A 56,170-nucleotide genomic window follows, 5' to 3' on the forward strand; every position below is an offset into this window, starting at 1 on the left:
GCTGCAGGCGTGGCGCCCGGGCATCGTCCACCAGACGACCTGCCTTGCGCAGCGCCAGGGTCAGGGGGCGCTCGAATTTCTTGCAGAAGGTGGAGAGCGCCTTGCCATCGTTGGTGTCGGGCATTTCCAGCGCCAGGCTGCCGCAGACGGGATAGCCCGCCAGCAGCTCCAGCAGCGGACCGATGCGGTCCTGCTCGGGCAGGCTGAGAAAGGCGCCACGGGACCACTGACGAGGGAAGATCAGCTCGCCGAAGGTGATGTTCTGCATCAACCGGGCGGCACCCTCGGCGTCGCCACAGACGAATTCCGCATAGGCCGCACCCGGCTTGCCCTTGGCGTAGCCGCCCACGCCGAGCAGCGCCGCCCGCTCGCCGAGCTCGGCGCAGACCTCGCCTTCGAATCCGGTACGGCACAGCAGCAACAGGGTATTCACGACAGGGCTTCCTCAAGGGGTCACGCAGGGCGCGCACTATACCCCAGCGCGCCCGCTGGGGAACGCCAGCGGCGCCTATCGGTCCAGTACTACACCTAGAAAAATCAGTCCGCGCAGCGCTGGAACGGGTCTTGTCTGCCTTTCGAGGCCCGAACGGCCAGCGGGCAACCGTCGATAAGGAGACCCTGATGCCAGCCCTGGACAGCCTCAAAAGCCTCAAGACCCTGCAGGTAGGCGAGCGCACCTACCACTATTACAGCCTGCCCGACGCGGCCAAGACCTTGGGCAACCTCGACCAGCTGCCCAAGTCCCTCAAGGTGCTGCTGGAGAACCTGCTGCGCTGGGAAGACAACCAGACCGTTACCGGCGAGGACCTCCAGGCCCTGGCCGACTGGACCAAGACCCGCTCCGCCAATCGCGAGATCCAGTACCGGCCGGCGCGGGTGCTGATGCAGGACTTCACCGGCGTACCGGCAGTGGTCGACCTGGCCGCCATGCGCGAAGCCGTGGCCAAGGCCGGTGGCGATCCGCAGCGGATCAATCCGCTTTCTCCCGTCGACCTGGTGATCGACCACTCGGTGATGGTGGATCGCTACGCCAGCGAAAACGCCTACCACGAGAACGTCGAGATCGAGATGGAGCGTAATGGCGAGCGCTATGCTTTCCTGCGCTGGGGCCAGAACGCCTTCGACAACTTCCGCGTGGTCCCGCCGGGCACCGGTATCTGTCACCAGGTCAACCTGGAGTACCTGGGCCGCACCGTCTGGACCAAGGACGAGGACGGCCGCACCTATGCCTTCCCCGACACCCTGGTCGGCACCGACTCCCACACCACCATGATCAATGGCCTGGGCGTGCTGGGCTGGGGCGTGGGCGGCATCGAGGCCGAGGCGGCCATGCTCGGCCAGCCGGTGTCCATGCTGATCCCCGAGGTGGTGGGCTTCAAGCTCACCGGCAAGCTGCGCGAGGGCATCACCGCCACCGACCTGGTGCTGACCGTGACCCAGATGCTGCGCAAGAAGGGCGTGGTGGGCAAGTTCGTCGAATTCTTCGGCGATGGCCTGGCCACCCTGCCCCTGGCCGACCGCGCCACCATCGGCAACATGGCGCCGGAGTACGGCGCCACCTGCGGTTTCTTCCCCGTGGACCAGATCACCCTGGACTACCTGCGCCTGTCCGGCCGCCCCGAGGAAACCGTGCAACTGGTGGAGGCCTACACCCAGGCCCAGGGCCTGTGGCGCAATCCCGGCGACGAGCCGGTATTCACCGACGTGCTGGAGCTGGACATGGGCGAAGTCCAATCCAGCCTGGCCGGCCCCAAGCGGCCCCAGGATCGTGTGCTGCTTGGCGAAGTCGCCAAGACCTTTGGCGATTTCACGGCCCTGGCGCCGAAGAAAGCCGAAGCCCCCAAGGCGGGCAGTGGTGTGGAGGTTCAGCTCGACGGCCAGACCTTCCAGCTGGAGGACGGTGCCGTGGTGATCGCCGCCATCACCTCCTGTACCAATACCTCCAACCCCAGCGTGATGATGGCCGCCGGTCTGCTGGCGAAGAAGGCCGCCGAAAAGGGCCTGATGCGCAAGCCCTGGGTGAAATCGTCCCTCGCCCCCGGCTCCAAGGTGGTGACCGACTACTACAACGCCGCAGGACTTACCCCCTATCTCAACGACCTCGGTTTCGATCTGGTCGGCTATGGCTGCACCACCTGCATCGGCAACTCCGGCCCGCTGCTCGATCCCATCGAAAAGGCGATCCAGGACGCCGACCTCACTGTGGCTTCGGTACTTTCCGGCAACCGCAACTTCGAAGGCCGGGTGCATCCGCTGGTCAAGACCAACTGGCTGGCCTCGCCGCCGCTGGTGGTGGCCTATGCCCTGGCCGGCAGCGTCAAGGTCGATCTGACCCAGGAGCCACTGGGCACGGGCAACGATGGTCAGCCGGTCTATCTGAAAGACGTCTGGCCCAGCCAGCAGGAAGTGGCCGACGCCGTGCAGAAGCTCGACACCGCCATGTTCCACAAACAATATGGCGCCGTCTTCGACGGTGACGAGAAGTGGCAGGCGATCCAGGTGCCGGACGCCGAGACCTATGTCTGGGATGCCGACTCCACCTACATCCAGAATCCGCCCTTCTTCGAGACGATTGCCGGCGATCCGCCGCGTATCGCCGACATCCACGATGCTCGCATCCTGGCGTTGCTGGGCGATTCGGTCACCACCGACCACATCTCCCCTGCCGGCAACATCAAGAAAGACAGCCCCGCCGGTCGCTACCTCGCCGAGCACGGCGTGGACTATGCCGACTTCAACTCCTACGGCTCCCGTCGTGGCAACCACGAAGTCATGATGCGTGGCACCTTCGCCAACATCCGCATCAAGAACGAGATGTTGGGCGGCGAGGAAGGCGGCAACACCTTCCACGTCCCCACTGGCGAAAAGCTATCGATCTACGACGCGGCCATGAAGTACGAGCTGGAGAACACCCCGCTGGTGATCATCGCCGGCAAGGAATACGGCACTGGTTCCTCCCGTGACTGGGCGGCCAAGGGCACCAACCTGCTGGGCGTGAAGGCCGTGGTCGCCGAGAGCTTCGAGCGCATCCACAGGTCCAACCTGGTGGGTATGGGCGTGCTGCCGCTGCAGTTCAAGGACGGTGTCGATCGCAAGTCCCTGGGGCTGACCGGCAAGGAAAAGATCGCCGTGCTGGGCATCGACGGTGTCGAGTTGCGCCCGCGCATGCCGCTGACCCTGGAAGTCACCCGTGAGGATGGCAGCCTGGAAAGCGTCGAGGTGCTCTGCCGCATCGACACGCTCAATGAAGTGAGCTACTTCAAGGCCGGCGGCATCCTGCACTACGTGCTGCGGGAGTTCTTAGCGAAACCTGCGGCCTAAGCAGGCGTTAGCGGACGCCCGGCAGCCTGGCTGCCGGGCGTTCTGCTGTCAGGAGGCTGCCAACAGCTGACTCGCCGCCCGCCCGAAGCCCTCGACCACCTCCTGCAGCGGCCCGAGAAAGCGTGGGTGGACCAGCCACAGCTGGATCTCCGGCTTGAAGTCCTTCAAGGGAATCACCGCCAGCCGTTCGCGATGGGCGCTCAAGGCCAGCAGCGGTGCCGGGACCAGGCCGAGGCCCTGGCCATCCGCCACCAGACCGAGCTGGAGTTCGGTGCCATAGGTTTCCAGGTTGATGCGCAGCGCCTGGCCCTGCTCGGCCAGGGTGCGCTGCAGACTGGCGCGAAAGCCGCAGCCATCGGGATTGAGCACCCAGCCCTGCGTTTGGAGGTCGGCCAGGCGCTTGGGTTTGGCCGGCGCCTGCGCGCGGGCGCAGACCACCTGCAAGGGCATGGCGCCCAGGGCCTGGGCCTCGATACCGTCGGGAAAGACCTTGTTGGCCGGAAACAGCACCAGGGCGCCGTCCAGTTCGCCGTGCTCGATCCGGCTCACCAGTACGCTGCCCCAGCCGGTCGCCACCTGGGTGCGCAGCTCCGGGTAGCGGGTGCGGATGTCTTTCACGGCCTCCAGCAACAGCGCATCGCCCAGGGTCTGGGGTACGCCCAGGCGCAGCAGTCCAGACGGCGGGGTATCACCCGCCACCCGCTCGCGCAGGGCATCCATCTCGCGCAGAATGGCACGGCAATGACCGTAGACCTCCTGACCCAGGCGCGTTGGCTTGAGCGGCTTGGTGTGGCGGTCGAGCAACTCGACCCCGAGATCCTGCTCCAGGCTCTGCAGGCGCCGGGTGATGGCCGGCTGGGTGAGGCCCAGCGTGTGCGCGGCGGCGTTGAGGGAGCCGCTGCGGAGCACCGCGACGAAGGCTTCGATATCGTCCGTCTTCATGAGGAGGCGTCTGACTTCCTGCTGGTGGATATGCGCCTCAAGCATAACGCAACACCTCCTCCGCTGCCCGGTGCTCAGCGTTGCGCCGTCTGCGCGAGCGGGGCCAGGCTCGTGCCGAAGCCATCGTAGAACAGACGGCTGGCGTCATAGCCCTTGACCAGCCCTTCGCCCGCGAAGAAGTCGACGGTGCGCTGCGCCTGGGCAATGGCTGCAGGAGTGACTGGCCCGATGCTGGTGCGGGCACGGGCGAACCAGGCCTGGGCGATGGCCGCATCAGCGCGGGTGCGCTCGGCCCAGGCGCGGGCATAACGCGCCGTATGCGCCGGATCGGCATTGGCCCAGGTCCGTGCCTGTTGCAGCCGCTGCAGGAAGTCGCCGATGGCACGGTGCTTGGCGGCATCCTCCAGGGCGCGCTGGCTGGCCACCACGAAACTCTGTGCCGGTATCAGATCTTCGGCGGTGGTGAGCACCCGGGCGCCATGGCGCTGGGCCTGGGTGACATAGGGCTCCCAGGTGGCGATGGCGTCCACCGAGCCGCCCTCCAGCGCATGGGAGGCATCCAGGGCGTTGAGGTAGCGGAAGCTCACCCGATCGCGTGGTACGCCCGCGCGATCCAGGGCGGACAAGGCCAATTGCTGGCTCCAGGAGCCCTTCCAGATGGCCACCGTCTTGCCCTGCAGATCCGCCAGGCTACGGATGCTGGAATCGCCGCGCACCAGCACTGCCACCCCGTCAAGGCTCTGACGACTGATGCCGACCACCTTGATCGGCGCGCCGAGGGCGCCAAGGAACAGCGGCGGCGCATCGCCCAGCAGGCCCAGGTCGAGGCTGCCGACGTTGAGCGCCTCGGCCACCGGCGAACCGGCGGTGAATTGCTTCCAGTCCAGCTGGTACGGCAGGTCGTCGAGGACACCGGCGGCTTCCATCACGGTACGGGTGTTATAGCTCTGATCGCCCACCACCAGCGTGGTAGCCAACGTCTGGGTAGCGGCGAGCAGGCCGAGGGTGAGGCCAACAAGGGTCTTGCGTAGCATGGGAAGCCTCTCGTCAGGTATAGGCACGGATATCGGGGTACTGGCCATTGACCGCATAACGGCCGACCTCCAGCACCTTGTAGGCCAGGGGGTCGTGCAGGCTGTGGGTGCGCACGTCGCGCCAGAAGCGATCCAGACCGAGGCGGTTGTGGGTGGCGCGGGCACCCAGGGCGTCGAACACCCGGGTGGTGACGTCCAGGGCGGTACGGGCAGCCAGCACCTTGGCGCTGGCCACGGCGATGGCCGTCTCGCCGCGCAGGTCGGCGGTAAAGGTGGCATCGGCCTCGAGCAGGTCATCCACCCGCCGTGCTGCCACGTCGGCGAGGGCCACGGCGCCCTGCAGGGCGATCCAGAGTTCGCCCATCTGGCTCAACACCAGTTGATCCTCGCTGGCGCTGGCGGCCAGGGAATGCACCCAAGGCCGCGCCTCTGCATGCAGATAGCGCCGCGCCTCGCGCAGCGCGCCCTGGGCGGCACCCAGGTAGTACTGGGTGAAGGCCGACTGGTTGACCGGGGTGCGGATCACCGCGGCAAAGTCACCGGCATCTTCCAGGTCGCAGACTTGGGCCTCCTCGGCACTGGCCCAGACGTCGGTCAGGGTAAAGCTGCCACTGTCGCTGCGCGCCACGCCGAAGTGGTCCCAGTCCTCGGCATAGGCCAGCCCCGCGCGATCCCCTGGCAGGGTGACCATCAACCGCGCCCCGCTCTGCCGGTCGCGGGCACTGATGGTGAGGCGATCGGCGAAGACGGCGCCGCTGCAGAAGCCCTTGCGCCCGGTCAGGCGATAGCCACCGCCGGCAACGGGCGTGGCGAGGATGTCGTCATCCCGTGGATTGACCACTCCGGCCAGCCACAGCCGGCCCTCGGCGATTTCCGCCAGCAGGCGGTCGCGCCGTGGCTGGGGCTCGCGGCGCAGGTTCACCGTATTGAGCAGGTGATAGCCAAAGAGCAGGCCGACCGAGCCGTCGCCGGCAGCAATCTCGCGCAGTACGCGCATGGCCAGTGACCAGGGCTGGCCGGCGCCACCAAGATGCACGGGTATGACCAGGTTGGTCAGGCCGCTGTCCTTGAGTCTTTGCAGCTGGGCATCGGGACGAATGCGGTCGCGTTCGTCAGCCACCACCCGGGCAGCGAATTCCGCGCCGATCTCGCGGGCCAGCGTCAGCCAAGCCTCAGTATCCTTAATGGTGCTCATCTAGTCCTCCAGGGGGCCGAGGCCCAGGTGGTCTCTCAGGGTCGTGCCCTGGTACTGGCGTCGGAACAGGCCGCGGCGCTGCAGGTGCGGCACCACGCTTTCGCTGAACTCGACGAAGGACCCCGGCAGGTAGCCGGGGGAAATCACGAAGCCGTCGCAGCCGCCGGCTTCGAACAGCTCGGCCAGCTGTTCGGCGATCTGGGCGCCGGTGCCCACCAGTTGCGGCACCCGCACGCTGGCGGCATAGCTGCGACCCAATTCGGCCAGGGTGGTCCGCGACCCCAGCGCCAGGAGTTTTTCGGCAGCGGCCGGTGGCAGGCCGCCGACCTCGGCCACCTCACCCAGGGCGGTATCAAGGGTAAAGCGGGACAGGTCGATATTGAGCTGGGAGCAGAGGGTGATCAGCCCCACCTCGGGTTGCGCCAGGGCGTTGTGCCTTTCCTGCTTGGCCCGTGCTTCGGCTTCGCTGCCGCCGATGAAGGGCATGACCGAGGTGAGGATCTTGCAGCCGTCGGGGGAGCGCCCCTGCTCCAGCACCTGGCGGCGGACGTCGTCGCGAAAGGCGCGCATGGCGGCGAGGTTGGGCTGGATGGTGAAGATGGCCTCGGCCCAACGTGCGCCGAAGCGCCGGCCACGACCACTGGAGCCGGCCTGGATCAGTACCGGCCGCCCTTGCGGACTGCGCGGGATGTTGAGCGGGCCCTCCACCCGGAACCAGTCGCCCTGGTGATCGAGGGCACGCACCTGCGCGGGATCGGCCAGCACGCCGGCGTCTCGATCCAGGCGCAGCGCGCCAGGTCCCCAACTACGCCAGAGCTTGACGGCCACCTCGACGAATTCGTCGGCACGGTCGTAGCGCAGGTCGTGCTCCAGGTGGCGCTCCCTGCCGAACAGCCGGCCCTCGCTGTCGTTCATGGAGGTGACGATGTTCCAGGCGGCGCGCCCGCGGGACAGGTGATCGAGGGTGGCGAAGGCCCGGGCGACGTGGGCCGGTTCGTAGTAGGTGGTGGAGCGGGTGCAACCCAGCCCAAGGTGGCGGGTGTGAGCCACCAGATAGGACAACAGCGGCAGCGGATCGAGTCGGGTGGCGTCCTGGGCCCCTAGGCGCAGGGCGGTCTCCCGTGAGCCGCCGAGCTGGTCGCCCACGGCCAGGCGGTCGGCGAAGAACAGGAAGTCGAACAGCCCCTCCTCCAGCGCCTTGGCCGCGCGGACGTAATAGTCCGGGTCGAGGAAGTCGCCCTGGGTTTCAGGGTGGCGCCAGACGGCGTGGCTATGGACGACGGGACCGGCCAGCAGGAAGCCGGCGAGGTGCAATTGGCGACTCATCGGCTGGCCTCCCGGAGCGCTTGCAGGTAGCGGTTGAAGCTCTGGTCATAGAGCGGCTTGACGTCGTACGGCTGTTGCAGCACCCCGGCCTTGACCAGGAAATCGGCGGTCTTCTGGCCGTCGCTCAAGGTCTGGGCGCTGATCGGTTCGACCCAGGTGGCGTCGCGCCGGAACCAGCGTTCGGCGATGGCCGGATCGGAGTTGTTGCGCCTGGCCCAGGCCTGGGCATAGACGTCGACGTGGTCGCGCGCCCAGCTGCGAGCACGTTGCAAGCGGGCGATGAAATCGCCGATGGCGGCGCGGTTCTCGTCCAGGCGCTGGGTGTTGGCCACCACATAGACCGGCGCCGGCATCAGGTCCTTGGCGGTGATCAGCACCCGTCCGCCCTGGCGCTCCACCATGCTCACGTAGGGCTCCCAGGTGGCGGTGGCATCGAGGGTGCCCTGGCTCAAGGCGGCGACCGCCTCGGTGGGCATCAGGTAGCTGTAGCGCGGGGCATCGCTGGGCAGCCCGGCCTGTTCCAGCGCCGAGTAGACCAGTTGCTGGCTCCAGGAGCCCTTCCAGATGGCAACCCGCTTGCCGGCCAAGTCCGCCACCGTCTTGATGGGTGAATCCTTGCCGACCACGATGGCAGTGCCGTCCGGTCTATTGCGGGTCACTGCCACCACCTTGATCGGCCCACCCCGGGCGGCCAGGGCGATCACCGGGGTGTCGCCGACGATGCCCAGGTCGATGGAGCCGACATTGAGCGCCTCCACCACCGGGCCACCGGCGTTGAATCTCTTCCACTGGATCTCGTACGGCAGGTCCTTGAGTTCACCTGCCTGCTCCAGCAGGGTGCTGCTGTAGTAGAACTGGTCACCGATGGTGAGGGTGATCGCCTGGGCCAGGTTGGCGGAGGTGCCAGCCAGCAGGCCGGCGGCGAATAGCAATCCCTTGATCACGAAGGCGTCTCCTCGAAGGTATCGGGAGCGCTCCGTGGGTACGGTCGCGCAGGTGTCAGATGTCGGGGTTCAGCCGGTGCGGCGAGCACCGGCCAGGCGCGCGGCGACCTTCTGCCGGGTCAGGGGAATCAGTTCGCGGCCGTACTCGACGGCGTCGCTGAGCGGATCGAAGCCGCGGATCAGGAAGCTGTCGACGCCCAGGTCGTAGTAGTCCAGCAGGGCATCGGCCACCTGCTCGGCGGTGCCCACCAGGGCGGTGGAGTTGTGCCCGCCGCCGACCAGGGCGGCGATGCCGGTCCAGAGCCGGCGATCCACACGGTCGCCCAGGGCCACGGTATCGCGCAGACGTTGTGCCCCGACCGCTTCGGGTTTGGCGGGATGCACGGCGCCGTCGGCGGCGAGGCGCGCCTTGGCCTGCTGGCGAATGGCCTCGGCCTTGGCCCAGGCATCATCCTCGGTGTCGCCAAGGATCACCCGGAAGGACACGTTGAATTTTGGGGTACGGCCATGGCGCGCCGCCTCGGCGCGGACCGCAGCGATGGTCTCGCGGGTCTGGGCCAGGGATTCGCCCCACAGCGCGAAGACATCGGCGTGCTTGCCGGCCACCCACAATGCGGCTGGCGAGGAACCGCCGAAATAGACCGGCAGGCTCGGCTGCTGCAGCGGCTTGATGGCGGAGAAGCCCTTCGCCACCCGGTAGTGCTCACCCTCGTGATCGAAGGGCTGGGTGCTGGTCCACTCCTGGCGGACCACGTCGAGGAATTCCTCGGTGCGGGCGTAGCGCTGGTCGTGGTCGAGCCAGTCGCCGTCCTTGCGCTGCTCCCCATCGCTGCCACCACTGATGATGTGCACCGCCAGGCGACCGTCGAGCAGATGATCGAGGGTCGCCAGCTTGCGCGCCGCCAGGGTCGGGGCGACGAAACCGGGACGGTGGGCCAGCAGGAACTTGAGCGTCCGGGTGGCCTGCCCCGCCAGGGCAGTGACCAGGAAGCCGTCGGGCTGATCGGACCAGTAGCCGACCAGGATGCGATCGAAGCCGGCCTGCTCATGGGCCTGGGCGAAGCGGGTGATATAGCCCTTGTCGAAGATGGGACCGGAGGGGGCGATGATCTCCGAGGTGAGGCGGTGGCCGATCATGCCGAGGAATTGGACGCTCATGGTGGTGAATCCCGTGCCGAGGTAAGGGGACGCCTTCAGGAAGGCGTTGGCTGGGTTCCACCTTAGGCAACCAGAGCATAAGAAGGAAATTCCTTATGCGCATATCCTAATTATTGTTTTATTTGAAACATGCATTTAAAGATGGTGGCTTGCCTCATGAGGCGACGCTCTTCAAGGGTAGAAATAGCAGTACTTCCTCGTTTTGTAGGAGCGGTCCATGGCCGCGATCGCCCAAACGATCCCAGGGCGCCTCGGCGTGGAAAAAGGCGTTAGCCTTTTCCACCGGGGCCTTCGGTGCGAGGGGCGCCCTCACCCCAGCCCTCTCCCCAAGGGAGAGGGGGTTATCCGAGGGAGGGTTGAAAGTCGTTGTTCCTGGACCAAATCCGTGGCCTGTTGGGCTTCGACGATAAAGCCGTCTCAACCCAACCTACGGGGCTATGTCGTAGGTTGGGTTGAGCGCAGCGAAGCCCAACGACCAAGCGCCGTAGCGTGGAAACGGCGTAGCTTTTTTCCACCAGGTAGTTCAGCCACAAGGGCGCCCTCGCCTCCACATTCTCCTGAAGGGTTAAATCGAGCGAATACCGGTCTCAGTCGATCCGAGAAGACCTCGTCGACCGCAGCCACCTACCCGTAGGAGCGGCCCATGGCCGCGATTGGCCAATCACTCATACTACGCTGACGGTCTTCAAAGCCAGGCCGTAGCCGCCAACCCCAGGGCGCCGAGGATGAAACCTACCAGAGCGCCCCGACCCGGTAACTCCTGGAATAGCAGCCAGATCAGCAACGGCTCGCAGACCAATAACACCAGTACGGAAACGACCGCGACCACCCAGATATCACCGGTAGCCCGATAGCCCAGGCCGTAGGCCAGCAACAGGCAGAGACCGGAAAAGCAAGCGAGCCCTGCCAATAGCAGCGCATCATGCCAATCGAAACCGACCGCAGCCGCCAACCGCGCCGCTGCCAATTCGGCGTAGATGATGCAGCCTTCGCCGATGATCATCAGGGCGATGGCGAAGATTCCAAGCACTTCTTTGGACATGAAAGACCTTCCTTTTGGACCGAGCGGACTGACGCTGTGTCGTGATGCACACCGCGCTCAGATGGGGTACTGAGGTCGATGCAGTCAGTGGCGTCAGGGGCTCGATACGGAAGGCATACATGAGCGAAACCTCTGTGAGGGAGTGCTTCTATTAAGGCTAGATCAGGGTACAGCGGTAGAACAGCGGCGGGTTATCGGTGTTAGAGGATGTTGGTCTTTGAACAGAAATTCTTCATAGGAGCGATAGCCCTGCGGACCGCCAAGACTGCAAGCCGCCATGTACTACTGGCGAACAGCAACCCGCGATCTGTTGGACTTCGACGATAAAGCCGTCTCAACCCAACCTACGGGGCTATGCCGCAGGTTGGGTTGAGCGCAGCGAAGCCCAACAAGAAGATACCCAGCCCTACCGCTGCATCCCCCACTTCTTCACCGTCAGCCGCTCCAAGGTAGCGAACACCAGGCCTTCCACCAGCAGGCCGATAATGATCACCGCAGCCAAGCCGGCGAAAACGCGGTCGGTGTAGAGCTCGTTGCGATTCTGGAAGATGTACCAGCCCAGGCCGCCCTTGCCGCTGGAGGCGCCGAACACCAGCTCGGCGGCGATCAGGGTGCGCCAGGCGAAGGCCCAGCCGATCTTGAGGCCCGAGACGATGGCCGGCAGCGCCGCCGGGATGAGGATCAGCCCGACGTACCTCAGCCCCTTGAGGCCATAGTTGCGCCCGGCCATGCGCAGGGTGTCGGACACGCCGAGAAAGCCCGAGTAGGTGTTCAGCGCCATGGGCCAGAGCACCGAATGCACCAGCACGAACACCAGGCTGTTCTCGCCCAGGCCGAACCAGAGCAGCGCCAGCGGCAACAAGGCGATGGCCGGCAGCGGATTGAACATCGAGGTCAGGGTGCCGAGCAGGTCGCGACCGAACTGGGTGGAGACGGCCAGGGCGCTCAGCGCCAGGGCCAGCACCACGCCCAGCAGATAGCCCTTGAGCAAGGTGCCGAGGGAAATGGCGACCTTGGCCGGCAATTCACCGGTGACCAGCCCATCCCAGAAGGCCGCGGCGGTCTGCAGGAAGCTGGGCAGCAGCAGGTCGTTGCCCTGCCAGCGGGCGGCCACTTCCCAGGCCAGCATGAGGATCGCCAGGATCACCAGCTTGCGCAGCCAGGCTTGGCTCCACAGGCGCGTGGCCAGAGGGAGCTCCACCGCCAGCGGCAAGTCGTTGAGGGGCGCGAGGTCCCGTTGGTATTCGGCCCGCACCGGGGGCTGTCGAGTCATGGGTCCACCTCGAAACTAGTAGGAAATGCGGCCCTGGACGATGGCCTGCTGCAGGCGCAGGCGCTCGTCGGCGACCTCCGGCGGCAGGGTCTGAACGTCGTCGGGGAACAGCAGGTTGTGGATGCGCAGCGCGGTACTCTGGAATTCGGCGCCGCCGAAGTCCTCGAGGCCGAACTGGTGGCAGTTGAGTTCCGCGCGGACCCGGCCCGGATGGGGCGACAGCAGCAGGATGCGATTGCCCACCACCAGCGCCTCCTCGATGGAGTGGGTGACGAACAGCAGGGTGAAGCGCACCTCGTCCCAGAGCGCCAGGAGCTCTTCCTGCATCTTGCGGCGAGTCAGGGCGTCCAGGGCGGCGAAGGGTTCGTCCATCAGCAGGATCTTGGGCTGCATGGCCAGGGCGCGAGCGATGGCCACCCGCTGCTTCATGCCGCCGGAAAGATGATGCGGATAGGCGTCGACGAAGCGCGCCAGACCGACCTTGTCCAGGTAGTGCAGCGCCCGCTCGCGCGCCTCGCCACGACTGGCCTGGCGACTGGCGAGCAGCGGGAACATGGTGTTCTCCAGCACCGTCTTCCACGGCGGCAGCTGGTCGAATTCCTGGAACACCACGATGCGATCCGGCCCCGGTCCCTTGACCGGCTGGCCGTCCAGACGGATCTCACCGTGCAGCGGCGGCAGAAAGCCCGCCACCGACTTGAGCAGACTGGACTTGCCGCAGCCGGACGGCCCGAGCAGCACGAAACGGTCGGCGCCATGCACCTCGAAAGATACCTGGTGGGTAGCCCGCACCCGGCGTTCGCGGGTGCGGTATTCGAGGTCGAGATCCTGCACCTGCAGCAGCGGCTGGGTCTGCGCCAGGGTCAGGTGCGGACGGGAAGCTAGAGGGGCATTCATGGTCGTCTCCTACCTTAAAACGGCGCATCGCCCTGGATAGTGGTGCGATACAGCTTGCGCCGCAGATGATTGGGGCAGCCGGCCGCCAGGTGCAGCAGCGAGCGGTTGTCCCAGAACACCAGGTCGTGGGGCTGCCACTGGTGGCGATAGAGGTGCTCGGGCTTGACGCTGTGGGCATAGAGCTCGGCCAGCAGCTCGCGACTCTCGTCTTCCGGCAGGCCGACGATGTGGGTGGTGAACCCCTCGCTGACGAACAGCGCCTTGCGGCCATTTTCCGGATGAGTACGTACCACCGGATGCACCACCGCCTTGACCTCGGCCAGCTGCGCGGCGGTCAGGGTCGGCCGCCAGTTGCCCTCGAACTTGGGCTTGGCGTAGGTGGCGGTATAGGAATGCTCGGCCTGGAGACCCTCTACCTGGCGCTTGAGCGCCGCTGGCAGGGTGTCGTAGGCCAGGTGCATGTTGGCGAAGAGGGTATCGCCGCCCTCCTCCGGCAATTCCTGGGCATGCAGCATGGAACCCAGGCTCGGCAGCTCCTTGTAGGAGAGATCCGAGTGCCAGAACTTGCCGGCATCGCCCAGGCCGATCGGCCGACCGCCTTCGACGATGTTGGAGACGATGAGGATCTCCGGGTGGCCGGCCAGGTGGAATTGCTTGAGCACATGGATCTGCAACTCGCCGAAGCGGCGACTGAAGGCGATCTGCTCTTCGGGGGTGATGCGCTGGTCGCGGAACACCACCACATGGTGGTCCAGGTGGGCGCGATGAACGCGGGCGAAGTCTTCGGCATTGAGCGGCTGGGCCAGATCGATGCCGAGGATCTCGGCGCCCAGGTTGCCGAAGGGCCGGATCTCGAAAGTCTGGCCGGCGGCCGGACGGGGGGAAGCGAGAGTCATTGGAGTGTTCTCCTTGGTGGTCCAGCTCAGCTGCCGGGACGCTCGTGGGCTTCGGGGAAGAAGTAGTCCTGCCAGGAGGCAGCCTGGTGTTTCAGCACGCCCAGCTCATGCAGCTTCTGGGCATAGACGAAGGTCCGCTGGGGCTCGACGGTGAACTCGATCTCCGGGTCCTCGACGATGCGCTGCACCAGGGCCAGCGGCAGCTTGGAATGCTCGACGCGGATATAGGCCTCGGCGGCCGCGGCCTTGTTGGCGCGGATGAAGGCGGCGGCTTCCACCAGGGCGTCATAGAAGGCGCGGTAGGTCTTGGGATTCTCGTCGTGGAATTTCTCGGTGGTGTAAAGCACGTTGAAGGTGCCTGGTCCGCCGAGGACGTTGTAGCTGCTGAGGATGCGATGGACCCGGGGATTCTCCAGCGCCTGGTACTGGAACGGTGGGCTGGAGAAATGGGTAGTGATCTCGGAGCCGCCCGCCATCAGGGCAGCGCTGGCATCCGGGTGCGGCAGACTCACGCTGATGGCATCGAATTTCTTGAACTGGGCGTCGCCGAAGACCTTGGCAGTCTCGATCTGCAGGGTGCGCGACTGGAAGCCCACGCCCGCCGCCGGCACGGCGATGCGATCCTGGTCGGTCAAATCCTTTATCGACCTGACCTCGGCGCGATTGCTCAGCAGGTAGTTGGGCATGGCGCCCAGGGCGGCGATGGCCTTGACGTTCTGTCGTCCGCGGGTGCGATCCCAGACCGTCAGCATCGGCGGTACCCCGGCGGAGACCACGTCGAGCGAGCCGGCCAGCAGCGCCTCGTTCATGGCAGTGGCGCCGGAGATGCTGTTCCAGTCCACCTGGATATCCAGGCCGGCGGCCTTGCCGTGCTTCTCGATCAACTGCTGATCGCGCACCACGTCGAGGATCAGATAGCCGATGCCGAATTGCTGGGCGATGCTGATCCTGCCCTCGGCGGCGGCACTGCCCGCGAAGCCCAGGGCACCTACCACGGCGGCGATCACCGCCAAGCCCTTCCCTACCCTGCTCATCCTTACGCTCCGTGCCGACTGGCCATCCGAAAGCGTTATAGGCTAATGAGCTGTTATAACTTTTGGTAAAGACAGAATTTATATAACCATATGCACGCAGATGCGGAACTGGGTGAGTGTTCGACCATTAGACCGGTCCTACCCTTCGAGCAGCTGCCGCAGCCGCCGCACGGCGCTGGTCGGCGTGGTAAGCACCGAGCCGCCCCAGGCGGCTTCGCTGGCCGATTGCGCGGCGGTCATGGAAAACTGCGCGAAGCAGAGCACGTCGTAGTCGCCGCGTAGCCGCTCTGCAGCCGCGGCGATAAGGGCGTCGTGGCGGGCCTGGTCACCCGCATGCAGGACTTCCAGCGCGCCTTCGCAGAGGATCGGTGTGATGTCCGCTGTCTGGCCACGGCGGCTTGCCTCGAGCTCGAAGTCGTTGACGATGGCCGCGCCCGCCGGACCGAAGGTGGTCAGGGCAGCGATGCGCCCGCCTTTGGCCAGGGCCTCCTGCACCATGGCCTCGTTGGGCTTGAGGACCGGCTTTTGATAACGGCGCTGGCAGGCTTCGATGGCATTGGAAAAGGCCGAGCAGGTAAAGAGCACGGCATCGGCCTGGGCGCGAAAGGCATGCTCGGCCAGGTCCTGGATGCGCTGGTCCAGCGCTGTCGTACTGCCGCCAGCGGTGCTGGCGTCTTTCGACAGCGAGTCGTCCCAGAGATCGAAGCGCAGCGCCTCGGGCCACCCCTGGGCGAAGGCTGCGTTGATGGGCTCGATGGCGATGCGGGTGGCGTGAATCAGAAAGATCCGTTTGGCGGCAGTCATGGCGAAAGCACTCGTGTAGGGCCGCCTGAACGGCGGCCGATAGGCGCACCTAGCGGGCGTCGAGAATGATCACGCCGTCGGCATCGGCATAGAGTTGATCACCACTGCGGATCGTCTGCCCAGCGAAGGTCACCGCCTCGCCGATCTGGCCTTCGTTGCGCTTGACCGATTTGCGCGGCGAGACGCCCAGGGCCTTGACCGCCAGCGGCAGCCCCGCCAGCACCGCCTTGTCGCGGACCTGGCCATAGATGAGCGCACCGGCCCAGCCGTTCTTCACCAGGTCCTCGGCGATGATGTCGCCGAGCAGCGCGCAACGGTCGCTGCCACCACCATCAACCACCAGCACGCGTCCCTCGCCCGGCTGCTGGCTCAATTCCTTGATCCGCGAGTTGTCCTCGAAGCACCTGACCGTCAGCGCCGGTCCGGCGAAATCGGTGCGACCGCCCAGGTCCTGGAAGATCGGCTGCAGGACTCGCGCCTGATCGCCATGCTCGTCGCACAGGTCAGTGGTCTTGAAGGTCATGGTGTTGCTCCTTGGTGGTCGAAAGACCGGTCAGGCCGTAACCGTTCGCCGTGCCAGTAGCTGGCCAGTCACGAGCACGATGAGGACGCCGGCGACGCCGGCCGCATAGGGAACCCAGTGCAGGTCTCCGGTACCGAGCCAAGCCTGCAGGAGTTCGTCGCTGGCGATCAGCTTGCCAGCGATCCAGCCGAGCAGGGCCGCCCCGGCCATGACCAGCCAGCGGAAGCGTTCCATCAGGCGCAGGATGAGCTGGCTGCCGAAGATGATGATGGGGATGCTGATGAGCACTCCGGTGACGGCCAGGCCCAAATGGCCCTGGGCTGCGCCGGCCACGGCGATGACGTTGTCCAGACTCATCACCACATCGGCCACCATAATGATCCAGATGGCCTGGCCCAGGGTGGTACCGGCCTTGACGTCGGCCTCGTCGTTCTCGGGCACCAGCAACTTGATGCCGATCCACAGCAGCAGCACGCCGCCCACCACCTTGAGCAGTGGCCAGCCCAGCACGTAGCTGGCGACGAACAGCAGCAGGATGCGCAGGATCACGGCACCCGCCACCCCGCCCAGGATGGCCTTGCGGCGTTGCGCTTCCGGCAGACGCCGACAGGCCAGGGCGATCACCACGGCGTTGTCGCCGCCGAGCAGGATATCGATGATGACGATCTGGAGCAGACTGGTCAGGAAGACCGGATCGGACAGGGCGGTAAGCAAGGTGGACCTCGTCTATTTAGGAGCTGACGTCCCTTGGGCAGCAACAGCCCGTAATGATTTCAGGTCACTATTATTGTCTTTTATATCAATACAGAACAATATTGGCCATGCCTGAATTCCAGCGTTCGCCGACCGAGAACGCTGCGTTAGCCAGATACCAATTTCGAGTGACTGCCAGCTTTCCTAGCATGGCGCTCACACCGCCCACGATCACGACAACCAGACCGGACAGCCCATGAAGTTTGCCCTGGATTCCACCTACACCGGCCAGCTCACCCTCGGCGACCGGCAATACGCCTATGTCGACCTCAAGCGTCTGTTCGACGCCGACACCCTGGCGCGCCTGCCCTACTCCCTGCGTCTGCTGGTGGAAAACGTCGCCCGCTGCTTTCCCGAGGCGCTACCGCCGGTGCTGGCCCGTGCCCGTGGCGAAGGCCCGCCATGCGAGGCGCCCTTCCTGCCCAACCGCCTGATGTTCCACGACACCACCTGCCTGCCCGCCCTGGCCGACTTCGCCGGCATGCGCGACATGGTGGCCGAACTGGGCGGCGATCCGAGCCGGATGAATCCACGCATCCCGGCGGTGCTGACCATCGACCACTCGGTGATCGTCGAACGCTTCGCCGAGCCGGACGCGGTGGAAGCCAATCTGGACATCGACTACCGCCGCAACACCGAGCGCTACCAGTTCATCAAGTGGGCGCAGAAGAGCCTGGACAACTTCAAGGTGGTCCCACCGGGCACCGGCATCATCCACCAGGTCAACATGGAGTCCCTGGGCACCGTGGTCTGGGAAAGCGAGACCAGCGACGGCCAACCGCTGCTGCACCCGGACGACATGGTCGCCACCGACAGCCATACGCCGATGATCAACGCCATCGGCATCCTCGGTTGGGGCGTGGGCGGTCTGGAAGGCCAGGCGGCCATGCTGGGCGAGCCGGTACCGATCAGTTTTCCCGAGGTCATCGGTATCCGTGTGACCAATGCGCTACGTCCGGGAGTGACCGCCACTGACCTTTCCTTGAAAGTCACCCAGTTGCTGCGCCAACGCGGCGTGGTGGGCAAGTTCGTCGAGTTCTGCGGACCGGGCCTGTCGGGCCTGAGCTGGGCCGCCCGCGGCACCCTTTCCAACATGGCACCGGAATACGGCGCGACCGTGGTGTTCTTCCCCTTCGATACGGTGACCATGGAGTACCTCGAGCTCACTGGCCGCACCCCGGAGCTGCGCGAGCGGGTCGCGGCTTACCTGGAAGCCCAGACCCTGTGGCGCCACGACAGCGATTCCGAGCCGGTCTTCACCGAGGTCATCCCGCTGGACCTCGCCAGCATCGAGCCCAGCGTGGCCGGTCCGCACCAGCCGCACCAATGGCAACCGTTGGCCAAAGCCCGCGACTCCTTTCGAGCCGAGGTGCCGACCAACCCGGACGCCGGTCTGATCGCGCGTTCCACCGAGGCTACGGCGGACTACTTCGAGCCGAGCTTCGGCCAGCCGCTGACCCATGGCGCCATCTCCATCGCCGCCATCACCAGCTGCACCAACACTGCCAACCCGAGCCAGATGATCCAGGCCGGTCTCCTGGCGCGAAGGGCGCGCGAACGTGGCCTCACCCGCAAGCCCTGGGTAAAGACCTCGCTCTCCCCTGGCTCTCGCGTGGTGGCGGACTACCTGCGCGAGGCCGATCTGCTGAGCGACTTCGCCGCCCTCGGTTTCGACCTGGCCGGCTTCGGCTGCATGACCTGCATCGGCAACTCGGGCAGCTTCGAAGCCCACATGGAGGCCTTCGCCGACCAGGGCCTGAAGACAGTGGTGGTGCTCTCGGGTAATCGCAATTTCGAAGGCCGGGTCAATCCCAAGGCGCAGTTCGGTTACCTCGCCTCGCCGGCCCTGGTGGTCGCCTATGCCCTGGCGGGCAGCATCGACGTCGATCTCGAACAGGCCGTGCTAGGGCTGGATCAAGCCGGTCAGCCCGTCTACCTATGCGATCTGCTGCCGGGCGATGACGAGGTCCAGGCGCTGGTCCGCGAGACAGTGCGCCCGGAGTTGTTCCGCCAGCGCAACGCCACTCTCTGGGATGGGACCCACCACTGGCAGGCGTTGTCCGCCGAGGGCAGCGTGCGCTTTCCCTGGTCGCCCAGCTCGACCTATCTGCGCCGGCCGATCTATCTGCAGGGGATCACCCCAGAGCCGCCCACGTCGTTGGCCGTGCGCGACGCCCGCACGCTGATGGTGCTGGGCGACAACATCACTACCGACCACATCTCGCCCGCCAGTGCCATCCCCCTGGACAGCCCGGCGGGCCGTTGGTTGGTTGCCCATGGCGAGGCGCCGGAGGACCTCAATCAGTATTCGACCCGGCGCAGCAATCATGAGGTGATGATGCGCGGTGCCTTCGTCAACCGCGCGGTGAAGAATCGCCTGCTGCCGGCGCATCCGGGCCAGGGCGGCTGGGCGCGGGCAGCGGACGGCGAGGTATTGCCGGTGTACGACGCCGCCCTCAGCTGGGTCCGCCAGGGCAGGCCGCTGGTGGTGTTCGCCGGCCTCAACTACGGCGCCGGCTCCAGTCGCGACTGGGCGGCCAAGGCGCAGGCTACCCTGGGCGTCAGGCTGGTGGTGGCGCAGAGCTTCGAGCGCATCCACCGCAGCAACCTGATCGGCATGGGCATCTTCCCGGTGCGCTTCCCCGCCGGGCAAGGCGCCGAAAGCCTGCGCCTGAGCGGTGACGAGCGTTTGGACTTCGCCGGGCTGGATGAACTGCGGGTAGGCATCAACCTCATCAGGCTGCAGATCACCCGCCCGGATGGCCAGAGTGACAGCGTCACCCTGGAACTGCCGCTGGATTCCAACCAGGAGATCCTCTACCTGCGCCAGGGCGGCATCCTGCCCTACGTGATCCGCAAGACCCTGAGCGAAGGACGGATGTGAATCCAGGGCCTCGCTAGCTCGAGGCCGAAACGCCTAAACCCACTGGAAGCTACCGCCCATCCTGATAATTGTATCTTGTGTATTTACAAGACAATTCGATTCATCTTACCGTGCCTTACACCGGCTCACGCCCGACAAGAACGACAACAGGAGAGCTACACATGAGCAAGCGCATCGCCTTCGTCACCGCCGGTATGGGCGGATTGGGAACCGCCGTCTGCCAACGCCTGGCTCGGGACGGCTTCACCGTCATCGCCGGCTGCGGTCCGGACTCACCGCTCAAGGCCGACTGGCTGGAACAGCAACGCAAGCTGGGCTTCGACTTCATCGCGGCCGAAGGGAACGTCGCTGACTGGGAATCCACTCGTGCTGCCTTTGCCAAGATTCGCGACGAGGTAGGCCCCGTCGATGTCCTGGTCAACAACGCCGGTACCGCCTGCAACGTGGTGTTCCGCGACATGCAACCGGGTGACTGGCAGACGGTGATCGATACCAACCTTAACTCCCTGTTCAACGTCACCCGCCAGGTGATCGATGGCATGACCTCCCGCGGCTGGGGACGGATCATCAACATCTCATCGGTCAACGCCCAGCTCGGTCAGGTCGGCCAGGTCAACTATTCCACCGCCAAGTCGGCGATCCGCGGCTTCACCCGCGCCCTGGCCCGTGAGCTGGCGGCCCGCGGGGTCACGGTCAACACCGTCTCGCCCGGCTACATCGCCACGCCACGGCTCAAGGCCCTGACCCGCACCGAACTCATGGATCGCATCGTCCACGAGATCCCCATGCGTCGCCTGGGCACGCCGGAAGAGATCGCCTCCATGTGCTCCTGGCTGGCGTCGGACGAATCGGCCTTCGCCACCGGCGCGGACTTCTCCCTCAATGGCGGTCTCCACATGAGCTGATCGCCACTCCGCCACCGAACACAACGACAACCACAACAAAAGTTGTATTTTGGAACCAGGAGATACAGATGCTTTCTCTGCTCGGCTATGGAATGATCGTGACCTTCATGGTGCTGATCATGACCAAGCGGCTGCCGCCCTTGGTGGCCTTGACCATCATCCCCATCATCTTCGCCATCATCGGCGGCTTTGCACCGGAGATGGGGCCGATGATGATCGATGGCCTGCGCAAGGTCGCACCCACCGCCATCATGGTGATGTTCGCCATCCTCTATTTCGGTCTGATGTTCGATACCGGGCTGTTCGATCCCATCATCCGCACCTTCATCAAGCTGATCAAAGGCGATCCCGCGAAGGCGGTGCTCTTCGCTACCCTGCTGGCCGGCATGGTGTCCCTGGACGGCGACGGTTCCACCACCTACATGATCACCCTGACCGCCATGCTGCCGCTGTTCCGCCGCCTGCGGCTGAATCCACTGATCCTGCCTTGCGTGGTCATCCTCGCTGCGAGCGTCACCAACCTGCTGCCCTGGAGCGGACCCATGGCCCGGGTCGCCGCGGCACTGCAGGTGGAAACCAGCCAACTGTTCATCCCGCTGATCCCGCCGATGATCGTCAGCTTCATCGGGGTCCTGGCGCTGGCCTTCTGGTTGGGGTTGCAGGAGCGGCGCCGTCTGGGCCTGCTGGTGGCACCGGGTGGCAATCCGCTGCGCGCGACGGGCATGGACGAAGACATGGGCGATCTGCTCACGCTGAGCGACGAGAACGCCGAACTGCGCCGGCCCAAGCTGTTCTGGTTCAATGCCCTGCTCACCTTGGCGCTGATGACCTGCCTGGTGATCGAACTGCTGCCACTGCCGATCCTATTCATGGTCGCCTTCTGCATTGCCCTGACCATCAACTACCGGCAGATGGACGACCAGCGTCGGCGCATCTCGGCCCATGCCCCCGCGGCCCTGACGCAGATCTCGATCTTCATCGCCGCTGGCATCTTCGCCGGCATCCTCTCCGGGACCGGCATGGTCAAGGCCATGTCCGGCTCGCTGCTCTGGGCCCTGCCGGAGAGCTGGGGCAACTACCTGGCGCCCATCACCGCGCTGCTGAGCATTCCCGGCACCTTCTTCATGTCCAACGACGCCTTCTACTATGGCGTATTGCCGGTGCTGGCCCATGCGGCCGAAGCCTATGGCATAGGCGCAGCGGAGATCGGCCGGGCTTCGCTGATCGGGCAGCCGGTGCACCTGCTCAGTCCGCTGGTGGCGTCCACCTATCTGCTGGTGGGCCTGGCCGGGGTCGAGTTCAGCGATCACCAGAGATACACCATGAAATGGGCGTTCGCCCTGAGCTTTCTGCTCATGGCGGTCTCCATGGCGCTGGGGCTGTTCCCGCTCTACTCGGCCCGCTGACGGTCTCGGCGACGGTGCGTCCGGCGCCGTCGCCCGCTCCGGATGGCCGTGGTTATGGTAACGTCAGGGCGCTCCGCCAGACCCGGCTGGCCAACCTCTTCCGTACCTGCGCTCCGGTACCCGTCGCCCAGAAGATTCCCGATGAAAAAAGACCTCGCCGAACAACTCGCCCCGCGCATCATCGACCTTGCCCGTGCCCGCTCGATGAAAGCCGGTGATCCGTTGCGCGAGGAGGCCTTCGCCAAGGAACTGGGCGTTTCCCGCTCGCCGGTACGACGGGGCTTCGCCTTGCTGGAACAATTGGGCCTGGCGCGCAAGGAGCCCAATCGCGGCTTCTTCCTCACCCGCAACGCCACCACCATCGAGCAGGCCGCCCTGCCCAGCGAGGACGATCCCTATGAGGAGCTCTACCTGCGGGTGGTGGACGACATGCTGCGCGGCGACATCCGCAGCAGCTTCTTCGAGGCCGAGTTGCTGCGGCGCTACCAGATCCCTCGCGGCCAGTTGCTCAAGGTGCTCAACCGCCTGGCCAGCGAGGCCATGATCGAACGCCGCCCTGGCCAGGGGTGGGAGATCAATACTTTCCTGCATGACAGCGAAGCCCATATCCAGAGCTATCGCTTCCGCATGGCCATCGAGCCCTTCGCCCTGCGCGAGCCGGGCTATCGCATCGACAAGCGCGCCTTCGCCCAGGCCCGCCAGCGGCAGCAACGATTGCTGGACGGGGAGCTGTTCACTCTGTCCCGCGCCCAGCTGTTCGAGATCGGCTCCAGCTTCCACGAACTGCTGGTGCGCTGCTCAGGCAATGTCTTTCTACTCGAAGCCATCCGCCGGCAGAATCAGCTGCGTCGCTTCATGGCCTACCGCTCCAACGTCGAACGCTCGCGGCAGATCGGCCAGAGTCAGGAACACCTGCATATCCTCGACCTGCTCGAAGGCGGCAGTCGCGAAGAAGCGGCGCTCTTCCTGCACCAGCATCTCGACGTGGTCAGCCGGCTCAAGGCCGCCCAAGACCGCCAGCTGGAAGCCGCCGAAGAAGACGCGGCAAAGCAGCCAGCCTGATTCGCCCGCGCGCCTGACCCTCAATGCCCCTGCACGCCCGTCACCCATACGGGCGCTGAGCCCACACGTTCGCCAGGCACGAATCGATGTCGCTTTTTTTGTCCTGCACCGTTGCGCGAATTGTTTTTAGATGACATAAAGTACAAATCGTCCTGCCCAAGTTGTGACCTCCTCAGGCTCAGCCATCAGGCCGACGTCCCCACAGAATCTACAAGGAGAAAACAATGCGTATTCTGGTCCTGCCCTGCGACGGTATCGGTCCCGAAATCATCCAGGCATCCATGTCCGTGCTGGATGTCGCCAACGAAAAGTTCGGCCTGGGATTGACCTTCGATTACGACGACGTCGGCTTCACCAGCCTGGAGAAGCACGGCATTACCCTGCGTGACGAGACCCTGGAAAAGGCCAAGACCTACGATGGCGTGATCCTTGGCACCCAATCCCACGCCGACTACCCGGCGCCCGAAAAAGGCGGTCGCAATGTCTCTGCCGGCTTTCGCATCGGCCTCGATCTCTATGCCAACGTGCGCCCGGCGCGCACCCGGCCGTTCCTCGCCTCCAACATGAGGGAAGGCAAGAGCATGGACCTGGTGATCATGCGCGAGGCCACCGAAGGCTTCTATCCGGATCGCAACATGAGCCGCGGCTGGGGCGAGGTGATGCCCTCCCCGGACATGGCGCTGTCCACCCGCAAGATCACCCGTCACTGCAGCGAGCGTATCGCGCGCCAGGCCTTCGAGCTGGCGATGAAGCGCCGGCGCAAGGTCACCGCCATTCACAAGGCCAACAGCTTCCACATGACCGACGGCCTGTTCCTGGAATGCGTGCGCAACGTGGCCAAGGAATTCCCCGAGGTGCAGCTCGACGATCTGCTGGTGGACGCCTCCACCGCGCACCTGGTGCGCAACCCCGAGCGCTTCGACGTGCTGGTGGCCACCAACTTCTATGGCGACATCATCAGCGACCTGGCCAGCGAACTCTCCGGCAGCCTGGGCCTCGCCGGCTCCATCATGGCCAGCAACATCCACTGCTGCGCCCAGGCCCAGCATGGCTCGGCGCCGGATATCGCCGGTCAGGACAAGGCCAACCCGGTGTCGATGATCCTGTCCATCGGCATGATGCTGCACTGGATGGGCGAGCACCGTGGCAATGCCAAGCTGCAGGAAGCGGCCGCGGCGATCGACCAGGCGGTGGACAAGGTGCTGGAGGATCCGGCCAAGCGCACCGCCGACCTGGGTGGCAGCCTGGGCTGCGCCGCCTTCGGCCAGGCAGTGGCCCAGGTCCTGCGCGGCTGAGGTCATACCCGCCTCTCCGGGGCGTGCGCGCCCCGGAGACCCCTGACAAGAACAAGGAGAATCTCCATGGCCACGCCGCTCCTGGGCTGCATTGCCGACGACTTCACCGGCGGTACCGATCTTGCCAGCACCCTGGTGGCCCAGGGCATGCGCACCGTTCAGGTACTGGATGTGCCGGACCGTCCGCTCCCCAGCGACGCCGATGCCGTGGTGATAGCCCTCAAGACCCGCACCCTGCCCGCCGCCGAAGCGATTGCCCAATCCCTGGCAGCCCTGGCCTATCTGCGCGCGCTGGGATGTCGGCAATTCTTCTTCAAGTACTGCTCCACCTTCGACTCCACCGCGGCCGGCAACATCGGACCGGTGGCAGACGCCCTGGCCGATGCCCTGGGCGCCAAATTGAGCATCGCCTGCCCCGCCTTCCCCGAGAACGACCGCACCCTCTATCTCGGCCAGCTGTTCGTCGGCGACCAGCCCCTGGCCGAGTCGGGCATGCGCCACCACCCGCTGACCCCCATGACCGACAGCAACCTGGTGCGGGTACTACAGGCACAAACACCCCATCCCGTCGGCCTGGTACGCCGGCCCCAGGTGCGTCAAGGCAGCGCAGCCCTGGCCACGGCCCTGGCCGACCTCCAGGCGCAGGGCGTTCGCCATGCCATCGTCGACGCCATCGACAACGCCGACCTGCACGCCATAGGTGCAGCCGTGGCGGATCATCCACTGGTCACCGGGGGTTCCGGCGTGGCCCTGGGGCTGCCGGCCAACTTCCGCCGCCGCGGCCTGCTGGCCGCCCATGCCGAAGCATCAGCCCTGCCCGCTGCACCCGGTCTGGCCGCCGTGCTGTCGGGCAGCTGTTCCACCGCGACCCGCGGCCAGGTGGCCGTCTGGCTAGAGCACCGGCCTGGCTTCCGCCTCGATCCGCTGGCCCTGGCCACGGGCGACGATCAGGTCGGTGCCGCGCTCGCCTGGGCCGAAGCGCGCCTGGCTACCGGGCCGGTGCTCATCTATGGCAGTGCCGATCCCGAAGAGGTGCGCAAGGCCCAGGCACAGCTGGGCGTGGAGCGCGCCGGCCAGTTGGTGGAAGACGCCCTGGCCCGCATCGCCCAGGGCCTGCACACGCGTGGCGTGACGCGGCTGGTGGTGGCCGGCGGCGAAACCTCGGGGGCGGTGGTCAAGGCCCTGGCGATCGCCAGCCTGCGCATCGGTGCGCCCATCGCCCCGGGCGTACCCTGGACCCTGGGCAGCGGCGCCCGGGGGGACATCGCCCTGGCGCTCAAATCCGGCAACTTCGGCACGCCGGACTTCTTCGAACGGGCCTTGGCCGTCGCCCCCTGACCCCTTGCGAGGATCGCCCATGAGCGGCTCTGCGCCACGCTACGATCTGGTCAGCCTGAACGTCTTCCGGGTGGTGGCCCAGGAGCGCAACGTCACCCGCGCCGCGCGGCTCTGCCATCTGGCCGTCTCCGCCGTGAGCAAGAGAATCAGCGAACTGGAAGACCAGGTCGGGGTGCCACTGTTCATCCGCCACGCCCGTGGCATGGGACTCACCCCGGCCGGCGAGACCATGCTGCACTATGTGGAGCGGGTGCATGGCGATCTGCGCCTCATGCAATTGGAACTCAACGAGCACGGCAGCGGCGCCACCGGCCATATCCGCCTGCAAGCCATCACCTCGGCGCTGACCAATCACCTGACCCCCGATCTCGCCAGCTTCATGAGCCTCTATCCGCGGGTGGATTTCGACATCGAGGAGCGCGTGGGCAGCAGCATCGTCCAGGCGGTGGCCGAAGGCAGGGCGGATGTGGGCATCGTCGCGGCCGATACCGCCGCCCTGGACCTGGAGACCTTCGCCTATCGCCGCGAGCGCCTGGTGGTGATCGCCGCCGCGGATCACCCCCTGGCCGGGTGTGACCGGGTAAGCTTCGCCGATACCCTGGATCACGAATTCATCGGCCCCCATGTGGAGAGCTCGATGAACGCCCTGCTCTCGCGCCAGGCGGCGCTGCTCCAGCGCAGCATCCGTCAGCGGGTGCGCATCAGCAGCTTCGAAGCCATGTGCCGGCTGGCGGCGATTCGCCTGGGCCTGTGCGTGCTGCCCGAGTCCATCGTGCGGCCTTATCTCAAGCCGATGAAACTGGTAGCCCTGGAGCTGGACGAAGCCTGGGCCAGCCGCGCCATCGTGGTGGTGGTGCGACGCTATAGTGCGCTGTCACCGGTGGCCAAGGCCTTCGTCGGTCATCTGCGTCCCTGAACCCTGCAACCGGATCCTGTACCACGCCATGTCGACTTCCCGCTTCGCCCCTCGCCCCTGGTGGCCCACCCCCTTCGTCGGCCTGCTCGGCGGCTGGCTCGCCAGCCTGGTGCACTGGCCGTTGCCCTGGATCACCGGCGCCCTGATCGCCGTGACTCTCTGTCGCTGCCTCGGCTGGCGCATCACCGCCATTCCCCACGGTCGCCCCGCCGGGCAATGGCTGATCGCCACGGCCATCGGCCTGCACTTCACCCCGGCGGTACTGACCGAAGTCGTCAGGCACCTGCCGCTGATGGCCTTGGCGGCCATCGCCACCCTGGTACTCGCACTTGTCGGCATCACCGTCGTGCAACGCCTGGGCACGGAACCCAAGACCGCCTTCTTCGCCTTCATGCCAGCCAACTTCGCCGAGATGATCAATCTGGCCGAACGCCATGGCGCCGATGCACCCAAGGTCGCCGCCGCCCATACCCTGCGGCTGGTGATCATCGTGCTGGTGGTGCCGCCGGCCATGCTCTGGGGCGTGCCGGGTATCGCCCAGGCCGCCCATGTCCCACCACCGCCGGACTGGCGCTGGCTGGCCCCGCTGCTGGCGGCCGGCCTGGTGGCGGCCCTGGCCTGGAAGCGTCGCGGCTGGCCCAACCCCTGGATGTTCGGCCCCCTGGCGCTGTGCTGCCTGGTCACCGCCTCCAGCGGCCTGGTCACCAGCCTGCCGCCGACGCTGAGCCACCTGGCCCAGGTGCTTATCGGCGTCACCCTGGGGTGTCACTTCGACCGCGCCTTCTTTCGCCGCTCGCCGCGCTTTCTGCTGCTGGCAACCCTCTACACCCTGCTCTGTCTGGTCGCCACCTTCCTGATCGCCTGGTTGCTGGCCCAGGTGTTCGCCCTGCCCTTCACCACCCTGGGCCTGGGCATGACGCCGGGCAGCACCACCGAGATGTACCTGACGGCCGAGGCCCTGGGGCTGGGCGTAGGCACCGTCACCGCCATGCAGATCCTGCGGCTGGTGGTGGTGATGGCGGTGGCCGAACCGCTCTATCGGCGCTGGTGCGCACGCTCGGTCGAGCCGGTGACCAGGGAATCGCCCTAGCGCCGGCTGAGACGGTGCGGCGACCGCTGGACCTGGCTACGGGTACGTGCCCGCAGCCAGGTCCAGCCGATGTCAGGCGTTCAATGCGGGCCCGACGCGTGCCTCGGACTGACCGCTGGCGGCCAGTTCGCGGGCGACGAAGCCATTGCGGATCTGCTCGTCGAGAAAATCCCGGACGAAGGCCGCGCCGGCGCTGCGCCCCTTGGGCACGGCCATGGCCTGACGGATTTCGGTAAAGCTGTCGGCCAGCACCCGGTAGCCGGCGTGAGCCCGGGCATAGGCCTCAAGCGGTTGGCGCACGCCGGCGGCGGCGTCCAGGCCCTGATCGACGAACCAGTCCACCGCCGCCGCCGAGGTCGGCGCCCGCACCAGTTCGGCCTGGGTCAGGGTGCGGCTCAGATAGAGGTCGTAGGCGGCGCCCTGCCCCACGGCGATGCGGCGGTCGGCCCGATCCAGCTCGGCCACGCCCTGGGCGGGATCGGCGTCCTGCAGCAGATAGGTGCCCTCGATGATGACGTAGGGATGGCTGAAGTCGATCTGCGCCGCCCGCACCGGTTCGATGGCCAAGAAGGCCAGGTCCCAGGCCTCGTCTTCGAGGGCGGCGAAGACCTTGCCGGCGGCGTCGTAGGTGCTGAACTGCACGGGCACGCCCAGGCACTCGGCCAGGGCGTGGGCCAGGGCCGCGGAGACCCCGGCCGGCTGGCCATCGGCGCCGCGCTGCGCCAGCACCGGATTGCCGTAGTTGATCGCCGTCCGCAATGCGCCCTGGGGGGCGAGGTCCGCGAGTACCGCTGAGCTGGGGGTCATGGGAGAACTCCTTGGAGGTCAGGTGGTGACCGCGGCGGCGCGGGTATCGTCGTCGCCACGGTCGAGACGGATCAGCAGGGTCATGATGAAGGCGATCGCCAGCAGCGCACTGAGAAACAGCAGGCCCGCCGAGGCGCTCTGGGTATTGCCCTTCACCATGCCGATCATGAAGGGTCCGACAAAGCCGCCCAGGTTGCCAATGGAATTGATCACGGCGATGGATACCGCGGCCGTGGAACGACTGAGAAACAGTGTCGGCAGCGCCCAGAACGGCGACTTGAAGCTGTACAGGCCGGCCAGCGCCAGGCTGATCAAGCCGATCGCCAGGTAAGGATCGTGCACCAGGCCGGCACCCACCAGCGCCACCGCCGCGACCGCCAGCGGAATGGCCGAATGCAGACGCCGTTCGCCGTGGCGATCCGAACGCCGCGACCAGGCGATCATCACCAGGGTGGCGACGATGTAGGGGATGGTGGCGATCAGGCCGATCTGGGTGTGGCTCAGCGCGGAGGAGAAGCCCTTGATGATCTGCGGCATCCAATAACCCACGCCCAGGCTGCCGCACTGGTAGACGAAGTAGATGAAGGCCAGATAGAGCACCTTGGGATTGCTCATGGCCTTGAGCGCGCCGAAATGCTTGACGTCCTTGCGCGCCTGGCGATCACGCTCCAGCTCGGCCAGCAGCCAGGCCTTTTCCTCGGTCGTCAGCCAGCGCGCCTGTTCGGGCCGATCGGTGAGGTAGAAATAGCACAGCACGCCGAGGAACACCGCCGGGATACCTTCCAGGAACAACATCCAGCGCCAGCCACTCCAGCCCAGCCAGTGCACGTTGTCCATGATCCAGGTCGAGAGCGGCGCACCGATGATGTAGGACACCGGGATCGCCGCGGTGAAGAGTGCCACCGTGGTGGCCAGTTCGCGGGAGCGAAACCAGTAGGTCAGGTAGACGATGATACCGGGGAAGAAACCCGCCTCCGCGACACCTAGCAGGAAGCGCAGGACATAGAGGTGCATGGCGGTCTGGGCGAAGGCCGTGGCCGCGGCGATCACCCCCCAGGTGACCAGGATGCGCGCGATCCATACCCGCGCGCCAAAGCGTTCGAGCAAGAGGTTGCTCGGCACCTCGAACAGGAAGTAGCCGATGAAGAAGATACCCGAGACGAAGCCGAAGACTTCGCTGGACAGCGCCAGCTCGGCGTTCATCTGCAACGCCGCGTAGCCGATGTTGGCCCGATCCAGGTAGGAGACGATGTAGAGCAGGAAGACGAAGGGGATGATGCGCCAGGTCACCTTGCGGATGATGGCCTGCTCCCGGCTCACGGGGGTGGTGTTCATGATGGCCTCACAGGGCCGCGACGAGGCGGCCGATCTTGTTGTTGTAGGATGCGGCGGCGATCTTCAGCGGCTGAAGACCAGGCACACCGGGCTGCCGCAGCGCACCGCCGTGCCGGTGGGTTCGAGGATTCCCCGGGTCTCGTCGACCAAGAAGGTGACGATGCTGTCGCTGTCTTCGTTGAGGGCGAACAACTGGCGGCCATCCGGCGCCAGAGCGAAGGCGCGGGGCGTGCGGCCACCGCTCGCCAGGCTGCCGAGCGGCGTCGGCAGCCCGCTCTGGGGATCCAGCGCGAAGACCATCAGGCTGTCGTGGCCGCGATTGGAGGTGTAGAGCAGACGCCCGCTGCGATCCAGTTCGATGGCCGCCGCCCGGCTGTTGCCGGTGAAGCTGGCTGGCAGCGTCGAGTGGATGGCCAGGGGTTCGAGAACACCGGAGCGGGCATCGAAGGCATAGCTGGTGAGGGTCGAATCCAGCTCGTTGACCACATAGGCCCGCGGCAGGTGCGGATGGCAGACCAGGTGCCGTGGCCCCGCGCCCTCGCGGGTCGCCACCTCGGCCACCGGCACCAGGCGTCCGTCTTGAAAGGCGAAGCTGAAGATCCGGTCCAGTCCCTTGTCCGGCACCAGCACGAAGCGGCCACTGGGGTCGAAGGGATTGCAGTGGGGCTTGGCATGGGGTTGTTCCTGGCGATGCGGCCCGGGTTCGCCTTGCAGCTCCAGCAGCTGGACCAGTGGCTCCAGCCGTCCATCCGCCGCCACCGGCAGGACAGCGAGACTGCGACCGAGATGATTGCTCACCACCAGGTGGCGATCGTCCGGCGCCAGCGCCAGGTGCACGGGATTGCGACCGCCACTGGCTTGCTGGTTGAGCAGGGTCAGGCAACCGCTCTGCCGGTCGACCGCGAAGGCGCTGACGGCCTGCTCGTCGCCATGCACCGTATAGAGACGGTCACCCGCCCGATTGAGGGTCAGGTAGGACGGATTGATCAGGTCGCCGACCACCTGGACGAGGTCCAGCGCGCCCTGGGGCGTGACCCGGTAAACGCTGATCCCCTCCCCGCGGGCCTGGCGGGCGCGGGTGGTTCGGCTGCCGACATAGGCGTACATAGGGCTCTCCTGGCACCGACTGGAAGGGTCCGACGTCCGCGCCAAGGCAACCGTCCGACCCGCTTGCGCCACCTTAGGCAACCCGCTGCCCAGCGAAAATTGACCTTTGGCCAACGCAGCGTTCGTGCCTGGCGAACGCTTGCCAGCGCCCGTTTCAGCGTTCGCTGTAGGGCACGCCGCCGCGCGCCTTGTCTTCCGGCTCGGCCTCGACGATCTGCACGATGACACGGTCGGCAGCCACCCCGAAGCTATCCACCACCGCCTCGGTGATGCGCTTCATCAGCAACTTCTTCTGTTCGGCGCTACGACCCTTTACGGCGTGAACGATGATTTCCGGCATGACTATCTCCTAGGACTGGGTACGGTGTTCGGCGGCGATCGGGCGCGTCTCGCCCGTTTCCACCAGGGTGCGGGTGGCGTTGGCCGAGCCGTAGATCCAGAGGATCTTCATGGGCTCGGTCGCCGAGGCATTGCGAAAGCGATGGGGCACCCCGGCGGGGATATAGGTGACGTCCTGGGGTGCGAGGGCGAATTCCTGGCCGTCGATGTCGAAGATCGCCCGCCCCTCCACCAGCATCACGCTCTCTTCGCAATTGTGGAAATGGAAGGGAATCTGCGCCCCACCCTGGAATTCGGTGTAGCCGTTGATGAAGGTGCGCGCCCCCAGACCGGCGGTCACCAGCGGCGTGGTAGCAGCGCCACCGCCGCGGTCGTGCTTGGCGATGGCCTCGGGTTTGAGCAGCCAGGCAGCGGAATCGGTCTTGATCATTAAAGTCTCCTTGGGTCAGGACTGGGCGCCTTGCCAGACGGTCTTGACGTTGGTGAATTCGCGGATGCCCCACTCGCCCAGCTCCCGGCCATAGCCGGACTGCTTGATGCCGCCGAAGGGCACCCGTGGATCCGAGGCCACCAGGGCGTTGATGAACACCGCGCCGGCCTCGAGGCGCCGGGCGAGCCGCTGGGCTTTCGCCAGGTCACGGGTCCAGAGGGCGGCGCCCAGGCCGAATTCGCTGGCGTTGGCGACGCGGATCGCCTCGTCTTCGTCGGCGACTCGGATGATCGCGGCCACCGGCCCGAAGGTCTCCTCGCGGGCCACGGTCATCTCCGGGGTCACTTGGTCGAGCACGGTGGGCGGATAGAAGAAGCCCGGCCCTGGAAGGGGCGTACCGCCCAGTACCAGGCGCGCGCCTTCGGCGAGACTAAGCGTCACCTGGCGCTGCAGATCCTCGCGCAGACCGGCGCGGGCCAGCGGACCGATCTGGGTGGCACGCTCCAGCGGATCGCCCAGCCGCAGGCTGGCGGCAGCGGTGGCGAAGGCCTCTGTGAAGGCATCGGCCACTGCCTCGGCGACGATGAAGCGCTTGGCGGAAATGCAGCTCTGACCAGCGTTGCCGAAGCGCGCCTTGACCGCCGTCTGCGCCGCCAGAGCCACGTCGGCATCGGCCAGTACGATGAAGGGGTCCGAGCCGCCCAGTTCCAGCACCTGCTTCTTCATTAGCGCGCCGGCCTGGCTGGCCACCTGCTGGCCGACCGCGGTGGAGCCGGTCAGGGTGACAGCGGCGATACGCGGATCGGCCAGCACGCCGGCCACGTCACGCGCGCCGATCAGCAGGGTCGCCACCAGGCCGGTGGGCAGGCCAGCCTCGGCGAACGCCTGCTCGAGCGCCAGGGCGCAGCCCGGCACGTTGCTGGCGTGCTTGAGAATGGCGCCATTGCCGGCGGCCAGCGCCGGTGCGGCGAAGCGGACGAACTGCCAGAACGGATAGTTCCAGGGCATCACCGCGAGCACAACACCCAGCGGATCGTAGACCACCCGGCTGTCGGCGGCGGCGCTGACCACCGGGGTGTCGGCGAGAAAGCCAGGCGCCCGCTCGGCGTAGAACTCGCAGGTCAGCGCGGATTTCTCGATCTCCGCCTCGGCTTCCACCAGCGGCTTGCCCATCTCGTTGACGATGAGCCGCGCATAGGTATCGCGACCGGCGCGCAGGATGGCGGCCAGGCGTACCAGAGCCGCGCAGCGCTCGGTGAGAGGACGCTCCGCCCATGACCGCTGCGCCGCGGCGGCCTGGGCCAGGCGCGCTTCGACCTGGGCCGGCGTGTGGGTGTGGTAGGTCGCGATGGCGGCCCCGGTGGCGGGGTTGATGACTTCGATCATGAACGAACTCCATGTGTTTTTTATTATAACGAAAGACAATAGTGGCGACGACTTTGAACAGCGTAGCCATGGACCTCATGAAACCCAACCAGACAACACGGCTGACAAACCATGATTGGTACTTTGTAATTACGTTATACCAACAGGATAAAGCGAGCAAGAGGTACTCGACCTTGTAGGCCCTGACCAAATAGGTACGGCGTCGATGAAGCCCTGCCAGACGCGCGAGCGCTCGCGTCCGGCACCCGGTGGTGGGCGCCAGGAGGCGTGGTTCAAATAGGCGTTTCCGACCGGAGCAGCTTGGCTTAGCGGGGCAAGGCACAAGGCCCGGCGTTGCTGGGCCTTGTCCTGAGTGAAAGCCTGATCAGCTCGGAGGGTTCACGGTGACGTCGGGGTCCAGAGCGCCATGGCGCTGGCGTCCACCGCGGTGGGCAGCAACCTGGCGGCTTGGAAGGCATCGGCGATGCGCTGCTGCTCGCCGAGGGCGGCGTGACTGACCGGCTGGATGTCATAGGTGCGGCGGCTGTTGGCCAGCTGCACGGTGGCCTCGTCCAGGCGGCCCCACTGCGGACCGAGGAGGCGTGCCGCCTCGGCGGGGTGTTGCTTCACCCACTGGCCGGTGCGCTGCAATTGGCCGAACACCAGGGCCAGCACCTCGGGATGGGCCTGGGCATAGGGGCTGGCGGCCAGGTAGTAGCGCTGGTAGCTGGCCAGGCCCTCGCCCGAGGCGAGGATGCGTACCTGCTGCTGACGCTGGGCGCTGGCGACGAAGGGCTCCCAGGTCACCCAGGCATCCACCTTGCCGTTCTCCAGGGCGGCGCGACCGTCGGCGGGGGTGAGATAGGCCGGCTGGATGTCGGCAAAGGTCAGGCCGGCCTTCTGCAGGGCGGCGATCAGCAGGTAGTGGCTACCGGCGGCCTTGGTCACGGCGATGCGCTTGCCCTTGAGATCGGCCAGCGCCTCCAGCGGCGAATCCTGCGGAACCACGATGGCCTGGGCCTGGGGCGAGGGCGTCTCCCGGGCGAAATAGGTGAGCTTGGCACCCGCCGCCTGGGCGAACACCGGCACGGTGTCGGCGACGTCGGCGGAGAGATCCACATTGCCCACGTTGAGGGATTCCAGCAGCGGCAGGCCGCTGGAGAACTCATGCCAGCTGACGGTGATGCCCCTGGCCGCCAGATCCCGCTCCAGGGTGCCCTGCTCTTTGAGCAGCACCAGCAGGGTGGAGGATTTCTGGTAGCCGATACGCAGACTGGTATCGGCCTGGGCGGCGCAGGCGAGGCCCAGCAGACCCAGGGCGAGCAGCCCCCGGCGGAAGCCTGAGCGGAACGAAAGGCGGATAGCGGCCATGAATTCCTCAGTGGACGGCGAATGGATGCCGGCCACGATAAGGAATAGGCAAAGGTCAGATTGATACCGATTTGGAATTTGGTTAGAGGGAGCAATATACCCATGAACGCCTTAACTATATTCCAAAAGGCTATTTAAAGCGTCGGATATCTAGCGGCTAACGTATAATCACCGGACCACCGGATCTCTCCTTTCGCCTTTACCCCGAGGATCCCATGGCTGTGCTCCGGACCTTTCTCCCCGCAGGGGCGCCCGCCCCATGACCGCCCCCGCCAAGCAGGTGCTGCTCAACGCCTTCAACATGAACACCGTGGGCCACATCAATCATGGCCTCTGGACCCATCCACGGGACACCTCCAGTCGCTACCACACCCTGGGCTACTGGACCGAGCTAGCTCAGCTGCTGGAGCGCGGGTTGTTCGACGGCCTGTTCATCGCCGACATCCTCGGTGTCTACGACGTCTATGGCGGCAACGTCGACCTGACCCTGCGCGAGTCCATCCAGTTGCCGGTCAATGACCCCTTCCTGCTGGTCTCGGCCATGGCCGCCAGCACTCGGCACCTGGGCTTTGGCCTGACCGCCAACCTCACCTATGAGCCGCCCTACCCCTTCGCCCGTCGTCTTTCGACCCTGGATCACCTGAGCGAAGGCCGCGTCGGCTGGAACATCGTCACCGGCTACCTGGACAGCGCCGCCCGCGCCATGGGCCTGGACCGGCAGATCGCCCACGACCGCCGCTACGACCAGGCCGATGAATACCTGGAAGTGCTCTACAAGCTGCTCGAAGGCAGCTGGGCCGACGATGCGGTGGTCCGTGACCGTGCCCAGCGGATCTATGCGCGCCCGGAGCGGGTGCGCAAGGTCGAACACCATGGCGAATTCTTCGACGTCGAGGGCTATCACCTCTGCGAGCCCTCGCGGCAGCGCACCCCGGTGCTGTTCCAGGCCGGCTCCTCGGATCGCGGCCTGGCCTTTGCCGGGCGCCACGCCGAGTGCGTGTTCATCTCCGGGCAGGACCAGGCCGCCACCCGCGCCCAGGTCGAGCGCGTCCGTGGCGCGGCAGTGGCCGCCGGCCGGCGCGCGGATGACGTCAAGCTGTTCATGGGCCTCACGGTGATCGTCGCCCCCACCGCCGCCGAGGCCCGCGACAAGCACGCCGAATACCTGAGCTATGCCAGCGCCGAGGCCGGCGTGGCCCACCACTCAGCCTCGGTGGGCATCGACCTGGCCACCTATGGCCTCGACGAACCCATCCGCCCGCAACGGACCGAGGCCATCGAATCGGCGCTCCAGCGCCTGGTGGCCAAGGACGCCGGCTGGACCCGCCGCAAGCTCCTGGAGCAGCACGCCCTGGGTGGCCGCTACACCACCCTGGTCGGCGATCCCGGGCAGGTGGCCGATGCCCTGCTCGGCTGGATCGACGAAACCGGGCTGGACGGCTTCAACCTCGCCCGCACCGTTACCCCGGAGTGCTACGGCGACTTCATCGATCTGGTGATCCCGGAGTTGCAGAGCCGGGGACGCTACAAGACCGCCTACGCCGAGGGCAGCTTCAGACACAAGCTGTTCGGCCGCGGTGACCACCTCGACAGCCGCCACTTCGGCAGTCGTTTCCGCCAGGACTGACCCTTCAAGGACGCCCCATGACCCGCCTCAAACCTCTGCTGTTCGCCCTCGGCCTCTTCAGCACCGCAGCCCTGGCTGCCCCCCTCAAGATCGGTACCACCGCCGCCTTCGCCCCGCCCCTGGAAGTGGCGGTGCAGGAGGCCAAGGCTGCCGGCGTGGACGTGGAGATCGTCGAATTCAGCGACTGGATCGCCCCCAACACCAGTCTCGCCAACCACGACATCGACGCCAACTACTACCAGCACATCCCCTTTCTGGAGAACGCCAAGCGCACCGCCGGCTATGACCTGGTGGCGGTGGCGCCGGGGATCATCAACAACGTCGGGCTCTATTCGAAGAAGTACCGGACCCTGGCCGAGGTGCCCAAAGGGGCGCGGGTGGCCATCGCCAACGATGCCATCAATGGCGGCCGTGGCCTGTTGCTGCTGGAGAAGGCCGGCTTCATCACCTTGAAGCCCGGCGTCGGCTACCACGCCACCCTGGCGGACATCACCGGCAATCCCCGCGATATCCAGATCGTCGAGCTGGAAGCCGTGCAGCTGGCCCGCTCCCTGGACGACGTCGACGTGGCCCAGGGCTATCCCCACTATCTGCGCCTGGCCAAGACCATCGATCCCAACCAGGCCCTGCTGTTCGATGGCCTTGACCACCCCGAGTACGTCATCCAGTTCGTCGCTCGCCCGGACAACAAGGACGATCCACGCCTGGCCAAGCTGATCGATGTCTACCAGCACTCGCCCAAGGTCCGCGCCGCCCTGGACCAGGCCCATGGCACCCTCTGCCAGCCGGGCTGGAAGGACTGATCGCGCCCGGCGCCTGCTGATGGTGCGCTGACCGTCTGGCCAGGACTGTGCCGAATCATAAACTCGTCGTCGAAGATTGCCGACGGACGTGAGCCAGTCCGGCGGCGGACTGATCGACCTCAGTACCCGTTGCCCCCAACGATGGTGGCCACCGTCCGCGGCGTATCATCCCACGGCCCAGCCCGAGCGCTGTCGCGCCGGCTGCGGATTCGCCACCAATACCGCTTCGCGTGGTGGTAACCGGGCGAAAGCTATTCTCACCACCACTTGGCCCTGCCAAACACGAGCCTGCTGCGGCAAGATAAGCAGTAATTCCGTGCAGTTGCATCTGTCGCCACTGGCGCCGGACACCCAAACGCCTAGAGGCTATTCCTGGCCATGCTGATTCATTCCATCCAACTAAAGCAGTTTCTGAGCTTCGGCGATTCAGCCGAGGCGCTCGCCCTGGGTCCCCTGAACGTCATAATTGGCCCAAACGGCTCGGGCAAGTCGAATCTTCTGGAAGCCGTCGCCCTGCTGCAAAGCGCGCCTGACCAGTTGCTCAAGCCTATTCGCGAAGGCGGTGGCGTCCACGACTGGCTACACAAGGACAGCCCCGGTACGCCTGAAGCCTCGCTCGAAATCGTGATAGAAAGTCCCAGGGGACCGCAACCTCTGCGCTATCGCCTGGCCTTCACTGCGGTCGGTCAGCGATTTGAATTGGTCGATGAGCGCATCGAAAACCAGAAGCCTACGAAGGACCATCCGCGCCCTTACTTCTACTATCAGTTCAACGGCGGCCGCCCTGTATTGAATGTGAATGGTGAAACGCGCTCGCTACAGCAACAAGACATCGACCTGCAGACCTCCATCCTGGCCCAGCGCCGCGATCCCGATCAGTATCCGGAGATCACCTATCTGGGCCAGATCCTGCGTCGAATCAGACTCTATCGAGAATGGAGTTTCGGTCGCTACACCGCGCCACGTCTGCCGCAGAAGACCGACCTGCCGAGCCAGCACCTGGAACCCGACTGCAGCAATCTCGCGATGGTCTTGAGTCGTTTGCGGCGTGATCCGGTGCTGAAGCGCCGGCTGCTGGAAGCGTTACAGGTGCTGTATGCCGGTATCGACGATTACGACCTGCAGATCGATGGCAGCACCGTTCAGGTGTTCTTCCATGAAGGCCGGCGCGCCATTCCTGCCACCCGACTCTCCGACGGCACCTTGCGCTATCTTTGTTTGCTCGCGGTTCTTTGTCATCCCGAGCCTCCCCCACTGGTCTGCATTGAAGAGCCCGAACTGGGATTGCATCCGGATGTGCTGCCCACACTCGCTGAGTTACTCAAGGAGGCAGCCACTCGCAGCCAGCTTATCGTCACCACCCACTCCGATGTGTTGATCGACGCCTTGAGTGATTGTCCCGAGGCCGTCGTGATAGCGGAGAAGTCGGAAAAGGGCACGCAACTGACGCGCTTGGATGCGGAACAGCTCAAGCCCTGGCTGGAGCGCTATCGTCTCGGCCAACTCTGGACGAGAGGCGAGCTGGGAGGGACGCGCTGGTGAGACTCTACGTGGAAGGCGGCGGCGAGTCCGCCGCCCTCAATACCGCCTGCCGGGAAGGTTTTTCCAAATTTCTGCAAAAAGCCAAGCGGGCCGGACGCATGCCACGGATCATCGCCTGCGGCAGCCGAAGAAATGCCTATGAGTCCTTTTGCATAGCCATTCGTAATGGCCAGGCAGCCATGTTACTGGTGGACAGCGAGGAAGGCGTATTGGCCGTCGCACAGCCAGGTAGCAAGCAACAGAGCCAAGCCTGGCGCCCTTGGTTGCACCTGAAGAACAGGCAGGGCGATGGCTGGGCAATGCCCCAGGGAAGCAAGGATATGCAGTGCCACTTGATGGTCCAGTGCATGGAAGCCTGGCTGCTTGCAGACCCTCAAGCCCTGGAAGATTTCTTTGGGCAGGGCTTCAGGCGAACCGCCTTGCCGGCCATCGACGGCCGTCTCGAAGAGATAGACAAAGACCGGCTTTACCAGGCGTTGGCAAAGGCTACCGCCAAGTGCAAGACCAAGAGTCGCTATGGCAAGGGCGAGCACTCCTTCAAATTGCTGGGGCTCATAGATCCCAGCAAGGTCACGGCGGCCTCCCCCTGGGCAAAACGCTTCATTGATGCGTTGTAGGCTCGCGCCCATGGTCTAGGCCGCCGCCTGGGCCGCGGCCCGGGCTTCGAGTTCGCGCACCAGCGGCAGCACCCGCCGGCCGAAGTACTCCACTTCTTCCTGGAAGTGCAGGAAACCCGCCAGCACCAAGTCAACACCCACTGCCTTGAGGGCGACGATGCGCTCGGCGATCTGCTCGGGGGTGCCGATCAGGTTGGTCTTGAAGCCGTCGTTGTACTGCACCAGGTCTTCGAAGCTGGACTTGGCCCAGTTGCCCTCGCCTTCCGGACTGGCCGCGCCGGCATTGCGCGCCTCATGACCGAAAGCCTGGACCGCCTCCGGGTTGGCCTTGGCGATGATCTCGTCGAGCACCGCGCGGGCCTCGGCCTCGGTGTCCCGGGCGATGACGAAGGCATTGACGCCGACCTTGATCGAATGACCGTTCGCCGCGGCCTTGGCGCGCAGGTCCTCGACCTGGGCGCGGATACCCTCGGGGGTGTTGCCGTTGGTGAAGTACCAGTCGGAGACCCGCGCCGCCATGTCCCGTGCGGCGCGGGAGCTGCCACCCTGGAAGATCTCCGGGTGCGGCTGCTGCAGGGGCTTGGGTTTGAGGGTGTAGTTGCGGAAGCGATAGAAGTCGCCGGCGAAGCTGAAGCTGTCCTGGGTCCAGATGCCCTTGAGGGCGCGGATGAATTCCTCGGAGCGCCGGTAGCGCTCGTCGTGGTCGAGCCAGGGCTCGCCGATGCCGTGGAATTCGCCTTTGAACCAGCCGGACACCAGGTTGATGGCGACCCGGCCATTGGTGAGCTGGTCGATGGTCGCCAGCTGCTTGGCTGCCAGCGCCGGATTCCAGGGGCCGGGCAGGATGGCGGCGATCACCTTGAGCCGCTCGGTGGCGGCCAGCAACGCATGGCTGAAGGCCACCGATTCATGCTGGTACTCGGCGCCATAACCGGCGGTGAAACGGATCTGCGTCAGGGCATAGTCGAAACCGGCCTGCTCGGCGAGCTGGGCCAGCTTGCGGTTGTAGTCGATGCCCCAGTGGGTGCGCTGCTCGATGGTGCTGACCACCAGGCCGCCGCTGACGTTGGGGACCCAATAGGCGAATTTGACGGGGACGTGGGACACGGTTGTTTCCTCCAGGTGACGCCGCCGTCGAGGGCGGTCGAGATGATGGCTACCCTGGACTAATCAAGAACCGGACCAACAGAGATAATCCTTACAAATCAATCATTTAAAAGAAAATCTTGGCATCGACAGGCTGTTTCGACCCAGGCAGCTGCTGGGTCCCTGTCTCCTCCGCAACAGCAGGCAGAGGCTCTGGCCTGGGCTTTTGCCCGCTGACTGTCCAATATCGAAAACGACGACGCCCGGAGGACCAAGGGCCGCTCCGGGCGTCGCAGGGGAAAGAACGAGGAGTTAACGCGCCCGCAGGTGCCGCACGTAGCGATCGCCGATGAACTGGATGCCGCACACCAGCACCACCAGGATGGCGATCACCACGGCCATCACCTGGCTGTCGTAGCGCTGGTAACCGTAGCGGATCGCCAGGTCGCCGAGACCGCCCGCGCCTATGGCGCCGGCCATGGCCGAGGCGCCGATCATGGCCACCAGGGTCACGGTGAAGCCGCCGATGATGCCGGGCAGTGCCTCCGGCAGCAGCACGTTGAAGACGATGTGGCGTCGCTCGCAGCCCAGCGCCTGGGCCGCTTCGATCACCCCGCCGCCGACCTCGCGCAGGCTGACCTCGGCGATGCGGGCGAAGAACGGCGTGGCGCTGAGGGTGATGGGCACCACCGCCGCCCAGACGCCGATGGTGGTACCGGTGATCAGCCGCGTCAGCGGGATCAGGGCCACCAGCAGGATGATGAAGGGCGTGGCGCGAAAGGCGTTGATCACCGTGCCCAGTACCCGGTTGAGGGTCGGCGCGGCGAAGATGGCGCCACGTCCGGTGGTGACCAGCACCACCGCCAGAGCGATGCCGGCGAACCAGACGATGGCCGCGGACACGCTGACCATGGTCAGGGTATCGAGAAAGGCTTTCCACAGCGCCTTGAGCATGAAGTCAGACATAGCCCAGCACCTCCGCCCGGGCGAACAACCCGGTCTGGGTCAGGAAGCTGGCCAACCGTCGCTCCGGCGCCACGGTCGCCACCAGCAGGCGGCCCAGGGCATGGCCCTGGATTCGGTCGATACCGCCATGCAGCAGTTCGACCGGTGCGCCGAGGGCCTGGCCCAGCGCCTGGAAGTCGGGCTCCGCGCCCTGGCCGTCGTAGTGGAGCTCCAACACGGCCCGGGCACCAGACTGCCGGGTGGCAGCGAGCCGCCTGGCCAGATCCGCCGGCAGCTGGGCCGCCAGGGGGGCCAGCAGCGCCCGGGTGGCCTCCGCCTGGGGTGCGCCGAACAGCTGCCACACCGGTCCCTGTTCGACGATGCGCCCGTGCTCCAGCACCACCACCCGGTCGCAGATCTGGCGAATCACCGCCATCTCGTGGGTGATGAGCACGATGGTCAGCCCCAGGCGGCGATTGATGTCCTGCAACAGCGCCAGGATCGACTGGGTGGTCTCCGGGTCCAGCGCCGAGGTGGCCTCGTCGCAGAGCAGCAGCTCGGGCTTGAGCATCAGGGCACGGGCGATGCCCACCCGCTGCTTCTGGCCGCCGGACAGACGGGAGGGATAGACCTGCTCCTTGCCCTGCAGGCCCACCAGTTCCAGCAATTCCCGGGCCCGGGCTTCGATCTCGTCACGACGAAAACCGGCGGCCTTGAGCGGCAGCGCCAGGTTCTCCAGCACCGTCTGCGAGGCCAGCAGATTGAAGTGCTGGAAGATCATGCCGATGCGCCGCCGCAGCGCTACCAGCCGGTCGCCCTGCAGGGTGCCGATGTCGACGCCGTCGACCAGCACCTGGCCGGCACTGACGTCTTCCAGGCGATTGAGGGTGCGGATCAGGCTGGACTTGCCGGCGCCACTGCGGCCAATGATGCCGAAGATCTCGCCACGCGCGATGCTGAGGTCGATGTCCGCCAGGGCGGTCACCGGCAGCGCGCCGCCGGTATAGACCTTCTGCACCCCGCTCAGGCGCAGATGCTCGCGCGCGGAGGCGGCTTGGGGTTCGAGGGGCGGCTGCGCCGCCGCGGCGGGTTTACGCAGGGCAGTGTTCATCGGGCAGCCTCCTGTCGATTCAGCCAGGCCAGGCTGTAGAGCTGCGGATTGCCATAGGCCTGGGCGATGGCCTCGCGCACCCGCGGATCGTTCTGGAACACCTGGATGAAGGTACGAATCGCCGGGTCATCCGCCTTTTCCGGCTTGGTCACGAATCTCAGGGCATAGAGGTGGCCGCTGGCCTCGTCGTCGCTGAACAGCAGCGCGCTGTTGGGATCCGTCGTGCCGGCCGCGAGGATGTGCGAGGGATAGCTCTGCGCCAGGGTCACGTCGTCCAGCACCCGCGCCAGTTGTGGCCCGGGCAGCTCGATGAATTTCAGTTGCTTGGGATTGGCGACGATGTCCTGCAGGCTGGCCTTGGGTCCGGCGTCGGGCCGGAGCTGAATCAGGCCGGCGCGGGCATAGAGGTGCAGCCCGCGCCCCTGGTTGACCGGATCGTCGGCCACCGCCACGGTGGCGCCGTCCGGCACCTCGGCAAAGCTTTTCACGCGTTTGGAATAGAGGCCGACCTTGTTTTCCACCCCGTAGGCGATGGGCACCAGGCCGTAGCCGTTCTGGGCATTGGCATTTTCCAGGAAGGGTTGATGCTGAAAGTAGTTGACGTCGATGTCGCCATGGGCGAGCGCCAGATTCGGCGTGTTCCAGTCGCTGAAGGCGACGATCTCTACCGCCACGCCCCTTTCCCGCGCCACCTCGGCGGCGCGCTCCAGGGCGGCGTTCTGCGGACTGTCGTTGATGCCGAGGCGAATCTTCTGCAGCTCGGCCGCCTGGGCGGACAGCGCCAGGGTCGTGCTCGCCAGGAGCAGCCCAAGGCGCTGGAAAATCGGGGGAATAGCCATGGGAGACCTCGAGATGTCGAGGGCTCGTCCGGTGGTCCGGTGGAACCCGTAAGGGAAAAGGGATCAGCTGCCCTTCTGGTCGGGCGCATCGACGAAGAAATAGTCCTGCCAGCTGCTGGGCTGGTTGCGGATGGCCCCGATGCGATACATGAACTCCGCCAGCTTCAGGGTGTTCTGCGGCGCCGTGTCGAAATTGACCTCGGGGCTTTCGATGATCTGCTGGATCAGTGCCGGATCGAGACGTGAATTCTCGACCTTCACGTAGGTACGGGCGGCGGCGGCCTTGTCCTTCTCGATGATCTGCCCGGCCTCGATCAGCGCCTCGCGGAAGGCCTTGTAGGTCTTGGGATTGTCCCGGCGGAATTTCTCGGTGACGAACACCAGGTTGGGCGAGACGGCCCCTCCGAGCACGTCATAGGAACTGAGCACCTTGTGCACCTTGCCGCTGGCCAGTTCCTGCTCCTGGAACGGTGGATTGGCGAAATGGCTGTTGATCTCGGTACCACCGGAGATCACCGCGGCGGTGGCATCCGGATGGGGCACCGCCACGGTCAGGGGATCCAGGCGATTCCAGTTCTTCTCGCCGAAGGCCTGGGCGGCGGCGTACTGCAGGAAGCGCGATTGCACCGAGACGTTGACCGCCGGTACGGCGATGCGGTCCTTGGCGGTGAAGTCGGCCAGGGTCTTCACCTGCGGGTTGTTGGTGACCAGGTAGTTGGGAAAAGCCCCCAGGCTGGCCACGGCCTTGACGTTCTGCCGACCATGGGTGCGGTCCCAGAGCGTGAACAGCGGTCCGAGCCCGGCGGAGCCTACGTCCACCGCCCCCGACAGAACCGCCTCGTTGACGGCCGCGCCACCGGACAGCTTTATCCAGTCGACCTTGATGTCGACGCCCTCCTGCTTGCCGTGCTTCTCGATCAGCTGCTGGTCACGCAGCACATGGAGGATCACATAGGACACGCCGAATTGTTCGGAGATGCGCAGGGTACCCTCGGCCTGGGCCGCCTGGGGTGCGGCGATCAGCCCGGTGAGCAGGCTGACGGCGAGTCCCAAAGCCAGGGGACGACGGGTGAAGGGAAAACGTAAGGGCATCGTGGCACGCTCATCCATGGAATTGGCTTATAGCCTAATAAAGTTGTTCAGCGTTTTTGAAATAAGGATGGGTTATATGGATAGGCCGAGTGGCGGTGTGGCTTTTCCCTCACCCCAGCCCTCTCCCAAAGGGAGAGCGGGCGCTAGCGTACGTAGGTTGGCGCTGAGCTCTGATGGAACCACTCCCACTACCTGGCGCCTGGTCCGTAGGTTGGCGCTGAGCAAAGCGAAGCCCAACGGGCCAGGGACACCTGAACCACTGCCCTACTCCCGCGCCGCCTGCCGCGGCTGGTCCGGCTTGGCTACCTGAAACCCCTCCGCGAAGGTCCTCTGTGCATCCAACCGCTGCGGAATCAGGCCACTGCGATGGTAGAAATCCGCTGCCGCCTGCTGGTCGGCCACCACCTGGCGGTCGATGGGCTCCCAATGCAGCTGGCGTCTTTCGAATTGCAGACGGGCCACCGCCTCGGGAAAGCCGATGATCTGCGCCAGGGTCTTGGCATAGCTGTCGAGGTGGGCGTAGCCCCAGCGCTGGGCAGCGGCCAGACGATTGAGGTAGTCCTGCAATGCCGCGCGCCGAGCCGGATCGGCCAGAGCCGTGTCGGTGGCAGCCAGGAAGCTGTTGCCCGCCCAGAGCCCACGGCCGTTGACCAGCACCCGGGCGCCGTCGACCTGTTCGGCCTGGGCGGTATAGGGCTCCCAGGTCGCCCAGGCATCCACCGAGCCATTGGCCAGGGCCATCTTGGCGTCCACCGGGCCGAGGAAGCGAAAGCTCACGTCCTTGGCCGTCAGGCCCACCGAGTCCAGCGCCTTGAGGGCGATGTAGTGGCCGATGGAGCCACGCCCGGTGGCGATGCGCTTGCCCTTGAGATCAGCCGCGCTGCGCAGCGGCGAGTCGCGTGGCACGATCACCGCCGTACCATAGGGATCGGACTTGTCCACGGCAATGGCCTTGACCGGCGCGCCGGCAGCCAGGGCGAACAGCAGCGGACCATCGCCGATGATGCCGGCATCCACCGCGCCGGCATTGAGCGCCTCGGCCAGGGGCGCGGCGGCGGGAAATTCCGCCCACTGAATGCGATAACCCGGCAGGTCGCGCAGGCCATCGGCGGCCTCCAGCTGGGCGCGCATATTGCCCTTCTGGTCGGCGATGCGCAGGGTCAGGGGCTCGGCGGCCAGGGCCACGCTGGCGGCGAGTAGCAGCGGTAGCGCCAGCAGGGTACGGCGGATGAGAGTCATGGTTTGGCTTCCTGGGTAAAGACACTGGCATCGGCCAGGGCGGCGACGTCGACCGGCTTGGGCAGCACCTGGAGTTCGCTGAAGAGATCGGCCACCTGCTGCACCGCGACAAGGTCCGCCGGCCGCACCGGGCGCAGGCCACGGGAGGTGCGGGTGGAGATGGCCACCGCGGCGCCTTCCGGCAGGCGCGTCAATTCGGCGTAGACCCGGGCATAGTCCTGCGGATGAGCGACTGCCCAGGCCCGTGCCTGGGCCAGGCGCCCGGCGAAATCGGCGATGGCGGCGCGCTTGGCTGGATCCTCCAGCGACGCTGGCGTGGCAGTGAGAAAGCCCAGGGCAGTGGTCAGCCCCTGGCCGTCGCGCAGCAGCCGGGCGCCGTGCTGCTCGGCGATGCCCAGATAGGGATCGAAGGTCGCCCAGGCCTCGATCTGCCCGGCGTTGAAGGCGGCACTGGCATCGGTGGGTAGCACGAACTTGACCGTCACGTCCTCACGCTTGAGTCCGGCCTCCTCCAGGGCGGCATAGAGCAGGTGCTGGGAGATGCTGCCCTTGGCCGAGGACACCACCACGGTGCGCCCCTTGAGGTCCCTGACCGAACGGATCGGTGAATCAGCCTGCACCAGCAGCCCATTGGCCTGGGGATAGCCGACATTGGTGGCGATGAGCTTGAGCGGCACGCCGCCGGACGCGGCCATCAGCACCGGCAGGTCACCGGCGTAGGAGGTGTCCACCGCGCCAACGCGTTGGGCCTCGAACAGCGGCGCGGCGCCCTGGAAGTTGGCCCAACGATAGCTATAGGGCGCGCCTTCGAGGGTCCCGGCGGCTTCCATCATGGCGCGCAGCCCCCGGGCCTGGTCGCCCAGTACCAGGGTCACCCCGGAAAGATCCGGAGCCGCCTGGGCCTGTCCCAGCAACAGCGCCAAGCCCAGCGTGGCGAGCAGTCGCTTCATTGCGCGTACTCCCGGCCCTTGTGGCGCTCCAGCTGACGCACCGCCGCGTCCCAGTGACGGACATGGGCGCCGCGCGCCAGATTGCCGGGGATGAGCTCGCTGACCTTCTGGGCGACGGCGTCCGGAGCGATCACCAGTTCGGCACCGCCGCTCTGGGCCGCCAGTTGCGCCGCGCATGAACGCTCCAGGTAATAGAGGTGCCAGAAGGCCTCTTCCAGACTTGCACCCACGGTCAGCAGCCCATGGTTGCAAAGGATCATCGCCGGGTGCGCCCCGAGGTCGGCCACCAGTCGACTCTGCTCGTCCAGATCCAGGGCCACGCCCTCGTAGCCGTGATAGGCCAGGCGGCCAAAGAATCTCATGGCGTGCTGGGAAATCATCAGCAGTCCGCCGCGCTGGGCGGACACGCCGATGCCTGCCGCGGTATGGGTGTGCAGCACCGCATGGAGGTCCGGCTGGGCGCGATGGATGGCGCTGTGGATCACGTAGCCGGCCGGGTTGATGCCCAACCCGGTGGGGTCGAGGACGATCTCGCCGTCGATGTCCACCTTCACCAGCGAGGAGGCGGTGATCTCGTCGAAGGTCTGGCCGAAGGGATTGATGAGGAAGTGCGCGTCCGGCCCCGGCACCCGTAGCGAGAAATGGGTGTAGATATGGTCGGTCCAGCGTTCGCGGGCGGCCAGGCGATAGGCGGCGGCGAGCTTGATCCGCGCCCCCCATTCGGCGGCGGACACCTGGGCGCGGACGCTGGCGAGGGCGTTGTGGAAGGCGGTCATGCAGCGGCTCCAGAAGCAGAAGAGGCGCCAGGGCGACGGGCGTTGCCCTGGTCTGCTTAGAACCTAACGTTGTGAGTCGCCGAGACGGAAATATCGAATGCGCATAACCTAAGATGCACAAAATGGATAACCCAAACATAAAATTATGCGAATTATGGTTTTCAGCACAGAACCAATCGATCTAAGGTGCTGGGCGCCAGCCTTGCTTTAATGGCCGTCGTCGCCCACCCGTCTCATCCGTGGAGCCCTCCATGACCCTTAGGCTCGACCGCCTGCGCCTGTTCCTGCATGACCTCGCCACCCTGGTCGACGAACACCCGGCCGAACCGCAGCTGCTGCAGCGCGGCGCCGCCCTGCTCGGCGAACTGGTCCGCCATGACGACTGGCTGCCCGAGGACTGCGCCCTGCCCCGCCCCGAGCGCTACAGCCAGTACCTGCTGCATGCCGATGCCCGCCAGCGCTTCTCGGTGGTGAGTTTCGTCTGGGGGCCGGGCCAGGCCACCCCGGTGCATGACCACCGCACCTGGGGCCTGATCGGCATGCTGCGCGGCGCCGAGACCGCCCAGAGCTTCGCCCGCGACCCCGCCGGCCGCCTGCTGCCGGAAGGCGCTCCCGTGCGCCTGGAGCCGGGCCAGGTGGAAGCGGTCTCGCCGCGGGTGGGCGACATCCACCAGGTCAGCAACGCCTATGCCGACCGCACCTCCATCAGCATCCACGTCTATGGCGGCAACATCGGCGCCGTGCGCCGCGCCGTCTATGCCGCGGATGGCCAGGAAAAGCCCTTCATCTCCGGCTACACCAATCGCCAGCTGCCCAACCTGTGGGACCTGTCCCAGGAGACCGCCACACCATGACCGCCATCCGCACCGCCGAGGACATTCGCCAGGCCCTGCTCGCCGGCACCGAAGTCGCCCTGCTCGACGTCCGCGAGGAAGACCCCTTCGCCGCCGGCCATCCATTGTGGGCCGCCAATCTGCCGTTGTCGCGCCTGGAGCTGGAGGCCTGGTCGCGGCTGCCACGGCGCGACGTGGCCATTACCCTCTACGACAATGGCGAGGGCCTGGCCGAACGCGCGGCCGAACGCCTGCACGCCCTGGGCTACACCGACGTGGCCCTGCTCGACGACGGCCTGGCGGGCTGGCGCGCCAGCGGCGGCGAACTCTTCATCGACGTCAACGTGCCGAGCAAGGCCTTTGGCGAGCTGGTGGAAGCCCGGCGCCATACCCCCTCGCTGCCCGCCGAAGAAGTCCAGGCGCTGCTGGAGCAGGACGCCGATCTGGTGATCCTCGACGCCCGCCGTTTCGAGGAATACCAGACCATGAGCATTCCCGGTGGGGTCAGCGTGCCGGGTGCCGAACTGGTGCTGCGGGTGGCCGAGCTGGCACCCGATCCGCGGACCCGGGTCATTGTCAATTGCGCCGGCCGTACCCGCAGCCTGATCGGCGCCCAGTCACTGATCAACGCTGGCATTCCCAATCCGGTGGCCGCCCTGCGCAATGGCACCATCGGCTGGACCCTGGCCGGCCAGACTCTGGAACACGACCAGCAACGCCGCTTCGGTGCGGTGAGTCCGGCGACCCGGGCGACCGCCGCCGCCCGCGCCCGCCAGGTCGCCGATCGCGCCGGCGTCGCCCGCCTGCCCTTCAGCGAACTGGAGACCTGGCGCAGCGACGCCCAGCGGACCAATTACCTGATCGATGTGCGCACTCCCGAGGAATACGCCGCCGGCCACCTGCCCGGCGCCCGGTCGACGCCGGGGGGCCAGTTGGTGCAGGAGACCGATCACAGCGCCCCGGTGCGTGGTGCTCGCCTGGCCCTGGTGGACGACGACGGCGTGCGCGCCAACATGAGCGCCTCCTGGCTGGCGCAGATGGGCTGGGCGGTTGCGGTGGTCGACGACATCCCGACCGGCGCCCTGAGCGCCACTGGCCCCTGGCAGGCACCGGCGCCCACGCTGGGGCCGGTGGAGCGCATCTCGGTGACGCGGTTGCAGGAATTGCTGGCCGAGCCGGGCACCCTGGTAGTGGACGTCACCGCCAGTGCCAATTATGTGCAAAGGCATATCCCGGGCGCCGCCTGGGTGCTGCGCGCCGATCTGCCCGCAGCGCTGCCACCAGCCGAGCGCTATGTCTTCACCTGTGGCAGTGGCCAACTGGCCGCCTTCGCCGCCGTCGATGTCCAGGCCACCACTGACCGGCCGGTCCTGCTGCTGGAGGGTGGCACCTCGGCCTGGCTGGCCGCCGGCCTGCCGGTGGAAGCCGGCGAGACACAGCTCTTATCGACTCGGCGTGACCGTTACCGGCGCCCCTACGAGGGCACCGACGCCCCACGCGAGGCCATGCAGGCCTACTTGGACTGGGAGTTCGGCCTGGTCGAGCAGTTGCGGCGGGATGGCACCAGCGGCTTCCGGGTCATCTAGCCGCTGGTCCGCACGAAGGCCGCCACCCAGGCCGCCGTCTCCACCAGCGCCTGGGAATGGCTCAGGCCGCTGCTCTTGAGCGGCTTGAGATCGTGGTCGGCAGTGGCGATCCACTGCAGCTCGATGCTTGGCGCCAAGGTATAACCGGCCACCTCCTCGCGGGTGCCCAGGGCATCGCGCTCGCCCTGGACGATCAGGGTCGGCGTGGCCAGGGTCGCCAGGTGCTCGGTGCGCAGCCGCTCGGGCTTGCCCGCCGGGTGGAAGGGATAGCCGAGGCAGATGAGGCCAGCCGCACCCAGTTCGTCGGCCAGCAGACTGGCCATCCGCCCGCCCATGGACTTGCCCGCCAGCCACAGCGGCCCGCTTTCTGCCGCGCGCCAGGTAGCGACCATGGCCCGCCAGTGCTCCAGCAGGACGGGGGCCGGATTCGGCGGGCGCCGTTTGCCCTCGGCGCGCGCTCGCGCCATGTAGGGAAAGTCGAATCTCAGGGTACGGACCTCACGTCGGGCTAACTCCTCGGCCAGCTGTTGCAGGAAGGGACTGTCCATTCCCGCGCCGGCGCCATGGGCCAGCAACAGGGTCGCCAGGGGCGTACCTGCGGGTCGGCATTCGCGAAAGCTGTCGAGGTACAACTCGTCTGCCATGGGCTACTCCTCGTCAAAACGCCAGAGCTTAACCCGGCCTTTATTGATCTGGATCAATAAAGCCAGGAGCCTGCCCCTCACACTGGGCGCCTCGAAACCACTGGAGCCCGGCATGACAGCCGCCCTCGCCTGGGACGCCGACCTCATCGCCCGCTACGATCGCGCCGGCCCCCGCTACACCTCCTACCCCACCGCCGTGCAATTCCACGACGGCATCGGCCCCTTCGACCTGCTCGGCGCCCTGCGCCTGAGCCGCCAGGCCGGACGCCCGCTGTCGCTCTACCTGCACGTGCCCTTCTGCGCCAACATCTGCTACTACTGCGCCTGCAACAAGGTCATCACCAAGGACCGCAGCCGCAGCGCCGCCTACCTCGACGCCCTGCGCCAGGAGATGATCCTCACCAGCCGGCACCTGGATGGCGCCCAGCGGGTGGAGCAACTGCACCTCGGTGGCGGCACCCCGACCTTTCTCAATCCCATGCAGCTGCGCGAGCTGATGGCCGATCTGCGGCGCCACTTCACCCTGGCCGACAGCGACCGCGGCGACTACTCCATCGAGATCGATCCGCGCGAAGCCGACTGGAGCACCATGGGCCTGCTCCGCGAGCTGGGCTTCAACCGCGTCAGCTTCGGCGTCCAGGACCTGGACCTGCAGGTGCAACTGGCGATCAATCGCCTGCAGCCCTTCGACGACACCCGCACCCTGGTGGAGGCCGCCCGCGCCCTCGACTACCGCTCCATCAACCTCGACCTCATCTACGGCCTGCCCCGGCAGACCCCGGCCAGCTTCGCCCACACCGTGGAGCGGGTCCTGGAGCTGCAACCGCATCGCCTGTCGGTGTTCAACTACGCCCATCTGCCGCAGCGCTTTCCGCCGCAGCGGCGCATCGAGGCCAGCGAACTGCCGGACCCCGCGGTCAAGCTGGAGATGCTGCAGCGCACCGTGGAGCAACTGCTGGGTGCCGGCTATCGCTACATCGGCATGGATCACTTCGCCCTGCCCGACGACGACCTGGCCATCGCCCAGGAAGAAGGCACCCTGCAGCGCAATTTTCAGGGCTACACCACCCACGGTCACTGCGACCTGCTGGGCCTGGGCGTCTCCGCCATCAGCCAGATCGGCGAGGTGCTCTGCCAGAATACCCCCGACCTCGCCCGCTACCAGGAGCGCCTGGGCCAGAGCGAACTGGCGGTGGCCCGTGGCCTGCGTCGCTCGCGGGATGACCGCATCCGTGGCGCGGTGATCGCCCAGCTGATCTGCCATTTTCAGCTGGATTTCGCCGCCATCGAACGCAGCTGCGAGCTGGATTTTCGCCACTACTTCGCCGACGCCTGGCCGCAGCTCGAGGCCATGGCCGCCGATGGCCTGATCCGCCTCGATGCCCGCGGCCTGCAGGTGCTGGCGCCCGGCCGCCTGCTGATTCGCGCCCTGTGCATGCTGTTCGACCGCTATCTGCCGGGCGACGACAATCAGCGTTTTTCCCGGGTGATATGACCCATGCTTGCCACGACTGCTAAAGTTAGACTTTTGGAACCAGACGAGAAGCGATCTTCCCCCATGACCGAGCCCCTCAAGCTGCGCACCGCCCAGGCCCATTGCAAGGATTGCAGCCTCGCCTCGCTGTGCCTGCCGCTGTCGCTCGATCTGAAAGACCTGGACGCCCTCGACCAGATCGTCAAGCGCGGCCGGCCGCTGGCCAAGGGCGACCACCTGTTCCGCCAGGGCGATACCTTCGGCTCGGTCTATGCGGTGCGCTCCGGCGCCTTGCGCACCAGCAGCCTGAGCGATGCCGGGGAGGAGCAGATCACCGGCTTCCACCTGCCCAGCGAACTGGTCGGGCTATCGGGCATGGATACCGAGCGCTATCCGGTCTCGGCCCGGGCGCTGGAAACCACCACCGTCTGCGAGATCCCCTTCGAGCGCCTGGACGAGCTCTCCGAGCAGCTGCCGCAACTGCGCCGGCAATTGCTGCGGGTGATGAGCCGGGAGATCCGCGACGATCAGCAGATGATGGTGCTCCTGTCCAAGAAGAGCGCCGACGAGCGCATCGCCACCTTCCTGGTCAATCTCTCGGCGCGCTTCCATGCCCGTGGCTTTTCCGCCCAGCAATTCCGCCTGAGCATGTCGCGCAACGAGATCGGCAACTTCCTCGGCCTGGCGGTGGAGACCGTATCGCGGGTCTTTACCCGCTTCCAGCAGAGCGGCGTGCTGGCGGCCGAAGGCAAGGAGGTACGCATCCTCGACTCCGCCCGCCTCTGCGCCCTCGCGGGCGGCCAGCTGGAAGGCTGACGGCGTGCGCCTGCCGCTCAGCCAGCGGCAGGCGCCCAGCCCCGCTAGAAGCTGTAGCTGACCGTCGCGGTCACGTTGCGCTCTTCGCCGAAGTAGCAGAAGTCCAGGCTGTAGCAGGACGCCACATAGTCCTTACCCATCAGGTTGTTGGCATTGACCCGCGCCGTGAGCCCCGGCATCCCCAGCCGGGTGAAATCATAGGCCAGCATGGCGTCCACCAGGGTGTAGGCCGGTACCTTACGGGTGTTGGCCTTGTCCGCCCAGCTGGTGCCCACGTAGCGCGCCCCGGCGCCGACGCTGAACCCCGCCAGGGGCCCCGCCAGCTCGTACTGCCCCCACAGCGAGGCCTGGTGCCGCGGCGCCTGGTTCGGCGTATTGCCCTGGGTGCCGTCCAGCGCCTGGGTGTACTCGATGTCGGTGAAGGTGTAGCTGCCCAGCAGCTTGAGGCGCTCGGCCAGTTGCAGATGGCCCTCCAGCTCCAGGCCCCGGGAGCGGATCTCGCCTACCGAGGAATAGAAGTCTTCCTGCGGCAGCTTGGTCGCCACGTTTTCCTGGGTGATATGGAACAACGAGGCGGTGTAGAAGCTGGTGCTGCCCGGCGGCTGGTACTTTAGGCCCAGCTCCCACTGCTTGCCCTCGGTGGGCTCCAGCGGATTGCCCGCCGCATCGTTGTAGGCATTGGGATTGAAGGAGGTGGAATAGCTCAGGTAGGGCGCCAGGCCATTGTCGAACAGATAGAGTGCCCCGGCCCGCCCGCTGGCCTGGCCGCGGCGCGCGCTGCTGCGCGAACCCGCCAGACGATCCTCGATGCCGATCTCCACCCAGTCCTGGCGTAGACCCAGGGAAAAGCGCCAGCGATCCAGCTCGATGAGATCCTGCAGGTAGACGCCGGTCTGCGCCAGCTCGCGGCGGTATTCGGTGCCGGGGGAGAGGGTCACCTGACCGCCGTAGCTGGGCTCGAAGGCGTCCAGCGGATCCGCCGTGCCACTGGGCCAATCCACATGGGTCCAGCGACGCTGGTAGTCCAGCCCGGCGAGCAGGGTGTGCCGGCTGCCGGCCCAGTCGAAGTCCGCCTGGACCAGATTGTCCAGGGTATAGGCGTGCAGGTTCTCGCGGCCGCCGGAGTAATAGCGATTGAGCAGGTTGCTGTCGCCAACATAGCCGTAGCCATAGACCTGCTCCAGTTCGACCCGCGACTTGGCGTAGCGGAAATTCTGCCGCGCGCTCCAGACGTCGTTGAACCTGTGCTCGAACTGATAGCCGACCATCTGCTGGGTGCGTTCGAATTTGTCGTGGTCGGGTTCGCCGTCGAAGAAATGGTTGCTGATGTAGCGACCATTTCTTCGATAGAGACTGCCCTCGGCCGGCACCCCGCTGTGGTAGCCACCGTCCGGGTCCTTTTGCAGATAGGCCTGCAGGGTCAGGGTGGTGTCATCGCTGAGGTCGATGGCCAGGCTGGGCGCCAGGGCATAGCGCTCTTCTTCCACATGATCGAACTGGGTATCGCTGTGCTGGGCGAGGCCCACCAGGCGATAGGCGATACGCCCCTCCTCATCCAACGGCCCGCCGAAATCGAAACCGGCGCCGCGCTGGCCGAGATTGCCCAGGGTGGCCTGGACCTGGTGATAGGGCTGGTACAGCGGCTTCTTGCTGGTGAGCGCCACCAGGCCGCCCGGCAGACTGCGGCCATAGAGCACCGAGGCCGGTCCCTTCACCACGTCGATGCGCTCGAGAAAGTAGGGATCGACCTGCAGCGAGCTGAAGGTGCCGCTGTCGCCCATGGTCTTGAGGCCGTCGAGAAAGACGTTGTCGACGCTGTTGTCGGCAAAGCCGCGCATCACCACATAGTCATAGCGATTGGAGGCGCCGATCTGGCCGGTGAAGATGCCCGGGGTGTACCTCATGGCCTGCTGCACGGTCTTGGCACCCTGGTCATCGATCTGCTCGCGGGTTACCACCGAAACCGACTGGGAGGTTTCCAGCAGACCCTTGCTGGTCTTGGTGGCCACGTCGCTATGGGTCGCCAGGTAGCCATCGGTCTCGCCCAGGGCATTGCCCAGGGCGAAGCCGGTCACCGTGGTCTCGCTGAGAGACGTCACCCCGGTCGCGGCCGCCGACTCCAGGCGATAGCTGCCATCGGCCTGACGCACCGCCTGCAGGCCACTGCCCTGGAGGATCTGCTGGAAGCCCTCGGCCGGTGTGTAGCGGCCCTGCAGCCCCGGACTGCGGCGACCCTCCAGCCCCTGGGCGGGGGCCGACAGCAGTACCCCGCTCTGGGCGGCGAAGGTGCTCACCACCGTGGCCAGGCTACCGGCCTCGATGCGGTATTCCTGGGCAATGGTGGCAGCCTGGGCCAGGCCCTGGGGCGCGGTCAGGCCGGTGACACCTAGCGGTACGGTCAGGGCGAAGGCGCGCAGGGCGCGGCGCAGGGGATGCAGCGTGAAGCGGATAGGGCGATGCATGGAGGGCCTCGAAACAGGGATCGTTTCCCCTAAGCCCCACGAGAACGCCAAAGGGGAACCCACCGCGGCAATTTTTTCAGGCGGGCACGATCTGCACCCACCAGGGCAGGCGCCGCTCTACCCGTACCGGCAGGCTGTCGGCCAGGGCCGCCAGCGCGCGGTCGGTATCCATGAGGGGATAGCTGCCCACTACCCGCAACGGGGCGACCGTGGCGGTGCAAGTCAACAGGCCCGGGCGATAGCGCCCGAGTTCCGCCACCAGGGCCGCCAGCGACCAGTCGTCAACCACCAGCCGTCCCTGGCGCCAGAGCTGCCGCCCCGGATCGACGCGACCCAACGGCTGCACGGCGGTAGGCGTCAGCAGGGCCTGCCTACCTTCCGCCAGGGTCTCCGGCCTGGCCTGGCGTGGCAGCAGCTGCAGAGCACCGCTGTAGGCCGCGACCTCCAGACCGTCGTCACGCGCGCGGACCGCGCAGCAGCCCGCACCGAAGCGCACCCGACCCACCGTCGCCTCCAGCACCGTGGGCGCGCTTCCGCCGCGGCTTTCGAACAGCGCCTCGCCGCGCAACAGCCGCCAATGGTTTGCCGTCGCCTGTACCAGCTGGCTGTCGGTGTTGAGCCAGACGCGTACCCCGGCCGCCAGATCGAAGGCGCGGATCTCGCCGACCGCCGTGCTCAGCGCAGGGCCCTGCCCCAGCCGCCAGTCGTCCGGCCGCGTCCAGCCAAGGGCCAGACCACCCAGCGCCAGTCCCAGCACCTTGAGCGCCCGCCGTCGTCCCAGGGATTCGCGCCGCGCCAGGGCCATCCGCCCCGACGGGGGCAGACCGCTGAAGCGGGCGCTGATCTCCTCCACCCGCGCCCAGGCCACGGCGTGGCGACTATCCGCCTGTAACCAGCGCTCCCAGGCCCGCTCGGTGGCTGGATCCACCTCGTCGG

Annotated in this window: 50 protein-coding genes (2 of these 50 cut by a window edge); 17 read left to right on the forward strand and 33 right to left on the reverse strand. The window is 66.3% G+C overall.

The genetic code is table 11. From position 1 onward, the window contains the following. Window positions 1-433 carry the start of a 23S rRNA (cytidine(2498)-2'-O)-methyltransferase RlmM gene (gene rlmM, locus BMZ43_RS00635; protein WP_064308062.1) on the reverse strand. The gene continues 629 nt to the left of window position 1, outside the view, so 433 of the gene's 1,062 nt are visible here — the first part of the coding sequence; it begins with the start codon at window positions 431-433; its stop codon lies off the left edge, out of view. A 188-nt stretch (window positions 434-621) separates the two neighbouring features. Between rlmM and acnA (BMZ43_RS00640) the strand changes: the two genes are divergently transcribed. Further along, window positions 622-3,321, forward strand: a complete 2,700-nt coding sequence (gene acnA, locus BMZ43_RS00640; protein WP_064308063.1) for an aconitate hydratase AcnA — start codon at window positions 622-624, stop codon at window positions 3,319-3,321. Between the two features lie 48 nt (window positions 3,322-3,369). Here acnA (BMZ43_RS00640) and BMZ43_RS00645 read toward each other — a convergent pair whose 3' ends face one another. The 14 genes from BMZ43_RS00645 to BMZ43_RS00710 all read right to left on the reverse strand — a co-directional run bounded on the left by BMZ43_RS00645 (window position 3,370) and on the right by BMZ43_RS00710 (window position 17,103). Beyond that, window positions 3,370-4,263, reverse strand: a complete 894-nt coding sequence (locus BMZ43_RS00645) for a LysR family transcriptional regulator (RefSeq protein ID WP_026083686.1) — start codon at window positions 4,261-4,263, stop codon at window positions 3,370-3,372. A 74-nt stretch (window positions 4,264-4,337) separates the two neighbouring features. Beyond that, window positions 4,338-5,297: an ABC transporter substrate-binding protein gene (locus BMZ43_RS00650; RefSeq protein WP_064308064.1), complete on the reverse strand. Its 960-nt coding sequence runs from the start codon at window positions 5,295-5,297 to the stop codon at window positions 4,338-4,340. A gap of 13 nt (window positions 5,298-5,310) precedes the next feature. Continuing rightward, window positions 5,311-6,492, reverse strand: coding sequence for an acyl-CoA dehydrogenase family protein (locus BMZ43_RS00655; RefSeq protein ID WP_017639677.1), 1,182 nt, complete (start codon window positions 6,490-6,492; stop codon window positions 5,311-5,313). Then, complete coding sequence (locus BMZ43_RS00660) at window positions 6,493-7,818, reverse strand: LLM class flavin-dependent oxidoreductase (RefSeq protein ID WP_017639676.1); 1,326 nt, start codon at window positions 7,816-7,818, stop codon at window positions 6,493-6,495. Next, window positions 7,815-8,762, reverse strand: coding sequence for an ABC transporter substrate-binding protein (locus BMZ43_RS00665; RefSeq protein WP_068383961.1), 948 nt, complete (start codon window positions 8,760-8,762; stop codon window positions 7,815-7,817). Before BMZ43_RS00665 ends, BMZ43_RS00660 begins: the two co-directional genes overlap by 4 nt. A gap of 69 nt (window positions 8,763-8,831) precedes the next feature. Next, window positions 8,832-9,920, reverse strand: coding sequence for an LLM class flavin-dependent oxidoreductase (locus tag BMZ43_RS00670; RefSeq protein ID WP_093249014.1), 1,089 nt, complete (start codon window positions 9,918-9,920; stop codon window positions 8,832-8,834). Between the two features lie 685 nt (window positions 9,921-10,605). Continuing rightward, on the reverse strand, window positions 10,606-10,962 hold the full coding sequence (locus BMZ43_RS00675) for a hypothetical protein (protein ID WP_082731514.1): 357 nt from the start codon (window positions 10,960-10,962) through the stop codon (window positions 10,606-10,608). Between the two features lie 406 nt (window positions 10,963-11,368). Further along, entirely contained in the window at window positions 11,369-12,235 is an 867-nt protein-coding gene (locus BMZ43_RS00680; RefSeq protein ID WP_017639671.1) for an ABC transporter permease, read from the reverse strand. Between the two features lie 15 nt (window positions 12,236-12,250). Further along, the gene (locus BMZ43_RS00685) at window positions 12,251-13,132 is read right to left on the reverse strand and encodes an ABC transporter ATP-binding protein (RefSeq protein WP_017639670.1); all 882 of its coding nucleotides are present in this window, start codon (window positions 13,130-13,132) and stop codon (window positions 12,251-12,253) included. Between the two features lie 14 nt (window positions 13,133-13,146). Beyond that, complete coding sequence (locus BMZ43_RS00690) at window positions 13,147-14,028, reverse strand: TauD/TfdA dioxygenase family protein (RefSeq protein WP_017639669.1); 882 nt, start codon at window positions 14,026-14,028, stop codon at window positions 13,147-13,149. Window positions 14,029-14,054: 26 nt separating this feature from the next. After that, window positions 14,055-15,062 (reverse strand): ABC transporter substrate-binding protein, encoded by a 1,008-nt coding sequence (locus tag BMZ43_RS00695; protein WP_026083683.1) that lies wholly within the window; start codon window positions 15,060-15,062, stop codon window positions 14,055-14,057. A gap of 138 nt (window positions 15,063-15,200) precedes the next feature. After that, window positions 15,201-15,866, reverse strand: coding sequence for an aspartate/glutamate racemase family protein (locus tag BMZ43_RS00700; protein ID WP_017639667.1), 666 nt, complete (start codon window positions 15,864-15,866; stop codon window positions 15,201-15,203). A 49-nt stretch (window positions 15,867-15,915) separates the two neighbouring features. Next, a complete protein-coding gene (rraA, locus tag BMZ43_RS00705) occupies window positions 15,916-16,389 on the reverse strand; it encodes a ribonuclease E activity regulator RraA (protein ID WP_017639666.1) in 474 nt (157 codons plus the stop codon). Window positions 16,390-16,419: 30 nt separating this feature from the next. Continuing rightward, window positions 16,420-17,103, reverse strand: a complete 684-nt coding sequence (locus BMZ43_RS00710) for a TerC family protein (protein ID WP_017639665.1) — start codon at window positions 17,101-17,103, stop codon at window positions 16,420-16,422. A 235-nt stretch (window positions 17,104-17,338) separates the two neighbouring features. Between BMZ43_RS00710 and acnA (BMZ43_RS00715) the strand changes: the two genes are divergently transcribed. The 8 genes from acnA (BMZ43_RS00715) to BMZ43_RS00750 all read left to right on the forward strand — a co-directional run bounded on the left by acnA (BMZ43_RS00715) (window position 17,339) and on the right by BMZ43_RS00750 (window position 28,038). After that, entirely contained in the window at window positions 17,339-20,026 is a 2,688-nt protein-coding gene (acnA, locus tag BMZ43_RS00715) for an aconitate hydratase AcnA (RefSeq protein WP_064308067.1), read from the forward strand. Window positions 20,027-20,187: 161 nt separating this feature from the next. After that, complete coding sequence (phbB, locus tag BMZ43_RS00720; protein WP_017639663.1) at window positions 20,188-20,931, forward strand: acetoacetyl-CoA reductase; 744 nt, start codon at window positions 20,188-20,190, stop codon at window positions 20,929-20,931. A gap of 68 nt (window positions 20,932-20,999) precedes the next feature. Continuing rightward, a complete protein-coding gene (locus BMZ43_RS00725; RefSeq protein WP_017639662.1) occupies window positions 21,000-22,337 on the forward strand; it encodes a CitMHS family transporter in 1,338 nt (445 codons plus the stop codon). Between the two features lie 141 nt (window positions 22,338-22,478). Continuing rightward, entirely contained in the window at window positions 22,479-23,399 is a 921-nt protein-coding gene (locus tag BMZ43_RS00730; RefSeq protein ID WP_017639661.1) for a GntR family transcriptional regulator, read from the forward strand. Between the two features lie 224 nt (window positions 23,400-23,623). Beyond that, window positions 23,624-24,694 carry an isocitrate/isopropylmalate dehydrogenase family protein gene (locus tag BMZ43_RS00735; protein WP_017639660.1) on the forward strand — a complete coding sequence of 357 codons (1,071 nt, stop codon included), beginning with the start codon at window positions 23,624-23,626 and terminating at the stop codon, window positions 24,692-24,694. Window positions 24,695-24,760: 66 nt separating this feature from the next. After that, complete coding sequence (gene otnK, locus BMZ43_RS00740) at window positions 24,761-26,032, forward strand: 3-oxo-tetronate kinase (protein ID WP_093249017.1); 1,272 nt, start codon at window positions 24,761-24,763, stop codon at window positions 26,030-26,032. 19 nt (window positions 26,033-26,051) lie between these two features. Next, window positions 26,052-26,948, forward strand: coding sequence for a LysR family transcriptional regulator (locus tag BMZ43_RS00745; RefSeq protein WP_064308070.1), 897 nt, complete (start codon window positions 26,052-26,054; stop codon window positions 26,946-26,948). Window positions 26,949-26,976: 28 nt separating this feature from the next. Next, on the forward strand, window positions 26,977-28,038 hold the full coding sequence (locus BMZ43_RS00750; RefSeq protein WP_093249020.1) for an AbrB family transcriptional regulator: 1,062 nt from the start codon (window positions 26,977-26,979) through the stop codon (window positions 28,036-28,038). Between the two features lie 72 nt (window positions 28,039-28,110). Here the strand turns inward: BMZ43_RS00750 and BMZ43_RS00755 are convergent, their stop codons facing one another. The 7 genes from BMZ43_RS00755 to BMZ43_RS00785 all read right to left on the reverse strand — a co-directional run bounded on the left by BMZ43_RS00755 (window position 28,111) and on the right by BMZ43_RS00785 (window position 34,783). Beyond that, window positions 28,111-28,845, reverse strand: coding sequence for a transporter substrate-binding domain-containing protein (locus tag BMZ43_RS00755; protein ID WP_093249022.1), 735 nt, complete (start codon window positions 28,843-28,845; stop codon window positions 28,111-28,113). 18 nt (window positions 28,846-28,863) lie between these two features. Next, window positions 28,864-30,180, reverse strand: a complete 1,317-nt coding sequence (locus BMZ43_RS00760; protein WP_093249025.1) for an MFS transporter — start codon at window positions 30,178-30,180, stop codon at window positions 28,864-28,866. A gap of 63 nt (window positions 30,181-30,243) precedes the next feature. Further along, complete coding sequence (locus tag BMZ43_RS00765) at window positions 30,244-31,287, reverse strand: lactonase family protein (protein WP_093249028.1); 1,044 nt, start codon at window positions 31,285-31,287, stop codon at window positions 30,244-30,246. A 154-nt stretch (window positions 31,288-31,441) separates the two neighbouring features. Beyond that, window positions 31,442-31,627, reverse strand: a complete 186-nt coding sequence (locus tag BMZ43_RS00770) for a tautomerase family protein (RefSeq protein ID WP_064309049.1) — start codon at window positions 31,625-31,627, stop codon at window positions 31,442-31,444. A gap of 9 nt (window positions 31,628-31,636) precedes the next feature. Then, the gene (locus tag BMZ43_RS00775; RefSeq protein WP_093249031.1) at window positions 31,637-32,056 is read right to left on the reverse strand and encodes a cupin domain-containing protein; all 420 of its coding nucleotides are present in this window, start codon (window positions 32,054-32,056) and stop codon (window positions 31,637-31,639) included. A gap of 15 nt (window positions 32,057-32,071) precedes the next feature. Beyond that, window positions 32,072-33,442, reverse strand: coding sequence for an NAD-dependent succinate-semialdehyde dehydrogenase (locus BMZ43_RS00780; RefSeq protein ID WP_093249034.1), 1,371 nt, complete (start codon window positions 33,440-33,442; stop codon window positions 32,072-32,074). Between the two features lie 378 nt (window positions 33,443-33,820). Beyond that, on the reverse strand, window positions 33,821-34,783 hold the full coding sequence (locus tag BMZ43_RS00785) for an aliphatic sulfonate ABC transporter substrate-binding protein (RefSeq protein ID WP_093250927.1): 963 nt from the start codon (window positions 34,781-34,783) through the stop codon (window positions 33,821-33,823). A gap of 268 nt (window positions 34,784-35,051) precedes the next feature. Between BMZ43_RS00785 and BMZ43_RS00790 the strand changes: the two genes are divergently transcribed. The 4 genes from BMZ43_RS00790 to BMZ43_RS00805 all read left to right on the forward strand — a co-directional run bounded on the left by BMZ43_RS00790 (window position 35,052) and on the right by BMZ43_RS00805 (window position 39,381). Then, complete coding sequence (locus BMZ43_RS00790; protein ID WP_064309052.1) at window positions 35,052-36,419, forward strand: LLM class flavin-dependent oxidoreductase; 1,368 nt, start codon at window positions 35,052-35,054, stop codon at window positions 36,417-36,419. A 17-nt stretch (window positions 36,420-36,436) separates the two neighbouring features. Next, a complete protein-coding gene (locus BMZ43_RS00795) occupies window positions 36,437-37,222 on the forward strand; it encodes a MetQ/NlpA family ABC transporter substrate-binding protein (protein WP_093249037.1) in 786 nt (261 codons plus the stop codon). Window positions 37,223-37,600: 378 nt separating this feature from the next. Beyond that, window positions 37,601-38,764 (forward strand): AAA family ATPase, encoded by a 1,164-nt coding sequence (locus BMZ43_RS00800; RefSeq protein WP_093249040.1) that lies wholly within the window; start codon window positions 37,601-37,603, stop codon window positions 38,762-38,764. Continuing rightward, window positions 38,761-39,381, forward strand: coding sequence for a DUF4276 family protein (locus BMZ43_RS00805; protein ID WP_093249043.1), 621 nt, complete (start codon window positions 38,761-38,763; stop codon window positions 39,379-39,381). The genes BMZ43_RS00800 and BMZ43_RS00805 overlap by 4 nt, the downstream gene beginning before the upstream one ends. A gap of 15 nt (window positions 39,382-39,396) precedes the next feature. On the opposite strand, the gene sfnG is transcribed toward BMZ43_RS00805, so the two are convergent. The 8 genes from sfnG to BMZ43_RS00845 form a co-directional block, all read right to left on the reverse strand. Next, a complete protein-coding gene (gene sfnG, locus BMZ43_RS00810; RefSeq protein WP_017639641.1) occupies window positions 39,397-40,488 on the reverse strand; it encodes a dimethylsulfone monooxygenase SfnG in 1,092 nt (363 codons plus the stop codon). A gap of 291 nt (window positions 40,489-40,779) precedes the next feature. Then, entirely contained in the window at window positions 40,780-41,433 is a 654-nt protein-coding gene (locus BMZ43_RS00815) for a methionine ABC transporter permease (protein WP_093249046.1), read from the reverse strand. Next, window positions 41,426-42,523 (reverse strand): methionine ABC transporter ATP-binding protein, encoded by a 1,098-nt coding sequence (locus BMZ43_RS00820; protein WP_093249049.1) that lies wholly within the window; start codon window positions 42,521-42,523, stop codon window positions 41,426-41,428. Before BMZ43_RS00820 ends, BMZ43_RS00815 begins: the two co-directional genes overlap by 8 nt. Next, window positions 42,520-43,362, reverse strand: coding sequence for a MetQ/NlpA family ABC transporter substrate-binding protein (locus BMZ43_RS00825; RefSeq protein WP_093249051.1), 843 nt, complete (start codon window positions 43,360-43,362; stop codon window positions 42,520-42,522). Before BMZ43_RS00825 ends, BMZ43_RS00820 begins: the two co-directional genes overlap by 4 nt. Window positions 43,363-43,425: 63 nt before the next feature. Further along, window positions 43,426-44,454: an ABC transporter substrate-binding protein gene (locus tag BMZ43_RS00830; protein WP_017639637.1), complete on the reverse strand. Its 1,029-nt coding sequence runs from the start codon at window positions 44,452-44,454 to the stop codon at window positions 43,426-43,428. Between the two features lie 264 nt (window positions 44,455-44,718). Next, window positions 44,719-45,684 (reverse strand): ABC transporter substrate-binding protein, encoded by a 966-nt coding sequence (locus tag BMZ43_RS00835; RefSeq protein WP_093250931.1) that lies wholly within the window; start codon window positions 45,682-45,684, stop codon window positions 44,719-44,721. A gap of 5 nt (window positions 45,685-45,689) precedes the next feature. Continuing rightward, window positions 45,690-46,643, reverse strand: coding sequence for an ABC transporter substrate-binding protein (locus BMZ43_RS00840; RefSeq protein WP_017639635.1), 954 nt, complete (start codon window positions 46,641-46,643; stop codon window positions 45,690-45,692). After that, window positions 46,640-47,419: a class II aldolase/adducin family protein gene (locus BMZ43_RS00845; RefSeq protein ID WP_093249054.1), complete on the reverse strand. Its 780-nt coding sequence runs from the start codon at window positions 47,417-47,419 to the stop codon at window positions 46,640-46,642. Before BMZ43_RS00845 ends, BMZ43_RS00840 begins: the two co-directional genes overlap by 4 nt. Before the next feature lie 251 nt (window positions 47,420-47,670). Between BMZ43_RS00845 and BMZ43_RS00850 the strand changes: the two genes are divergently transcribed. Together BMZ43_RS00850 and BMZ43_RS00855 are read left to right on the forward strand one after the other, a co-directional pair. Further along, complete coding sequence (locus tag BMZ43_RS00850; RefSeq protein ID WP_093249057.1) at window positions 47,671-48,273, forward strand: cysteine dioxygenase family protein; 603 nt, start codon at window positions 47,671-47,673, stop codon at window positions 48,271-48,273. Further along, complete coding sequence (locus BMZ43_RS00855; RefSeq protein ID WP_017639632.1) at window positions 48,270-49,838, forward strand: rhodanese-related sulfurtransferase; 1,569 nt, start codon at window positions 48,270-48,272, stop codon at window positions 49,836-49,838. Before BMZ43_RS00850 ends, BMZ43_RS00855 begins: the two co-directional genes overlap by 4 nt. Here the strand turns inward: BMZ43_RS00855 and BMZ43_RS00860 are convergent. Then, on the reverse strand, window positions 49,835-50,482 hold the full coding sequence (locus BMZ43_RS00860; RefSeq protein WP_017639631.1) for an alpha/beta family hydrolase: 648 nt from the start codon (window positions 50,480-50,482) through the stop codon (window positions 49,835-49,837). The genes BMZ43_RS00855 and BMZ43_RS00860 overlap by 4 nt on opposite strands. 112 nt (window positions 50,483-50,594) lie before the next feature. Between BMZ43_RS00860 and hemN the strand changes: the two genes are divergently transcribed. Further along, window positions 50,595-51,977: an oxygen-independent coproporphyrinogen III oxidase gene (hemN, locus tag BMZ43_RS00865; protein WP_017639629.1), complete on the forward strand. Its 1,383-nt coding sequence runs from the start codon at window positions 50,595-50,597 to the stop codon at window positions 51,975-51,977. Window positions 51,978-52,040: 63 nt separating this feature from the next. Continuing rightward, entirely contained in the window at window positions 52,041-52,772 is a 732-nt protein-coding gene (gene fnr, locus BMZ43_RS00870) for a fumarate/nitrate reduction transcriptional regulator Fnr (protein ID WP_017639628.1), read from the forward strand. Between the two features lie 44 nt (window positions 52,773-52,816). Here fnr and BMZ43_RS00875 read toward each other — a convergent pair whose 3' ends face one another. Continuing rightward, window positions 52,817-55,234 (reverse strand): TonB-dependent siderophore receptor, encoded by a 2,418-nt coding sequence (locus BMZ43_RS00875; protein ID WP_093249060.1) that lies wholly within the window; start codon window positions 55,232-55,234, stop codon window positions 52,817-52,819. Window positions 55,235-55,310: 76 nt separating this feature from the next. Further along, on the reverse strand, window positions 55,311-56,170 hold the 3' portion of the coding sequence (locus BMZ43_RS00880; protein ID WP_093249062.1) for a DUF4880 domain-containing protein. Its footprint extends 70 nt past the window's final position; 860 of the gene's 930 nt are visible here — the last part of the coding sequence; its start codon lies beyond the right edge, outside the window; the stop codon is at window positions 55,311-55,313.

Origin of the sequence: Pseudomonas sp. Snoq117.2 (genome assembly GCF_900110545.1) — a bacterium.
Lineage (GTDB): Bacteria > Pseudomonadota > Gammaproteobacteria > Pseudomonadales > Pseudomonadaceae > Chryseomonas > Chryseomonas benzopyrenica.

What these genes read in the sequence shown, in the direction of transcription:
- acnA (WP_064308063.1), top strand. Translation starts at nt 622, where the DNA reads ATGCCAGCCCTGGACAGCCTCAAAAGCCTCAAGACCCTGCAGGTAGGC.
- BMZ43_RS00645 (WP_026083686.1), bottom strand. Translation starts at nt 4,263, where the DNA reads ATGAAGACGGACGATATCGAAGCCTTCGTCGCGGTGCTCCGCAGCGGC.
- BMZ43_RS00650 (WP_064308064.1), bottom strand. Translation starts at nt 5,297, where the DNA reads ATGCTACGCAAGACCCTTGTTGGCCTCACCCTCGGCCTGCTCGCCGCT.
- BMZ43_RS00655 (WP_017639677.1), bottom strand. Translation starts at nt 6,492, where the DNA reads ATGAGCACCATTAAGGATACTGAGGCTTGGCTGACGCTGGCCCGCGAG.
- BMZ43_RS00660 (WP_017639676.1), bottom strand. Translation starts at nt 7,818, where the DNA reads ATGAGTCGCCAATTGCACCTCGCCGGCTTCCTGCTGGCCGGTCCCGTC.
- BMZ43_RS00670 (WP_093249014.1), bottom strand. Translation starts at nt 9,920, where the DNA reads ATGAGCGTCCAATTCCTCGGCATGATCGGCCACCGCCTCACCTCGGAG.
- BMZ43_RS00675 (WP_082731514.1), bottom strand. Translation starts at nt 10,962, where the DNA reads ATGTCCAAAGAAGTGCTTGGAATCTTCGCCATCGCCCTGATGATCATC.
- BMZ43_RS00680 (WP_017639671.1), bottom strand. Translation starts at nt 12,235, where the DNA reads ATGACTCGACAGCCCCCGGTGCGGGCCGAATACCAACGGGACCTCGCG.
- BMZ43_RS00685 (WP_017639670.1), bottom strand. Translation starts at nt 13,132, where the DNA reads ATGAATGCCCCTCTAGCTTCCCGTCCGCACCTGACCCTGGCGCAGACC.
- BMZ43_RS00690 (WP_017639669.1), bottom strand. Translation starts at nt 14,028, where the DNA reads ATGACTCTCGCTTCCCCCCGTCCGGCCGCCGGCCAGACTTTCGAGATC.
- BMZ43_RS00695 (WP_026083683.1), bottom strand. Translation starts at nt 15,062, where the DNA reads ATGAGCAGGGTAGGGAAGGGCTTGGCGGTGATCGCCGCCGTGGTAGGT.
- BMZ43_RS00700 (WP_017639667.1), bottom strand. Translation starts at nt 15,866, where the DNA reads ATGACTGCCGCCAAACGGATCTTTCTGATTCACGCCACCCGCATCGCC.
- rraA (WP_017639666.1), bottom strand. Translation starts at nt 16,389, where the DNA reads ATGACCTTCAAGACCACTGACCTGTGCGACGAGCATGGCGATCAGGCG.
- acnA (WP_064308067.1), top strand. Translation starts at nt 17,339, where the DNA reads ATGAAGTTTGCCCTGGATTCCACCTACACCGGCCAGCTCACCCTCGGC.
- phbB (WP_017639663.1), top strand. Translation starts at nt 20,188, where the DNA reads ATGAGCAAGCGCATCGCCTTCGTCACCGCCGGTATGGGCGGATTGGGA.
- BMZ43_RS00725 (WP_017639662.1), top strand. Translation starts at nt 21,000, where the DNA reads ATGCTTTCTCTGCTCGGCTATGGAATGATCGTGACCTTCATGGTGCTG.
- BMZ43_RS00730 (WP_017639661.1), top strand. Translation starts at nt 22,479, where the DNA reads ATGAAAAAAGACCTCGCCGAACAACTCGCCCCGCGCATCATCGACCTT.
- BMZ43_RS00735 (WP_017639660.1), top strand. Translation starts at nt 23,624, where the DNA reads ATGCGTATTCTGGTCCTGCCCTGCGACGGTATCGGTCCCGAAATCATC.
- otnK (WP_093249017.1), top strand. Translation starts at nt 24,761, where the DNA reads ATGGCCACGCCGCTCCTGGGCTGCATTGCCGACGACTTCACCGGCGGT.
- BMZ43_RS00745 (WP_064308070.1), top strand. Translation starts at nt 26,052, where the DNA reads ATGAGCGGCTCTGCGCCACGCTACGATCTGGTCAGCCTGAACGTCTTC.
- BMZ43_RS00750 (WP_093249020.1), top strand. Translation starts at nt 26,977, where the DNA reads ATGTCGACTTCCCGCTTCGCCCCTCGCCCCTGGTGGCCCACCCCCTTC.
- BMZ43_RS00755 (WP_093249022.1), bottom strand. Translation starts at nt 28,845, where the DNA reads ATGACCCCCAGCTCAGCGGTACTCGCGGACCTCGCCCCCCAGGGCGCA.
- BMZ43_RS00760 (WP_093249025.1), bottom strand. Translation starts at nt 30,180, where the DNA reads ATGAACACCACCCCCGTGAGCCGGGAGCAGGCCATCATCCGCAAGGTG.
- BMZ43_RS00765 (WP_093249028.1), bottom strand. Translation starts at nt 31,287, where the DNA reads ATGTACGCCTATGTCGGCAGCCGAACCACCCGCGCCCGCCAGGCCCGC.
- BMZ43_RS00770 (WP_064309049.1), bottom strand. Translation starts at nt 31,627, where the DNA reads ATGCCGGAAATCATCGTTCACGCCGTAAAGGGTCGTAGCGCCGAACAG.
- BMZ43_RS00775 (WP_093249031.1), bottom strand. Translation starts at nt 32,056, where the DNA reads ATGATCAAGACCGATTCCGCTGCCTGGCTGCTCAAACCCGAGGCCATC.
- BMZ43_RS00780 (WP_093249034.1), bottom strand. Translation starts at nt 33,442, where the DNA reads ATGATCGAAGTCATCAACCCCGCCACCGGGGCCGCCATCGCGACCTAC.
- BMZ43_RS00790 (WP_064309052.1), top strand. Translation starts at nt 35,052, where the DNA reads ATGACCGCCCCCGCCAAGCAGGTGCTGCTCAACGCCTTCAACATGAAC.
- BMZ43_RS00795 (WP_093249037.1), top strand. Translation starts at nt 36,437, where the DNA reads ATGACCCGCCTCAAACCTCTGCTGTTCGCCCTCGGCCTCTTCAGCACC.
- BMZ43_RS00800 (WP_093249040.1), top strand. Translation starts at nt 37,601, where the DNA reads ATGCTGATTCATTCCATCCAACTAAAGCAGTTTCTGAGCTTCGGCGAT.
- BMZ43_RS00815 (WP_093249046.1), bottom strand. Translation starts at nt 41,433, where the DNA reads ATGTCTGACTTCATGCTCAAGGCGCTGTGGAAAGCCTTTCTCGATACC.
- BMZ43_RS00820 (WP_093249049.1), bottom strand. Translation starts at nt 42,523, where the DNA reads ATGAACACTGCCCTGCGTAAACCCGCCGCGGCGGCGCAGCCGCCCCTC.
- BMZ43_RS00825 (WP_093249051.1), bottom strand. Translation starts at nt 43,362, where the DNA reads ATGGCTATTCCCCCGATTTTCCAGCGCCTTGGGCTGCTCCTGGCGAGC.
- BMZ43_RS00830 (WP_017639637.1), bottom strand. Translation starts at nt 44,454, where the DNA reads ATGCCCTTACGTTTTCCCTTCACCCGTCGTCCCCTGGCTTTGGGACTC.
- BMZ43_RS00840 (WP_017639635.1), bottom strand. Translation starts at nt 46,643, where the DNA reads ATGAAGCGACTGCTCGCCACGCTGGGCTTGGCGCTGTTGCTGGGACAG.
- BMZ43_RS00845 (WP_093249054.1), bottom strand. Translation starts at nt 47,419, where the DNA reads ATGACCGCCTTCCACAACGCCCTCGCCAGCGTCCGCGCCCAGGTGTCC.
- BMZ43_RS00850 (WP_093249057.1), top strand. Translation starts at nt 47,671, where the DNA reads ATGACCCTTAGGCTCGACCGCCTGCGCCTGTTCCTGCATGACCTCGCC.
- BMZ43_RS00855 (WP_017639632.1), top strand. Translation starts at nt 48,270, where the DNA reads ATGACCGCCATCCGCACCGCCGAGGACATTCGCCAGGCCCTGCTCGCC.
- BMZ43_RS00860 (WP_017639631.1), bottom strand. Translation starts at nt 50,482, where the DNA reads ATGGCAGACGAGTTGTACCTCGACAGCTTTCGCGAATGCCGACCCGCA.
- hemN (WP_017639629.1), top strand. Translation starts at nt 50,595, where the DNA reads ATGACAGCCGCCCTCGCCTGGGACGCCGACCTCATCGCCCGCTACGAT.
- fnr (WP_017639628.1), top strand. Translation starts at nt 52,041, where the DNA reads ATGACCGAGCCCCTCAAGCTGCGCACCGCCCAGGCCCATTGCAAGGAT.
- BMZ43_RS00875 (WP_093249060.1), bottom strand. Translation starts at nt 55,234, where the DNA reads ATGCATCGCCCTATCCGCTTCACGCTGCATCCCCTGCGCCGCGCCCTG.